The sequence below is a fragment of the Pseudomonas aestiva genome (assembly GCF_039908605.1).
In the GTDB taxonomy this organism is placed as follows: Bacteria; Pseudomonadota; Gammaproteobacteria; order Pseudomonadales; family Pseudomonadaceae; genus Chryseomonas; species Chryseomonas aestiva.
This window is the reverse complement of the sequence record NZ_CP150916.1, coordinates 2,703,808-2,759,394: the sequence shown is the minus strand read 5'-3', so window position 1 is coordinate 2,759,394 and position 55,587 is coordinate 2,703,808. Positions and strand designations below refer to the sequence as shown.

The 55,587-nt window shown below is 67.3% G+C and carries 52 protein-coding genes, 1 other RNA gene and 1 pseudogene (2 of these 54 cut by a window edge); 26 read left to right on the top strand and 28 right to left on the bottom strand.

The genetic code is table 11. From position 1 onward, the window contains the following. From AABM56_RS12875 to AABM56_RS12835, 9 genes are all read right to left on the bottom strand, one after another. Positions 1-309: the start of an amino acid ABC transporter permease gene (locus AABM56_RS12875; RefSeq protein ID WP_132832225.1), read on the bottom strand. 459 nt of this gene lie to the left of the window's left edge; 309 of the gene's 768 nt are visible here — the first part of the coding sequence; it begins with the start codon at positions 307-309; its stop codon lies beyond the left edge, outside the window. Between the two features lie 12 nt (positions 310-321). Further along, positions 322-1,128: an ABC transporter substrate-binding protein gene (locus AABM56_RS12870; protein ID WP_347883323.1), complete on the bottom strand. Its 807-nt coding sequence runs from the start codon at positions 1,126-1,128 to the stop codon at positions 322-324. Between the two features lie 40 nt (positions 1,129-1,168). After that, on the bottom strand, positions 1,169-1,855 hold the full coding sequence (locus AABM56_RS12865) for a GntR family transcriptional regulator (RefSeq protein WP_347883322.1): 687 nt from the start codon (positions 1,853-1,855) through the stop codon (positions 1,169-1,171). Between the two features lie 179 nt (positions 1,856-2,034). Beyond that, complete coding sequence (locus AABM56_RS12860) at positions 2,035-2,862, bottom strand: phosphodiesterase (RefSeq protein WP_347883321.1); 828 nt, start codon at positions 2,860-2,862, stop codon at positions 2,035-2,037. A gap of 9 nt (positions 2,863-2,871) precedes the next feature. Beyond that, entirely contained in the window at positions 2,872-3,903 is a 1,032-nt protein-coding gene (locus AABM56_RS12855) for an ABC transporter ATP-binding protein (RefSeq protein WP_347883320.1), read from the bottom strand. Then, complete coding sequence (locus AABM56_RS12850; protein ID WP_133860805.1) at positions 3,900-4,694, bottom strand: ABC transporter permease subunit; 795 nt, start codon at positions 4,692-4,694, stop codon at positions 3,900-3,902. Before AABM56_RS12850 ends, AABM56_RS12855 begins: the two co-directional genes overlap by 4 nt. Then, positions 4,691-5,548 (bottom strand): ABC transporter permease, encoded by an 858-nt coding sequence (locus AABM56_RS12845; RefSeq protein ID WP_133860804.1) that lies wholly within the window; start codon positions 5,546-5,548, stop codon positions 4,691-4,693. Before AABM56_RS12845 ends, AABM56_RS12850 begins: the two co-directional genes overlap by 4 nt. Position 5,549: 1 nt before the next feature. Then, entirely contained in the window at positions 5,550-6,563 is a 1,014-nt protein-coding gene (locus tag AABM56_RS12840; protein WP_347883319.1) for an ABC transporter substrate-binding protein, read from the bottom strand. Continuing rightward, positions 6,560-7,561: a substrate-binding domain-containing protein gene (locus AABM56_RS12835; RefSeq protein ID WP_133860802.1), complete on the bottom strand. Its 1,002-nt coding sequence runs from the start codon at positions 7,559-7,561 to the stop codon at positions 6,560-6,562. Before AABM56_RS12835 ends, AABM56_RS12840 begins: the two co-directional genes overlap by 4 nt. A gap of 275 nt (positions 7,562-7,836) precedes the next feature. On the opposite strand from AABM56_RS12835, the gene AABM56_RS12830 reads away from it, so the two are divergent. The 7 genes from AABM56_RS12830 to AABM56_RS12800 all read left to right on the top strand — a co-directional run bounded on the left by AABM56_RS12830 (position 7,837) and on the right by AABM56_RS12800 (position 15,981). Continuing rightward, positions 7,837-9,591, top strand: a complete 1,755-nt coding sequence (locus AABM56_RS12830) for an ABC transporter permease subunit (protein ID WP_347883318.1) — start codon at positions 7,837-7,839, stop codon at positions 9,589-9,591. 13 nt (positions 9,592-9,604) lie between these two features. Then, complete coding sequence (locus tag AABM56_RS12825; RefSeq protein WP_347883317.1) at positions 9,605-10,912, top strand: nitrate/sulfonate/bicarbonate ABC transporter ATP-binding protein; 1,308 nt, start codon at positions 9,605-9,607, stop codon at positions 10,910-10,912. 82 nt (positions 10,913-10,994) lie between these two features. Beyond that, a non-coding RNA gene (locus tag AABM56_RS12820) (sX9 sRNA) lies at positions 10,995-11,065 on the top strand. 40 nt (positions 11,066-11,105) lie between these two features. Next, the gene (locus tag AABM56_RS12815) at positions 11,106-12,164 is read left to right on the top strand and encodes an ATP-binding protein (protein ID WP_347883316.1); all 1,059 of its coding nucleotides are present in this window, start codon (positions 11,106-11,108) and stop codon (positions 12,162-12,164) included. Beyond that, on the top strand, positions 12,161-12,802 hold the full coding sequence (locus AABM56_RS12810; protein WP_347883315.1) for a response regulator transcription factor: 642 nt from the start codon (positions 12,161-12,163) through the stop codon (positions 12,800-12,802). Before AABM56_RS12815 ends, AABM56_RS12810 begins: the two co-directional genes overlap by 4 nt. A gap of 140 nt (positions 12,803-12,942) precedes the next feature. Next, positions 12,943-14,571, top strand: coding sequence for a methyl-accepting chemotaxis protein (locus tag AABM56_RS12805; protein ID WP_347883314.1), 1,629 nt, complete (start codon positions 12,943-12,945; stop codon positions 14,569-14,571). Between the two features lie 183 nt (positions 14,572-14,754). Continuing rightward, the gene (locus tag AABM56_RS12800) at positions 14,755-15,981 is read left to right on the top strand and encodes an HD-GYP domain-containing protein (RefSeq protein WP_347883313.1); all 1,227 of its coding nucleotides are present in this window, start codon (positions 14,755-14,757) and stop codon (positions 15,979-15,981) included. Between the two features lie 80 nt (positions 15,982-16,061). Here the strand turns inward: AABM56_RS12800 and AABM56_RS12795 are convergent, their stop codons facing one another. Further along, positions 16,062-17,360, bottom strand: coding sequence for an MFS transporter (locus AABM56_RS12795; RefSeq protein WP_347883312.1), 1,299 nt, complete (start codon positions 17,358-17,360; stop codon positions 16,062-16,064). A 273-nt stretch (positions 17,361-17,633) separates the two neighbouring features. Here AABM56_RS12795 and AABM56_RS12790 point away from each other — a divergent pair, with 273 nt between their 5' ends. After that, positions 17,634-18,509 (top strand): alpha/beta hydrolase, encoded by an 876-nt coding sequence (locus tag AABM56_RS12790; RefSeq protein ID WP_347883311.1) that lies wholly within the window; start codon positions 17,634-17,636, stop codon positions 18,507-18,509. Positions 18,510-18,618: 109 nt separating this feature from the next. Here AABM56_RS12790 and AABM56_RS12785 read toward each other — a convergent pair whose 3' ends face one another. From AABM56_RS12785 to AABM56_RS12755, 8 genes and pseudogenes are all read right to left on the bottom strand, one after another. Beyond that, positions 18,619-19,518, bottom strand: coding sequence for an alpha/beta hydrolase (locus tag AABM56_RS12785; RefSeq protein WP_347883310.1), 900 nt, complete (start codon positions 19,516-19,518; stop codon positions 18,619-18,621). Further along, entirely contained in the window at positions 19,515-20,312 is a 798-nt protein-coding gene (locus AABM56_RS12780; RefSeq protein WP_347883309.1) for a substrate-binding domain-containing protein, read from the bottom strand. Before AABM56_RS12780 ends, AABM56_RS12785 begins: the two co-directional genes overlap by 4 nt. 26 nt (positions 20,313-20,338) lie before the next feature. Next, positions 20,339-21,274, bottom strand: a complete 936-nt coding sequence (locus AABM56_RS12775) for an SMP-30/gluconolactonase/LRE family protein (protein ID WP_347883308.1) — start codon at positions 21,272-21,274, stop codon at positions 20,339-20,341. A gap of 26 nt (positions 21,275-21,300) precedes the next feature. After that, a complete protein-coding gene (locus tag AABM56_RS12770) occupies positions 21,301-22,128 on the bottom strand; it encodes an amidohydrolase family protein (RefSeq protein ID WP_347883307.1) in 828 nt (275 codons plus the stop codon). Between the two features lie 24 nt (positions 22,129-22,152). Beyond that, positions 22,153-22,242, bottom strand: a pseudogene (locus AABM56_RS23120) (twin-arginine translocation signal domain-containing protein); the annotation flags it as partial. A 57-nt stretch (positions 22,243-22,299) separates the two neighbouring features. Next, positions 22,300-23,118, bottom strand: a complete 819-nt coding sequence (locus AABM56_RS12765) for an SDR family NAD(P)-dependent oxidoreductase (protein WP_347883306.1) — start codon at positions 23,116-23,118, stop codon at positions 22,300-22,302. Positions 23,119-23,128: 10 nt separating this feature from the next. After that, a complete protein-coding gene (locus tag AABM56_RS12760) occupies positions 23,129-23,689 on the bottom strand; it encodes a carboxymuconolactone decarboxylase family protein (RefSeq protein WP_271655053.1) in 561 nt (186 codons plus the stop codon). Between the two features lie 12 nt (positions 23,690-23,701). Next, positions 23,702-25,051, bottom strand: a complete 1,350-nt coding sequence (locus tag AABM56_RS12755) for a cation:dicarboxylase symporter family transporter (RefSeq protein WP_347883305.1) — start codon at positions 25,049-25,051, stop codon at positions 23,702-23,704. Positions 25,052-25,211: 160 nt separating this feature from the next. Here AABM56_RS12755 and AABM56_RS12750 point away from each other — a divergent pair, with 160 nt between their 5' ends. Then, entirely contained in the window at positions 25,212-26,138 is a 927-nt protein-coding gene (locus AABM56_RS12750) for a LysR substrate-binding domain-containing protein (RefSeq protein WP_347883304.1), read from the top strand. A gap of 54 nt (positions 26,139-26,192) precedes the next feature. On the opposite strand, the gene AABM56_RS12745 is transcribed toward AABM56_RS12750, so the two are convergent. Both AABM56_RS12745 and AABM56_RS12740 read right to left on the bottom strand, forming a co-directional pair. Continuing rightward, positions 26,193-26,816, bottom strand: a complete 624-nt coding sequence (locus tag AABM56_RS12745) for a VOC family protein (RefSeq protein ID WP_347883303.1) — start codon at positions 26,814-26,816, stop codon at positions 26,193-26,195. Between the two features lie 130 nt (positions 26,817-26,946). Then, positions 26,947-27,414 carry a helix-turn-helix domain-containing protein gene (locus tag AABM56_RS12740; RefSeq protein WP_347883302.1) on the bottom strand — a complete coding sequence of 156 codons (468 nt, stop codon included), beginning with the start codon at positions 27,412-27,414 and terminating at the stop codon, positions 26,947-26,949. Between the two features lie 92 nt (positions 27,415-27,506). Here AABM56_RS12740 and AABM56_RS12735 point away from each other — a divergent pair, with 92 nt between their 5' ends. After that, the gene (locus AABM56_RS12735) at positions 27,507-28,469 is read left to right on the top strand and encodes an aromatic alcohol reductase (protein ID WP_347883301.1); all 963 of its coding nucleotides are present in this window, start codon (positions 27,507-27,509) and stop codon (positions 28,467-28,469) included. Between the two features lie 144 nt (positions 28,470-28,613). On the opposite strand, the gene AABM56_RS12730 is transcribed toward AABM56_RS12735, so the two are convergent. Next, complete coding sequence (locus AABM56_RS12730) at positions 28,614-29,456, bottom strand: IclR family transcriptional regulator (RefSeq protein WP_347883300.1); 843 nt, start codon at positions 29,454-29,456, stop codon at positions 28,614-28,616. An 84-nt stretch (positions 29,457-29,540) separates the two neighbouring features. Between AABM56_RS12730 and AABM56_RS12725 the strand changes: the two genes are divergently transcribed. The 8 genes from AABM56_RS12725 (at position 29,541) to AABM56_RS12690 (ending at position 40,206) form a co-directional block, all read left to right on the top strand. Then, positions 29,541-30,353 (top strand): enoyl-CoA hydratase/isomerase family protein, encoded by an 813-nt coding sequence (locus tag AABM56_RS12725; RefSeq protein ID WP_160922619.1) that lies wholly within the window; start codon positions 29,541-29,543, stop codon positions 30,351-30,353. Continuing rightward, a complete protein-coding gene (locus AABM56_RS12720) occupies positions 30,350-32,437 on the top strand; it encodes an acetate--CoA ligase family protein (protein ID WP_347883299.1) in 2,088 nt (695 codons plus the stop codon). The genes AABM56_RS12725 and AABM56_RS12720 overlap by 4 nt, the downstream gene beginning before the upstream one ends. 217 nt (positions 32,438-32,654) lie before the next feature. Continuing rightward, positions 32,655-33,482, top strand: a complete 828-nt coding sequence (locus tag AABM56_RS12715; protein WP_133860769.1) for an ABC transporter ATP-binding protein — start codon at positions 32,655-32,657, stop codon at positions 33,480-33,482. A gap of 26 nt (positions 33,483-33,508) precedes the next feature. Beyond that, on the top strand, positions 33,509-34,276 hold the full coding sequence (locus tag AABM56_RS12710; RefSeq protein ID WP_017641233.1) for an ABC transporter permease: 768 nt from the start codon (positions 33,509-33,511) through the stop codon (positions 34,274-34,276). Between the two features lie 42 nt (positions 34,277-34,318). Beyond that, positions 34,319-35,317, top strand: a complete 999-nt coding sequence (locus tag AABM56_RS12705) for an ABC transporter substrate-binding protein (RefSeq protein ID WP_133860768.1) — start codon at positions 34,319-34,321, stop codon at positions 35,315-35,317. Between the two features lie 64 nt (positions 35,318-35,381). After that, positions 35,382-36,632, top strand: a complete 1,251-nt coding sequence (locus AABM56_RS12700; protein WP_347883298.1) for an OprD family porin — start codon at positions 35,382-35,384, stop codon at positions 36,630-36,632. Between the two features lie 18 nt (positions 36,633-36,650). Continuing rightward, positions 36,651-38,732, top strand: coding sequence for a 3-hydroxyacyl-CoA dehydrogenase NAD-binding domain-containing protein (locus AABM56_RS12695; protein WP_347883297.1), 2,082 nt, complete (start codon positions 36,651-36,653; stop codon positions 38,730-38,732). A 148-nt stretch (positions 38,733-38,880) separates the two neighbouring features. Then, positions 38,881-40,206 carry a M20/M25/M40 family metallo-hydrolase gene (locus tag AABM56_RS12690; RefSeq protein WP_133860765.1) on the top strand — a complete coding sequence of 442 codons (1,326 nt, stop codon included), beginning with the start codon at positions 38,881-38,883 and terminating at the stop codon, positions 40,204-40,206. 46 nt (positions 40,207-40,252) lie between these two features. Here AABM56_RS12690 and AABM56_RS12685 read toward each other — a convergent pair whose 3' ends face one another. Further along, complete coding sequence (locus tag AABM56_RS12685; protein ID WP_133860764.1) at positions 40,253-41,377, bottom strand: MFS transporter; 1,125 nt, start codon at positions 41,375-41,377, stop codon at positions 40,253-40,255. 264 nt (positions 41,378-41,641) lie between these two features. Between AABM56_RS12685 and AABM56_RS12680 the strand changes: the two genes are divergently transcribed. Together AABM56_RS12680 and AABM56_RS12675 are read left to right on the top strand one after the other, a co-directional pair. Next, positions 41,642-42,070 carry a DUF2231 domain-containing protein gene (locus tag AABM56_RS12680; protein WP_017641227.1) on the top strand — a complete coding sequence of 143 codons (429 nt, stop codon included), beginning with the start codon at positions 41,642-41,644 and terminating at the stop codon, positions 42,068-42,070. Further along, positions 42,067-43,362 (top strand): sorbosone dehydrogenase family protein, encoded by a 1,296-nt coding sequence (locus AABM56_RS12675; protein ID WP_347883296.1) that lies wholly within the window; start codon positions 42,067-42,069, stop codon positions 43,360-43,362. The genes AABM56_RS12680 and AABM56_RS12675 overlap by 4 nt, the downstream gene beginning before the upstream one ends. A 45-nt stretch (positions 43,363-43,407) precedes the next feature. Here AABM56_RS12675 and AABM56_RS12670 read toward each other — a convergent pair whose 3' ends face one another. The 5 genes from AABM56_RS12670 to AABM56_RS12650 form a co-directional block, all read right to left on the bottom strand. After that, a complete protein-coding gene (locus tag AABM56_RS12670) occupies positions 43,408-43,716 on the bottom strand; it encodes a cytochrome o ubiquinol/quinol oxidase subunit IV (RefSeq protein WP_133860762.1) in 309 nt (102 codons plus the stop codon). Beyond that, positions 43,713-44,342 carry a cytochrome c oxidase subunit 3 gene (locus AABM56_RS12665; protein WP_133860761.1) on the bottom strand — a complete coding sequence of 210 codons (630 nt, stop codon included), beginning with the start codon at positions 44,340-44,342 and terminating at the stop codon, positions 43,713-43,715. Before AABM56_RS12665 ends, AABM56_RS12670 begins: the two co-directional genes overlap by 4 nt. Further along, a complete protein-coding gene (locus AABM56_RS12660; protein WP_347883295.1) occupies positions 44,339-46,402 on the bottom strand; it encodes a cbb3-type cytochrome c oxidase subunit I in 2,064 nt (687 codons plus the stop codon). Before AABM56_RS12660 ends, AABM56_RS12665 begins: the two co-directional genes overlap by 4 nt. Beyond that, on the bottom strand, positions 46,395-47,246 hold the full coding sequence (locus AABM56_RS12655; RefSeq protein ID WP_263259392.1) for a ubiquinol oxidase subunit II: 852 nt from the start codon (positions 47,244-47,246) through the stop codon (positions 46,395-46,397). Before AABM56_RS12655 ends, AABM56_RS12660 begins: the two co-directional genes overlap by 8 nt. Before the next feature lie 210 nt (positions 47,247-47,456). Next, positions 47,457-48,356, bottom strand: a complete 900-nt coding sequence (locus AABM56_RS12650) for a LysR family transcriptional regulator (RefSeq protein WP_133860758.1) — start codon at positions 48,354-48,356, stop codon at positions 47,457-47,459. Between the two features lie 146 nt (positions 48,357-48,502). Between AABM56_RS12650 and AABM56_RS12645 the strand changes: the two genes are divergently transcribed. From AABM56_RS12645 to AABM56_RS12635, 3 genes are all read left to right on the top strand, one after another. Next, positions 48,503-49,582 carry a 4-oxalomesaconate tautomerase gene (locus AABM56_RS12645; protein ID WP_133860757.1) on the top strand — a complete coding sequence of 360 codons (1,080 nt, stop codon included), beginning with the start codon at positions 48,503-48,505 and terminating at the stop codon, positions 49,580-49,582. Positions 49,583-49,638: 56 nt separating this feature from the next. After that, positions 49,639-50,952: a C4-dicarboxylate transporter DctA gene (gene dctA / locus AABM56_RS12640; protein ID WP_133860756.1), complete on the top strand. Its 1,314-nt coding sequence runs from the start codon at positions 49,639-49,641 to the stop codon at positions 50,950-50,952. 114 nt (positions 50,953-51,066) lie between these two features. Next, positions 51,067-52,380 (top strand): CitMHS family transporter, encoded by a 1,314-nt coding sequence (locus AABM56_RS12635; RefSeq protein ID WP_133860755.1) that lies wholly within the window; start codon positions 51,067-51,069, stop codon positions 52,378-52,380. Between the two features lie 17 nt (positions 52,381-52,397). Here AABM56_RS12635 and AABM56_RS12630 read toward each other — a convergent pair whose 3' ends face one another. Next, complete coding sequence (locus AABM56_RS12630) at positions 52,398-53,186, bottom strand: extracellular solute-binding protein (RefSeq protein ID WP_133860754.1); 789 nt, start codon at positions 53,184-53,186, stop codon at positions 52,398-52,400. Between the two features lie 151 nt (positions 53,187-53,337). On the opposite strand from AABM56_RS12630, the gene AABM56_RS12625 reads away from it, so the two are divergent. The 3 genes from AABM56_RS12625 to AABM56_RS12615 all read left to right on the top strand — a co-directional run. Then, complete coding sequence (locus tag AABM56_RS12625; protein WP_133860753.1) at positions 53,338-54,015, top strand: response regulator transcription factor; 678 nt, start codon at positions 53,338-53,340, stop codon at positions 54,013-54,015. Next, positions 53,993-55,366 carry a HAMP domain-containing sensor histidine kinase gene (locus tag AABM56_RS12620; RefSeq protein ID WP_133860752.1) on the top strand — a complete coding sequence of 458 codons (1,374 nt, stop codon included), beginning with the start codon at positions 53,993-53,995 and terminating at the stop codon, positions 55,364-55,366. The genes AABM56_RS12625 and AABM56_RS12620 overlap by 23 nt, the downstream gene beginning before the upstream one ends. A gap of 100 nt (positions 55,367-55,466) precedes the next feature. Then, a protein-coding gene (locus AABM56_RS12615) for a D-alanyl-D-alanine carboxypeptidase family protein (protein ID WP_347883294.1) crosses the window boundary here: on the top strand, positions 55,467-55,587 show its start. 1,049 nt of this gene lie beyond the right edge of the window; 121 of the gene's 1,170 nt are visible here — the first part of the coding sequence; its start codon is at positions 55,467-55,469; its stop codon lies beyond the right edge, outside the window.

Sequence of the window (55,587 nt, the reverse complement as noted above, 5' to 3'; positions counted from 1 at the left end):
GTTGCCCGGGATCACCAGGAAGCCCAGGTCCAGGTCCTCGAAGCGAAAGATGCCGCCGGCCGCCAGGGCCGTGTAGAGGAAGACGATCTGCACCAGCAGCGGCGTGCCGCGCATCAGCCAGACATAGAAGCGCACCGGGTATTGCAGCGCCCGGTAGCGCGACAGCCGTGCCAGCGCCGCCAGGAGGCCGAGCGCGCAGCCCAGCAGCATGGCGCCGATGGCGATGACGCAGGTCAGCCCGAGGCCGTAGAGGTAGACGTCGCTCGGGTGCAGCAGGTACTGCCAGAACACATCCCAGCTGAAGTTCATCGTGGCCGTCCCTTAATCGAGCTTGTCGCCTTCCAGGTGCCACTTGGCCATGAGGGTGGCGTAGCTGCCATCGGCCTTCATGTCGGCGAGGATCTGGGTGAGGGCGCTGCTGAGCTGGCTGTCGTCCTTGCGCACGCCGATCCCGGTGAGGATGCGGGCGAAGGCCGGCACGCCGGTCTCGAACTGCCCGGGCGCGACGCCCTGGTAGTAGGCGGCGGTTTCCACGGTGGTGCCGTAGGCGTCGGTCTGGCCCAGGCGCAGGGCCTGGAAGGCGTCGGTGTCGCTGTTGTAGGCGACCAGCTTCATGGGCGCCTTGCCGGCCTTCTTCAGCTCCTCGTTGTGGGCGTCGAGCAGGGTGCGGATGGTGGAGCCATTGAGCACCGCCACCTTCTTGCCGGCGAGGTCGTCCAGGGTGTGGATGCCGGCCTTGTTACCGGCCGGCACCACCACCGCCTGGCTGGAGTACATGTAGTTGACGATGTTGATCACCTGGCGCCGCTCGGGCTTGTCGAACAGCTGGTCGATCAGCAGATCGCACTGGCCGGCCAGCAGCGCCGGGATCAGGCCGGAGAAGGGCACCACGCGCCAGTCGACCTTCTTGTCGCCGAGGCGCTTGGCGATCTCGGCGCCGAGGTCGACGGTGAGGCCCTTGGGCTTCTGGGCTTCGTCGAAGAAGCCGATCGGTGGGGTGTCGAGAGCGCCGCAATAGGTGATCTTGGACGCCTTGGCCAGGCGCTCGGGGATCTGCGGGGCGGCCTGGGTAAAGCCGGCGACGAGGGTCAGGGCGAGCAGACTGCAGGAAAGCCGGTGGCGGGTCATGGTCTTCTCCGGAAGGACGGGGGTGGGCAGGGCGGATGGCTCAGCGCGGGGGCGTACTTCGGGTCTGGTCGCCCGATCGTTCGATGAAGGTCAGCAGGTCGGGCACCGTGCCCTCGATGTGCTCGCGCAACACCCGCTCGGCTTCGGCGGCATCGCCGGCGCGCAGGGCGGCGAGGATGGGCGCGTGCTCGTCGCGGGCCGACTGGGGGCGATCGACGTGCAGCCAGAGCTGCATGTGCGGCTCGATCAGGGCATAGAGGCCATTGATCTGGCGCAGCAGCCGCGGCCGACCGGCCAGGCCGCACAGGTATTCGTGGAAGGCGCGGTGCTGGGCGACCCAGGCGCCGGGTTCCTGCTCGTCGTCCAGGTCTTCCAGCAGGCGTTCCAGGCGCGTCATCTCGCGGGGGCCGACATGGGGCGTGGCCAGACGGATGGCCAGGCCTTCGAGGGCGCTGCGCATCTCGAACACCTCGCGCATGTCCTCCAGGTCCAGACCGCTGACCACCGCGCCGCGATGCGGCCGGAGGATCACCAGGCCTTCGGCGGCGAGGCGCTGGAAGGCGCTGCGCACCGGCATGCGACTCATGCCCAGGGTGGTGGCGATGTCCTCGGCGATCAGCCGCTCGCCATTGCGATAGTGCCCGGCGCAGATGGCCTGCAGCAGATGGCGATAGGCCTCTTCTTCGGCACTCAGGGCGGTGGAGCGGGACAGGGCGGAGAGCGGCATGGACTGGCTTCCTGGATTTTTGTATCCAATCTGCCAAGGCAAGGCTCATGCCAGGGAGCCCAGTGCTTGCCAGCGCTGGGCCGCAGGTCCGCGCCGTCAGGCGCCGGCGTTACCTTTTGCACCACGCTGGGTCGCAGCAGCGGCCGCTCTGCTACCTCAGGACCCGAAACGGGGCGGTGTCAGTCCAGCAACTGGCCATCGGCGGCGAAGAAGGGGTAGGGCCCCGGATAGTTGCCCAGCGGCAGATGGTGGGTCACCAGGGCCTCATCCGCCCAGCGATGCAGCAGCAGGCCCGGCGGCTCCAGGCGAAAGCGCGACGGCGCCGCTTCGCGCAGGTCCAGGTCGACCTGGTGCGACACGCCGGGACAGACGCAGGCCAGGGTGCCGCCGAAGCGGCGCTGGATCAGCCTGTGCAGATGACCGCAAAGCAGCCGCTCCACCTGGGGATGGCGGCGGATCACGGCTTCCAGTTCGGCGCCGCCGTCCAGGCCGATGCGATCCATATGGCCGATGCCGACCGGGAACGGCGGATGGTGCAGGAGCACCAGGGTCGGCTGGTCGGGTGCCTGGCTGAGCTGGGCGTCGAGCCAGGCCAGTTGCGCGGCGTCGAGACACCCCCCGTGCTCGCCGGGAATATGGGTATCCAGCCCGATCAGCCGTAGCGGGCCGCAGTCCTGCTGCCAGTCCAGGGTGCCCCGGGCCGGCAGATAGGGGTGATCGGCGAAAGCCGTGCGCAGGGCGGCGCGGTCGTCGTGATTGCCGGGGATGACGAAGAAGGGCATGGCAAGGTCGGCCAGCACCTCGCGCAGGGTGGCGTATTCCTCGGGGGTGCCGAAGTCCACCAGGTCGCCGGTGATGACCAGGGCGTCCGGGCGCGGTTGCAGGGCATTGAGGCGGTCCACCGCCAGGCGCAGGGCGCCGAGGGTATCGACCACCCCGTAGGACAGCCGGCCGCCGGCCTTGATGTGCAGGTCGCTGAGCTGGGCCAGCAGGAAGGGCGCGTACATCGGGGTCTCCTAGGAAGCGAGGGTGAAGAGGGCGTCGGGGCGCACGCTCAGGTGCAGCAGGTCGCCCGGTTGCGCCTGCGGGGGCTGGGCGGTGTCCACCAGCAGCGGCTGGCCGGTGCCCACCTCCACCAGCAGCCGCGAATGGGCGCCCTGGAAGAATTGTCCGACCAGGATGCCGGTGAGGTGCGCGGGCGTCGCGCTCGGCTCCAGGTGTTCCGGACGACAGAACAGGGTGCTGGCAGCGCCGGTCCAGGGCAGCCGCCCGCCGGCGACCGCCACCTCGGCGCCGCTGTGGCCGCGCACCTCGAAGCGGTTGAGCTGGCCGACGAAACCGGCGACGAAGCGACTGGCCGGGCGCTGGTAGATCTGCGTCGGGGTACCGATCTGGGCGATGCGGCCTTCGCCCATCACCACGATACGATCGCCCAGGGCCAGGGCTTCCTGCTGGTCATGGGTGACATAGACCGTGGTGGTGCCCAGCTCGCGCAGCAGGGCGCCGATGTCGGCCCGCAACTGCTCGCGCAGCTGGGCGTCCAGCGCCGCCAGGGGTTCGTCGAACAGGAGCACCCGGGGGCGTGGCGCCAGCGCCCGGGCCAGGGCCACGCGCTGGCGCTGGCCACCGGACAGCTGCTGGATGCGCCGCTCGGCCAGGGCCTCCAGCTGCATCATGGCCAGCAATTCGGCGACCCGGGCATCGCGCTCGGCGCGCGGCAGGCCGCGGATCTTCAGGCCGTAGGCGATGTTGCCGGCCACGTCCAGATTGGGAAACAGGGCGTAGTTCTGGAACACCATGCCGACGTCGCGGCGCTCGATGGGCAGGGCGGTGACGTCGCGGTCGTCGAACAGCACCTGGCCGCCGGCATCGGGCTGCTCCAGGCCGGCGATCAGCCGCAGGGTGGTGGTCTTGCCACAGCCGGACGGGCCGAGGAACACCAGGGTCTCGCCCGGGTGGATGTCGAGGTCCAGGGGCTGCAGCACCTGGCGGCCTCCGGCAAAGGTCTTGGCGCAGTGGCGCAGGCGGACGGCGGTACCTTGGGTCATCGCAGGGCTCCACGGGAGAGACGGGCGCTGAGGGCCTGGAGGGCGACCAGCAGCGGCACGATCAGCAAGAGGAAGATCAGGGTGTAGGCGGAGCCCACCTCCAGCCGCGCCGAGGCGTAGCTGTCGGCCAGGCCCACCGGCAGGGTCTTGGTCAGGGGCGTGTGCAGCATCCAGGTGAGGTTGAATTCCCCCAGCGAGAGGGTGATCACCATGAGGCTGCCGGCGAGGATGCCGGCGCGAGCATTGGGCACCACCACGCCGAAGAAGCGCCGCCAGGGACCGGTGCCGAGGCTGGCCGCGGCTTCCTCCAGCTGCGGCAGCTGGCTGCGCCTGAGCACCGCCATCACCGGGCGGATCAGGAAGGGCAGGGTGAACAGCAGATGGCCGACCAGGATGATCGCAGGGCTGCGGCGAAAGCCGCCTAGGTGGCCGTAGGTCAGCAGCAGCGCCAGGGCCGAGGCGAAGCCGGGCATGGCCACGGGCAGCACCAGCAATTCCTCGAAGGCGCGGGCGAAGCGGTTGTCCAGCCGGACCAGGGCATAGGCCGCGGGGACACCGAGCACGACCGCGAGGGCCGCCGTGCCCAGCGCCAGTTGCAGCGACAGCCAGACGGTGGGGGCATAGGCCTGCCAGACCTGCAGCAGCCAGTCGAGGGTGAGGCCGCTGGCGAGGCCCTGGAAGTAGTTGCGGGTGAGGCCGGCCAGCACCGAGAGCAGCACCGGCACCAATAGGAAGGCGGCCACCAGCAGGGTGAACAGCAGTTGCAGCCAGAAGCGCAGGGGGCGATTCATCGCAGGTCTCCCTGGACACCGCCGAGGCGCCGGGCCAGCAGCAGGACCAGCCAGGTGACGAGGCCAAGCACCACCGAGAGCGCCGCGGCGACGCCGAAGTTGGCGAAGTTGGTGAAGGTGTCGTAGATGGCGATGGGCGTTACCGCCAGGCGCGTGCCGAGGGTGAAGGCGGTGCCGAAGGCGCCCATGGCGGTGGCGAAGCACAGCGCGCCGCTGGACAGCAGCGCCGGGGTCAGGCCGGGGATCAGCACATCGCGCACCACGGCGAAGAGCCCTGCGCCCAGGGAGCGGGCGGCTTCTTCCAGACTGGTGTCGAGGGTCTCGCAGGCCGCCATCACCGTGAGGATCACCCGCGGGATGGAGAAATAGAGATAGCCGAGAAACAGCCCGAACAGCGAATAGGCGAACACCCAAGGCTCACCGAACAGGCCGCGCCCAAGGCTGGCGAACAGACCCTGGCGACCGCCCAGCAGGATGATCAGGAAGCCCACCACCACGCCGGGAAAGGCCAGTGGAAAGGTCAGCAGGGCCACCAGCAGGCTGCGCCCAGGGAAGGCATGGCGCGCCAGGAAGCAGCCGGCGATGCCGGCCACCAGCAGGGTGGCCAGGGTGGTGACGGCGGCCAGGGCCACCGTCTGGGCCAGTCCGGACAGATAGCCGGCGCTGGTCAGCACCTGCCAGTAGCCGGAGCTGCCGGCGGCGTCCGGGCGGGCGCCGAGCACCAGCAGGTGGGTCAATGGCAACAGCCAGAAGGCCAGCAGGAAGGCGCTCGCCGGTGCCAGGGCGACCAGTACCGGCCAGGGCAGCCGGCGCGGCACCCGGCGGCGCCCGAAGGAAACGGCGAGGCCCTGCATCTCAGCGCACCTCGGCCTGGTAACGCTTGGCGAAGGCTTCCTGGACCGCGGCCATGTGACCGTAGTCGACGGTGCCGGCGCGGGCATAGTCGGCGGCGGGCAGGAAGCGCGCCTTCACCTCGGCCGGCAGCGGCACGTCCCGCACCGGGCGCAGATAGGCCTGGGCCCAGAGCGCCTGGCCCTTGTCCGACAGCACATAGTCCAGCACCTTCTCGCCATTGGCGCGGTGCGGCGCGCCCTTCACCAGGCTCATGGTGTAGGGCACGGTCAGGCTGCCTTCCTGGGGAATGACGAAGGCCACCGGGGCGTTGTCCTTGTAGCGGGCGCGGTAGGCGTTGAAGTCGTAGTCGACCAGGATCGGGATCTCGCCGGAGAGCAGACGGGCATAGGCGGTCTGCTTGGGCACGATGGGATCGTTGGCCGCCAGCTTCTTGAAGAAGGCCATGGCCGGGCCGAAGTCGTCGAGGTTGCCGCCAAGGGCCTGGTTGAGCGCTACCGCGGTGACGTAGCCGACGAAGGCGCTGGAAGGGTCCAGGTAGCCCACCAGGCCGCGGTACTCGGGCTTGAGCAGGTCGGCCCAGCGCTGTGGCACCGGCTTGCCGCCCAGGGCCTGGGCATTGACCATGAAGCCGAGGGTGCCGGAATGGATGGCGGTCCATTCACCCTGGGGGTCCTTGAGGCCAGCGGGTACCTGATCCCAGTGCTTGGGCTGGTAGGGCTGCAGCACCCCGGCCTTGTCGGCCTGGATGCCGAAGGTCACCCCGTAGTAGACGACGTCGGCCACCGGGGCTTCGCGTTCGGCCACCAGCTGGGCCAGCGACTGGCCGGAATTCTTGTTGTCCTGGGGGACTTCGATGCCGGTGTCGGCGGCGATGGCCTTGAGCTGGGCACCCCAGTCGGCCCATTCCAGCGGGCAGTTGTAGCAGATGGCGGTTTCGGCGGCCTGGGCGCTGGCCAGGCCACAGGCCAGGGCGACGCCGGCCAGGAGACGACGCAAGGGGAAGGGTGATTTCATCGGTAGGGCTCCTTCAAGGGGCCGGCACTGGTGCCGGGACGGACGAGGCAGGGCAGACACTGCTGGTGGGTGGCACTGCCGGCGATCAGCGCCAGCAATTCGGTGACGAGCACGGCGCCCAGGCTCTGCAAGGGCTGCATGACGCTGCACAGGCTGGGTTCGAGACGGGCGCCCATGGCGATGCCATCGAAACCCACTACCGAGAGTTGATCAGGCACGGGCACCCCGTGGCGCTGCAGTTCGGCGATGACGCTGATGGCCAGCAGGTCGTTGGTGCAGAGCAGGGCGGTCGGGGCGTGACGCTCCAGCAGCGGCGCCAGTTCCGCCCAGTCGGCGTCGGTGTGGCTGGCCAGCTCCAGGCGCGGCAGCGTCGGCAGGCCGGCGGCGGCCATCGCCTGGCAATAGCCGGCGAAGCGGCGCTCGCTGCGATCCGACTGCTGGGCCGGCCCCGAGACCAGGGCGATGCGGCGGTGCCCCAGGCCGAGCAGGTGCTCGGTGGCCATGGCCATGCCCTGGCGGTTGTCCACCGCCACCGCCGCATAGGGGCGCTGGGGTTCGTGATAGGCCAGGATGAAGGGCGTCCGCTCCTGGCTCAGCTCGGCCAGCACCGCGCTGCGGTCGGCGTCGGCCACCGTCAGTACCAGGCCGGCAACGCGCTGGCGCAGTAGCTCCTCCACCACCGCCGCCTCGCGCTCGGGCTGGTAGTCGGTGGTGGCGATCACCAGCGAGTAGCCCTGGCTGCGCGCGGTGCGCTCCATGGCGTGCAGCTGTTCGGCGAACACCGGGTTGAGCAGGCTGGGCACCACCACGCCGATCAGCCGGGTGCTCTGCTGACGCAGCTGGCGGCCCAGCAGATTGGGACGGAAATTGAGACTGCGCGCGGCGTCCAGCACCCGCTGGCGGGTACTCTCGCGCACCTGCTCGGGCGTGGCGAAGGCGCGCGCCGCCGTGGCCCGGGAGACCCCCGCCTGTTGCGCTACCTGTTTCAGATCGGTCATGCCGGCCTCGTTTGAGATCGATCTCATTGGCGGCAGACAATGCCGGCGGCAGATGTCGGGACGATGACAGCGAGATGAAGCTTCTGCTCTGGCGCCGGGCCCGGGCGCGGGTGGCAGCAGGCGAGGGCGGGCCTGGGCGGGATATACCTTGGTATAGCCAGACGTCCTTCGTTTCGATGGCTGGGACGGGGTGGCGAGCCTAGATTAGCCCGGTGTCCGGACCCTGCGCGGCAGGGCCGGACACTCTCCCAAGGCCCCCTGCAAAGAGGTACGCCATGAAGACCCTTCCTGGCCTCTACACCCCCGCCGTGGCGCCGCGCTCGCTGCGGCAACGTCCCGCTTCCCTGTGGGCCGATGCCCTCTGCCTGGCCCTCGGGCTGATCGCCCTGGCGCTGATCTGGCATGGCGTCGCCGAGATGCGCGCGCCCCTGGCCGTGCTCGACGCCGATCCCATGACCCTGGACCTGGCGCGGCTGCCCGAATACGCCCTGCGCACCACCCTGCGCATGTTCATCGCCCTGGCCGCCTCGCTGCTGTTCACCTTCGTCTTCGCCACCCTGGCGGCCAAGAGTCGCAAGGCGGAGCTGCTGATCCTGCCGGCCATCGACATCCTGCAGTCGGTGCCCATCCTCGGCTTCCTGACCTTTACCGTCAGCTTCTTTCTGGGCCTGTTCCCGGGGCGGCAACTGGGCACCGAGTGCGCCGCCATCTTCGCCATCTTCACCAGCCAGGCCTGGAACATGGCGTTCGGCTTCTACCAGTCGCTGCGTACCGTGCCCGAGGACCTGCAGCAGGTGAGTCGCCAGTTCGGGCTGTCACCCTGGCGGCGGTTCTTTCGCCTGGAGCTGCCGTTCGCCATCCCCGGTCTGGTATGGAACACCATGATGTCCATGTCCGGCGGCTGGTTCTTCGTGGTGGCCTCGGAAGCCATCACCGTGGGCGACAACACCATCAACCTGCCGGGCATAGGCTCCTGGCTGGCGCTGGCCATCGCCCGGCAGGACATCGCCGCCATCGGCTGGGCGGTGCTGGCCATGGGACTGGTGATCCTGGTCTACGACCAGCTGTTCTTCCGCCCGGTGGTGGCCTGGGCCGATCGCTTCCGCGTCGAGCAGACCGCCAGCCAGCAGGTGCCGCGCTCCTGGGTCTACGACCTGGTCCGCCGCGCGCGCCTGGGCCGCATGCTGGGTGGCTTCGGCAGCTTCTGCATCCAGCTCGCCACCCCGCGGATCCGCCGCCCCTGGCCGCACTGGCACCTGGCACCGCAAAGCCGCGCCTGGCTGCAACGCGGGCTGGACGTGCTCTGGTACGGCGCGCTGCTGCTGGTGCTGCCCTATGGCATCTATGCGCTGTATCGCTTCATCGCCGCCGACGTCTACTGGGTGGAAGCGGTCTCGGTGCTCGGCCTGGGTCTGCTGACCATGGCCCGGGTGCTGCTGCTGATCGCCGTCGCCAGCCTGATCTGGGTGCCCATCGGCGTCTGGATCGGCCTGCGCCCGGGTTGGTCGCAACGCTTGCAGGCGGTGGCCCAGTTCCTCGCCGCCTTCCCGGCCAACGTGCTGTTCCCGGTGGCGGTGGTGGGCATCGTCAGCTTCCACCTCAATCCGGACATCTGGCTGTCGCCGCTGATGGTGCTGGGCACCCAGTGGTACATCCTGTTCAACGTCATCGCCGGCGCCAGCGTGCTGCCCAACGACCTGCGCGAAGCGGCCCGGCTGTTCGGCCTCAGGCGCTGGCAGTGGTGGCGGCAGCTGGCCCTGCCGGCGATCTTTCCCTACTACGTCACCGGCGCCCTGACCGCCGCGGGCGGTTCCTGGAACGCCAGCATCGTCGCCGAGGTGGTGAGCTGGGGCAACGAGCGCCTGCAGGCCCATGGCCTGGGCGCCTACATCGCGCAGATGACCACCGCCGGCGACTTCCCCCGGGTCGCCCTGGGCATCGTGGTGATGTCGATCTTCGTCCTCGGTTTCAACCGGCTGCTCTGGCGGCCCCTGTATGCCTACGCCGAACGGCGCCTGCGGCTCGATTGAGAGGAGAACCATCATGAACCTGACCACCCTGAACCCGCGTCCGCTCATCGACGTGCAGAACGTCCGCCAGCTGTACGGCAACGCCGGTGGCCCGGCCCGGGTCGTGCTGGACGAAGTGTCCCTGACCCTGCACGAAAACGAGATCGTCGGCCTGCTGGGGCGCTCCGGCTCGGGCAAGTCGACCCTGCTCAGATCCATCGCCGGGCTGCTCACCCCCAGCGGCGGCAGCGTCGCTTTCCCGCCCAAGGACGACGGCCAGCGCGCCCGGGTCAGCATGGTATTCCAGAGCTTCGCGCTGTTTCCCTGGCTGACCGTGCTGCAGAACGTAGAGATCGGCCTGGAGGCGCTGCACGTGCCGCTGGACGAGCGCCGTCGCCGCGCCCTGGCCGCCATCGACCTGATCGGCCTGGACGGCTTCGAGAGCGCCTATCCCAAGGAGCTCTCCGGCGGCATGCGCCAGCGCGTCGGCCTGGCCCGTGCCCTGGTGGTGCACCCGGACGTGCTGCTGATGGACGAACCCTTCTCGGCGCTGGACGTGCTCACCGCCGAGACCCTGCGCACCGACCTGCTTGACCTCTGGGTCGAAGGACGCATGCCGATCCGCTCGATCCTCATGGTCACCCACAACATCGCCGAGGCGGTGCTGCTCTGCGATCGGGTGCTGATCTTTTCCAGCAATCCCGGCCGCGTCGCCAGTGAGATCCGTATCGACCTGCCGCAGCCGCGCAATCGCCATGATCCGGCTTTCCGCGAACTGGTGGAGGAAATCTATGTGCGCATGACCGGCGAGACCACGCCGGCACCCCACGAAGGGGGCGTTCCCGGCAACGGCCTGGGCATGCGTCTGCCGACCGTGTCCACCAATGCCCTGGCCGGTCTGCTGGAGGCGGTCCAGGCCGCGCCCTACGACGGTCGCGCCGACCTGCCGGAACTGGCCGGCGGGCTGGGCTATGCACTGGACGAGCTCTTTCCCCTGGCCGAGGTGCTGCAACTGCTGCGCCTCGCGGTCCTCGAAGGTGGTGATCTGCGTCTGCTGCCGGCCGGGCGCGCCTATGTCGCGGCGGGGGTGGACGTGCGCAAGCAGCTGTTCGCCCGCCAGTTGCTCAACTTCGTGCCCCTGGTGGCCCATATCCGCCGGGTGCTGGACGATCGCCAGGGCCACACGGCGCCGGCGCGGCGTTTCCGCGACGAGCTGGAGGACTTCATGGACGAAGCCGACGCCGCGCGCACCCTCGGCAGCGCCATCCAGTGGGGGCGCTATGGTGAGCTCTTCGCCTATGATCAGGCGGCCGATATGTTCAGCCTGGAAAACCCGGGTTAAGAGCGACTAATAAAACTACTGCGCGTCCGCCAGACGGGCGCGTGCAGTGCTCGGAATCCTCATGTATCCCCCATACACTCGTACGCAAGCCCGATGCGGTTCCTGCGCGCCGCGCGCACCCGCCTGACAGCCGCTCGCTACGTTTTGTTAGCCGCTCTAGGACGTCCACGCGACCACGAACGAGAGACTGGCCATGGATCGACGACCCTTCGCCACCACCACCCACTGGCTGCGGCTAGGCGGCCTCTGCGCCCTGGCGCTGGGCATCGCCCTGCTGGACACCTTCACCGACCGGGAGATCGCCATCGGCGTCTTCCAGGTGGTGGTGGTGCTCCTGGCGGCCGGTTTTCTGTCGGCGCGCGGGGTCACGATCACCGCGCTGGGCTGCACGCTGCTGGTGCTCTGCAGTTATGTCGCTACCCGGAGCGGGGATCAGGAGGCCGGGCTGGTCAACTGCATCATCAGCCTCCTGGCCATCGTCGCGGTCGCCGCCCTGTCCCTGCGCCTGGAGGCCGCCAAGCGCGCCGCCGACGCGGCCCGGACACGCCTGGCCCAGGCCGGGCGCCTGAGCCAGCTGGGTGAACTGGCCGCATCCATCGCCCATGAGGTGAACCAGCCGCTCACCGCCATCGCCGCCAGCGGCAACGCCTGCCAGCGCTGGCTGAGCAATCAGCCGCCGCAGGTGGAGCGCGCCGTGCAGGCGGCGCAGCGGGTCATCGACGACGCTCACCGTGCCAGCGCGGTGATCGCCCGGGTGCGCAGCCTGGTGCGCCAGGCGCAGGTGGCCAAGGATTGGCTCAACGTCGCCGATACCGTCGAGCAGGTGCTGGATTTCGTCCGCGCCGAATTGAACCAGCGTCAGGTCGCCGTGGAGGTTCGCCTGCAGGAGGGCCTGCCGCCGCTGCTGGCCGATGAAAGCCAGCTACAGCAGGTCATTCTCAATCTGCTGCTCAACGCCCTGGACGCCCTCGAAGGGATGGCGCCCGAGCAGCGGCGGGTGGTCATCCAGGTGGGGCAGGACACCGCCGGCGCCATCCGCCTGGGCGTGGAAGACAGCGGTCGCGGCTTGACGCCCATGGCGCGCGAGCAGATGTTCGAGGCCTTCTACACCACCAAGGCGCAGGGCATGGGCCTGGGACTGGCGCTCAGTCGCTCCATCGTCGAAGCCCACGGCGGACGGATCTGGGCCACCTCGCTACCGGAAGGCGGCACCGGGGTCTACTGCAGCCTGCCCAAGGATCCACAACCATGACCTCTCAAAGCCTGACCGACCAAACTCAGCCCGCGCGGGTCCACCTGGTGGACGACGACGCCTCGGTGCGCGCCGCCGTGGAAGACCTGCTGGCGTCCGTGGGGCTCAGCACCCGCAGCTATGTCTCGGCCGCCGATTTTCTCGACCGGGCCCGGCTGGACGAACCGGGCTGCCTGGTGCTGGACGTGCGCATGCCCGGCATGAACGGCCTGGATCTGCAGCAGGAATTGCAGCGGCGTGGCCTGGCCTTGCCGATCATCTTCATCACCGGCCATGGCGACATCCCCATGTCGGTCCGGGCGATGAAGCAGGGCGCCCTGGAATTCCTCACCAAGCCGTTTCGTGACCAGGACCTGCTCGATGCCATCGACCAGGCGCTGCGCAAGGCACAGGACGCCCATGCCCAGCGCCGGCAATTGCAGGCCCTGCAGACCCGCCTCGACACTCTCAACGACGGCGAACGGGCGGTGCTGGCGCGGGTGGTGACCGGCCTGCTCAACAAGCAGATCGCCGCCCAGCTGGGGGTCAGCGAGATCACCGTGAAGGTGCGCCGCGCGGCCCTCATGCGCAAGCTGCAGGCCGGCTCCCTGGCGGAATTGGTCAAGATGGTGGAGCGGCTAGAGGCGTCACGCGGCTAGGCCATTGCGACGCGCCATGCAGCCGCTGGACAAGCTCCACAGTATTCTTGTCGCGCCAATCGCTGACGCGCTAAAGAAAGGCATTAGTCAGTCGATACGGGCTTTAGAGGATCGCCTTCCGCCGATCCAAGGAGCCCGTCTTGAATCTTCGTCAGCTACGCATCGCCCCCCGCGCCACCCTCTGCTTCGGTGCGGTCACCCTGTTCGTGATGCTGCTCGGCGCCTTCGCCCTCGTCCAGCTCAAGGCCCTGCGCGCCACCGAGCAGGCGATGGAAGCCGAATGGCTGGCGAGCGTCCAGACCACCGATGACATCCAGGTCGCGCTGCTGCACACCCGCCTGGAAAGCATCCGGCTGCTGGCCAGCGAGGACAGCGCGGCCATGGCCCTCGCCACCCGGCAGATCCAGGTGAATCGCGATCTGATGAACGCCCGGACGGCCTATTACCGTGACCACCTGATTTCCACCGCCGAGGAACGCAGCAACTTCGACCAGGCCGCGCTGCAGATGAAAGGCTATCTGGACGGACTGGATCGGGTGGTGACCCTGGCCGCCAGCGATCGCGCCGAAGCCCTCAAACTGGCCAATGGCGAGCAGCGCCAGCGCGCCGAAGGCTATCAGGAGCAACTGACCCGGCTGCGCGAATTCAACGGCGAAGGCGCCCGTCAGGCAGGTGTAGCAGCCACCGGCATCTATGACCGCAGCGTCAGCATTGTCGTCGGCATCATGCTGCTGGCGGTGCTGGTGACCCTGCTGCTGGCCTGGCGCCTGACCCGCAGCCTGGCCCAGCCGATCGGCGCTTCCCTGGCCGTGGCCAATGCCATCGCCCAGGGCGAGCTGACCGGCAAGATCGATCCCACCGGCAAGGACGAAGCCGCCGGGCTGATGCGCGCCCTGGCGCAGATGCAGGACAACCTCAAGGACACCCTGCACGGCATATCCAATTCTTCCAGCCGCCTGAGCGACACCGCGCGCACCATGCACGCCGTCACCGACCAGGCCAGTCGCGCTCTGGCGAGTCAGAACGCCGAGATCGACCAGGCCGCTACCGCGGTCACCGAGATGAGCGCCGCGGTGGAAGAGGTGGCCCGCAACGCCTCGTCCACCTCCCAGGCCGCGCGGGACTCCAGCGCCGCCGCGGAAAGCGGTAATGCCAAGGTTGGCCAGGCCCTCGATGCCATGCAGCGCCTCACCCAGCAGGTGCAGTCCACCTCGGTGCAGGTCGAAGGCCTGGCCGGACAGGCCCAGGACATCAGCCAGGTGCTCAGCGTGATCGGCGCCATCGCCGAGCAGACCAATCTGCTGGCGCTCAACGCGGCCATCGAGGCCGCCCGGGCGGGCGAACAGGGTCGCGGTTTCGCCGTGGTCGCCGACGAGGTCCGCGCCCTGGCGCATCGTACCCAGACCTCGACCCGCGAGATCGAGCAGATGATCCAGGCGATCCAGAAGGGCTCGGCCGAAGCCGTGGATTCCATGCAGCTCAGCTCCACCCAGGCCCAGGCCACCTATGCGGTGGCCCAGGAAGCCGGGGCTGCGCTGAGCGACATCCTCCAGGCCGTGCGCCTGATCGACGAGCGCAACCTGCAGATCGCCACCGCCTCCGAAGAGCAGGCCCACGTCTCTCGCGAGGTGGACCGCAACCTCATCAGCATTCGCGATCTGTCGGTGCAGACCAGCGACGGCAACCGCGAAACCGTGGGTGCCAGCGAGCAACTGTCGGAACTGGCCGGCGAACTGCAGACGCTGGTGCGACGCTTCAAGCTGGCGTGAGGGGAGGGCGCGCCGTCTGGTATCGCGCGCCCCGAAGTTACAAACAGTTACCTCTGACCACTGTTTTTTGCCAGCTCATCGGCGCGTGCAGGACGGATGCTTCCCTGGATGGTGGCATTTTGGTATCAATGATTATTGTAATACCTATTAGACCCCGCTCACCGACGTGCTTGCCGAGAAGCCATGGCGCTGCCCCAATACAGCATCAGAGTCCCCGTGTCCCAGTTGCAGCTGGGCATGTACGTCTGCGAACTGGATCGGCCCTGGGAAGGCACGCCCTTCCTGTTCCAGGGATTCCCCATCCAGAGCGTGCAGGACCTCCGCACCCTGCAGGACACCTGCGAGTTCGTCTGGGTGGACCGGCGGCAGAGTCCTGTCGTGACGCCGCTATCGGCTAACCTGTCCGCCAGCCTGGCGGCCAGCGCTCAGGCCAAGACCTATGCCATCGACTACCGGGATGAGGTCAAGACCACCGAACCGGTGTGGCGCGAGGCCCGCGCCGTATCGATGCGGATGCTCGACGCCGTCAAGTTCGGCAAGGAACTCAACGTCAGCGAAGTCCGGCGGGCGGTAGGGGAGTGCGTCGAGAGCGTGCTCAAGCACCCCGCGGCCAGCCTCTGGCTGGCGCGCATCAAGCAGCGTGACCACTACACCGCGGAACACTGCCTGCGCGTCTCGCTCTATGCCATCGCTCTGGGCAAGGCGCTGGGCATGCTGCCCCTCGAACTGGAAGAACTCGGGGTGTGCGGCATGCTGCACGACGTCGGCAAGATCAAGGTGCCCGACGAGATCCTCAACAAGCCAGGCCGCCTGACCGAGGAAGAATTCCGCATCATGCAGGCCCATACCACCTACGGCTATCAGTTGCTGATGGCCAACAGCGAGGTGCCGCCCGCCGCCGTCGACGTCGCCCATACCCACCACGAACGCATGGATGGCAAGGGTTACCCCCGCCAGCTGCCGGCGCAGCGCATCCCCTTCAAGGCCAAGATCATCGCCGTGGTGGATGCCTACGACGCCATCACCAGCGATCGCCCCTACAGCGAGGGCCGTTCCAGCCTGGAAGCCTTGCGCGTCCTCTTCGAAGCCCGGGGCACGCAATTCGACGAAGTCGTCGTCCTGGCCTTCATCCAGCTGATCGGCGTCTATCCGCCGGGCGAGATCGTCGAGCTGAGCACCGGCGAGGTGGGCATCATCATCGGCTTCGACGCCGGCAGCAAATTGAAGCCGCGGGTGCTGATCGTGCTGGACACCAGCAAGCAGCCGCGACCGGAGCAGGTGCTCGACCTAGCGCGCAATCCGCTTGATGAGCAGGGGCGCCTCATCAGCGTCCGCGCGGTAAAACCCTCGGGTGCCTATGGCATCGATATCGACGCCTACCGCGCCAAGGGGCTGGTGGTGCCGGGCTGAGTGCGAAACGAGCGCACAGGGACGGTCCTCGTTTCGCTGTCTGGCCCGTCCTGGATTCGGCCGGCGCCAAGCGGCTTTGCTCAGCTAGCAGTCGACGTGGCGACCGAATTCACGACCACGCCTTTGACCCGGTCACGCTGCGCGACCAGACCCAGCACGCCGGTCAGCAACGTGGCCAGGCACAGCATGCAGCCCATGCCCAGCAGGCCTGCGGTGAAGGAGCCGGTCGCATCCTTGAGCCAACCCACGGCGTAGGGACCGACCAGGCCACCCAGGCTGCCGGTGGCGTTGATGAAGGCGATGCCGCCCGCCGCGGCCTGTCTGCTGAGAAAGGTCGCTGGAATGCTGTAGAAGCAGGTGCGCACCGAGCACAGGCCGATCAGCGCGACGGTGAGTCCGATCAGGGTCGGTAGCAGTTCGTTGAACACCACCGAAAACAGAAAGCCCGCCGCGCCGGTGCCGCAGGTGAGGGCGAGGTGCAGGATGTAGCGCCGCTTGCCGGCCAGGACCCGCGCCCAGATCAGCATGGCGCCGCTGGCGATGATGTAGGGCACCGCGGAGATCCAGCCGATCTGCAGGGTGGTGAGGTGATGGCTCTTGAGGATCTGCGGCAGCCAGACGCCGATACCCAGGATGCCGACGATGTAGCTGAAGAGGATGGCCGCCAGCAGCCAGACGCGGCCGTCCTTGAGCGACTGCCGAAAGCTGTGGGTGCCCTTGCTGGCCTGTTCGGCGTCCAGCGCGCCTTGCAGGGCCTGGCGTTCTTCCGCGCTGAGCCAGGTAGCCTGGGGGGGCTGATCGGCCAGTATCTTCAGGCAGAGCACGCCCAGGAAGCAGGCCGGCAGCCCTTGCAGCACCAGCAGCCATTGCCAACCGGCGTAGCCCCAGAGGCCGTCCAGCTGGAGCATGGCGGCGGACAGGGGGCCACCCAGCACCGAGGACAGCGGGATGGCGAAGAGAAACCAGGCCATCACCCGGGTGCGGTACTGCACCGGAAACCATAGCGATAGAAAGAAGATCACGCCGGGAAAGAAGCCTGCCTCGGCGATGCCGGCCAGGAGGCGGATTACCGCATAGCTGGTCGGACCCTGGGCAAGGGCCGTGGCCGCCGCGCACAGCCCCCAGGTGATCATGATCCGCGCCAACCAGCGCCGGGCGCCGAAGCGATACAGTGCCAGGTTGCTGGGCACCTCGAACAGGCAATAGCCGAGGTAGAAGATCCCGGCGGCAAAGCCGAACTGGGCGGCGGTGAGGCCCAGATCGTCGTTCATGGTCAGGGAGGCGAAGCCGACATTGGTGCGGTCGAGGTAGTTGAAGAAGTAGGCGAGGGCCAGTAGCGGCACTAGGCGCAAGGCGGCCTTGCGGCAGGCTCGCTGCACGACCGGATCGAGGCCTGGCCCCTGGTGGACGGATGAAGTTGGCACAGGGCGGACCTTGTTCTTGTAGGGGTCGCGCCAGCTTAGGGCGGCCCTTCGTTTGCCCGCCAAAACCTTTTCGACATGGCTCCTCATAGCGTTTCGGCATGTGCCTATCCATGCCGAAACATCATGGAAATCCATCCGGATAAAGCATTTGTTCCGCGTGAGACTTTGCATCACGTTCGGGGATCACGCCTGCTGCGTGACGTCCGAAAACAACAAGGAACAGGTGCAATGATCAAACAGCGTTTCACTACCGGCTGCCTCACCCTCGGCGCCCTGACTCTCAGCCTGGCGGCCCTTGCGGCGGAACCCGTACGAAGCTTTCAGAGTGTGAAGGGCGATGTCAGCATTCAGGTGCTTGATCAGGGTAAGGGCAAGGTCATCGTCATCCTGCCGTCCCTTGGCCGGGGTGCCCATGACTACGACGAGGTCGCCGCCCAACTTGCCGCCGATGGCTATCGGGTCCTGCGCCCTGAGCCGCGAGGCGTCAATGGCAGCAAGGCGCCCATGGCCGAGCTGACACTCCACGACTTCGCCGCCGACGTGGCACAGGTGCTCGACGAGGTGAAAAGTGGGCCCGCTGTCGTGGTGGGGCATGCCTGGGGCAGCCAACCCGCGCGGGTACTGGCGGTAGATCGTCCGGATCTGGTCAAAGGCATCGTCCTGGCCGCGGCATCGATTGGCAAGCTGCCGGCCGATTCCAAGGAGAAGCCCTATGGCCGGCTCAAGGAGGCGATCAATGGCTCCGGCAACTACGCCCTACCCGAGGCGCAGCGGCTGACCTATCTCAAGCAGGCGTTCTTTGCGCCAGGCAACGATCCGCGGCCCTGGCTGACCGGCTGGTACGGGCAGACCCATGACGCCGAGGGCTATGCCCGCGACCATACGCCGGTGGACAGTTACTGGTCCGCCGGAAATCAGGTGCCCATCCTCGACCTGCAAGGTGAGCATGATGCCGTGGTCATCCCGAATATCCTCAAAGGCATGTTGGGGGCGCGAGTCGAACATCAGGTCATTGCCAATGCGGGCCATGCCATGGCACCCGAGCAACCCAAGGCCATGGCGGACGCCATCGGCGGTTTTGCCAAGCGGGTGTATGGGTTTTAAGCCAAAGCTGAGCGCTTGGCAGGAAAGTCCTGCCAAGTCGTAAGAGAGGAGGCTGGTCAAAATACCGTAGGCGGACAAGGCCGCGTTAAGCCTTGTCCGCCGCAGCATTTCAGGTCCGCGGAGGCTGCTCGTAGCAGGTGCGGGCGAAGGCACCGATGGCGTCAGCCATGGCCTTGGGCTGTTCCGGGGCCATGGCGTGACCAGCGTTCTTCAATACCTCGATCTGCACCCGATCACCCAGCATGCTCTTGAGCACGCCCGAGAAGCGGCGGGGCGCCACGGCATCGGCCTCACCCTGCAAATCGAGAATGGGCGCCTTGCCGGCAGCGAAATAGTCGTCCACGGGGGTGGTGTTGCGCGCATGGGATTCGGCTTCGTGGGTAGCTTCGTGCCAGCCATTCAGCCAGAGGCGCGGATCGTTGCCCGGGGCGAAGAAGGCCTTGCGCAGATAGATCAGGCGCTGCGCTTCGGACAGCGACGGGTCCCCGGCGCCGTCGATGGCCTGGCGCATTTCGGCATTGATCGGTTTTTCCGTCGAACCCGGCGGTACCTTGCCAGCTGAAGCAGCGGCCAGGACCACGCCGCGAACCAGGTCCGGACGATCCACGGCCAGTTGCCGTGCCGGGAAGTTGCCCCAGGCATGGCCGACTACTACCACCGGCCCCTGATGTTCGTGCTCCACCACGGCGGCGACATCGCGAGCGAAGTCGTGAACCGAAAGCTTGTCCATAGGCCCTTCACTATGGCCTATACCACGCGGCTCGGGCCGTACGACACGGAAACCCTGCTCGACCAGGTAGGCGGCCACCTGATCGTAGTCGCGCCCCGAGCGGCCTAGAGAAGGCAGCATCACGATCACGGAACCTTTACCCTGGGCATTGACCTCAATCTGAACGTTGTCGTGCTTTACCAGCGTCTGGGTCAGAGGTGGCGATACCGGTACCGCGTAGGCCAAGGCACTGGCCAGTGTCAGCGAGCCTGCCAGTAGCAGGGAAGCGGGGATCTTCATGGGTGAGCTCCAGCGATGGGTTCGAGGCCGCTTTCGACCAGCAGGTGACGGGCGGCGGGACTGCCTAGGAAGGCCACGAATTCGCTGGCGACCTGGGTATAAGGCGTGTTGCTGGCTACTGCGGCGCAGAACCGACTGACCTTTTGCACCTCTTCCGGCAACGGGCCGAGATAGTCGACGCCGGGAGTCACCTTGAGCTCGCTGACCTGCTGCATGCCGATGTCGGCATCGCCCCGGGCGAGGGCGGTACCCACCAGCTCCTTGCCCTGGATCTCGAGCGTCTTGCCCTTGACCTGCTCGCTGATGCCCAGGCCCTGGAACAGCTCGTTTCGCACGAAGACGCCGCTGGCGCCCTGGGAGTAGGCGATCCGGGGCGCCTGCAAGAGCGCCGTGCGCAAGGCCGCTACCGTGCTCACGTCAGGGTGAGCGTGGCCCTTGGGCACCCCTACGCCAATACGGGATTCGGCGATCTCGCGACGACTCGCCATATTGAAGACGCCCGTGGGGCCGAGCAGGGCGAGGGTCTCGTCGGCTATGATGGCCAGGTCCATGGGTTCCCTGTGCTTGATGCGTTCAGGAATGGATTCCGGTGAGGTGCCCATGGATGGGTCCCAGGCGATGCTCAGTGTGTTGCCAGTGGCCTTCTCATAGGCTGGCTGCAACTGCGCCATGGCACCCTTGAGCGCGCCGCTAGCGATGATCTTCAGTTCAGCGGCGTCGACGGCCGGGGCGAGGCTGACCAGGCCGGCCAGGCCGGTGGTCACGAGGAGCGAAGCGGATCTTGTTTTTTTCATGGTGGCTTCCAGGCAGGCGCGGTCGTTTACAGGCCGCGGGTGTTGACGAACAGGGCGTAGAGCGAGGTGGTGGAGGCCATCAGCAGGCGATTGCGCCGTGGGCCGCCAAAGCAGAGGTTGGCGCAGCGTTCAGGCAGGTCGATGTGGCCGATGGCGGTGCCGTCGGGGGCGAAGACGCGGACACCGTCCAGGCCAGGCTCGGACGCGCCCCAGCCGCACCAGAGGTTGCCGTCCACGTCCACGCGCAGGCCATCGGGCAGGCCGCTGCCGGCATCGATGAGTGTGCGGCGGTCGTACAGGTGGTTCTGCGCATCGACCGCATAGGCCACGATCCGGCGCGGGCGGGCGCGGGATTCGACCAGGTAGAGGGTGCGCTCGTCCGGCGAGAAGGCCAGGCCATTGGGGCCTTCGAGGTCTTCGGCGACGCAGTGCAGTTGGCCGTCGGGGTCCAGGCGATAGAGATTGGCAGGCAACTCCGCCATGCCCTGGCGCCCCATGTAGTCGCTGACCAGGCCGAAGGGCGGATCGGTGAACCAGATGCTGTAGTCGCCCTTCACCACGATGTCGTTGGGCGAATTCAGGGGCTTGCCGGCAAATTGGTCGGCCAGCACCGTCAGGCTGCCGTCGTACTCGGTGCGGGTGATGCGGCGCCCGCCGTGCTCGCAGGCCAGCAGTCGGCCCTGGCGATCACGGGTCAGGCCGTTGGCCTGGTGAGCGGGCTGGCGGAAGACGCCGAGGGTCTCGGTGGCTTCGTCCCACCTAAGGATGCGGTCGTTGGGCAGGTCGGTGAACAGCAGGTAACGACCATCGCCGAACCAGACCGGACCTTCGGCCCAGCGCATGCCTGTTGCCAGGCGCTCTACCTTGGCATGGGCCAGCCGATAATGGGCGAAGCGCGGACCCAGTTCGCGTACTGCCGGGTCGGGTACCCGGCGACTCGGTTGCCATTCGATGGCGTCCATGGGCTCTCCTCGGGGAAGCAGGTGGGCTAGGCGTATAGCCGACGCGGGTTGTCGATCAGCACGGCCTGTTGCAGCGCCCGGCTGTCGCAGACCTGCTGCACGAAGTCCAGCAGCTGGCCATCGTCGGGAACCGGACCCTTGATGTTCGGGTGCGGCCAGTCGCTGCCCCAGAGGGCACGCTCCGGCGCGCATTCGAGGAGTTGCCGCACGCGATCCAGGGCCTGGGGCCAGGGGCCGGGCTGACCCTGCATGGCCCGGTCGATACCGGACAGCTTGATCCAGCGATCCGGACGCTGCAGTTCCTTGCGCAGTGCGGCAAAGCCTGCCTCGTCCAGCGGCTGGGTGAGATCGGGGCGAGCCATGTGGTCGATCACCAGCGGCATCTGCAGGGTGCGCCACTGTTCCAGGAAGGGCAGCAGGGTCGGCAGTTCGCCATGGATGAGTACATGCCAGCCCAGGGGAGCGACGCGCTCGGCCAGTCGGCGAAGCTGCTGGGGGTCGCGGCCGCCCGGCAGGTGCCCCATCAGATTGAAGCGGATACCGCACAGACCGCCGTCGTGCAGCGCCTGCAGCTGGGCGTCGCTGGTGTCCTGGTCGATCAGGCCGACGCCGCGATAGTGGCCGTCGCTTTCCGCGATGGCAGCCAGGATGGCGCTGTGGTCGGTGCCATAGGGTGCGGCCTGCACCAGTACGCCGTGGCTGATGCCCAGGCGGCGATGCAGGGCCAGCAGTTCGCTGAAGGGCGCCGGCGCGGGGGTGTAGGCGGCGTTGGCCGGCAAGGGAAAGCGTGCCCAAGGGCCATAGATATGGGTGTGACAATCCCAGGGGCCGGTCAGGGCAGGGGAAGCGTTCATGGTGGCTCCATGGGTCCGGACGAGGGGGCCGGCGCCCAGCCCCAGGGCGGCGGCGGCAAGGGTTGCCTGCTTCAGAAAGCGGCGGCGCGTAGGGGGAACGTGGGCATCGGCCATCGGGCGCTCCAGGGTTGGAAAAGAAAGAACCGGGCGGCCGGTGCCGCCCTGGGCGAGCTAGTCGCAGCGCGCGGTCATGCCGCCGTCGACCACGATCTCGGTCCCGGTGACGAAGCGCGCCTCGTCGCTGGCCAGGTACAGCGCGGCGAAGGCGGTGTCGCGGCCATCACCCATGAAGCCCAGGGGGATGCGCGCCAGGCGCGTATCGAGCAGCTTGCTGACGTCGCCGCCGGTCCGCTGGCCGGCCAGGCGCGCTTCGACCATGGGCGTGTGCAACTGGCCGGGCACCACGGTGTTCACCCGGATGCCCTTGGGCGCGTATTCCACCGCCGTCACCCGTGACAGTTGGATCACGCCGGCCTTGCTGGCGGCATAGGCCACCTGAGCCGAGCCGGTCCAGCGAATGCCCGAGGTGGAAGCGGTGTTGACGATGGCGCCGCTGCCCTGGGCTTCCATCAGTGGCAGGACGTGCTTGCAGGTCAGGTAGACGCTCTTGAGATTAAGGGCGATCTGGGCATCGAAGCGCTCCTCGGCCAGGGCGACGGCGCCGCCGGCGGCCGAACCGCCGACGTTGTTGACCAGGATGTCGACCTGGCCATAGGTGGCTTGACAGGCCTGCACCATGGCCGCCACCGCGTCGCTGTCCGTAACGTCGCAGGCATGAGGGGTCACCTCGCCACCGGTCTCGCGAATGCGCGCCAGGGTTTCTTCGAGCGCGCCGAGGTCGCGGTCCACGGCAAACACCTTGGCGCCGGCCAGGGCGAAGAGGGTGGCTACCGCGCGGCCGTTGCCCCAGCCGGCGGCGACGCAACCGGCACCGGTGACGATGGCGACCTTGCCCTGGAGGCGGTCACTGCGGGGAAATTGGTCGGTCATAAAAGGTTCCTCAGGCAAGGGTGGCGGGCAATTCGGGGGCGACGCCGACGGGTGGCGGAACCTCGAACACCTTGATGGTCATGGAAATCAGCGTGTAGTAGCCGGCGATGCCGACCAGATCGACCGCCGCGTCGTTGCCCAGCTCGGCGACGAAGGCCTGGTAGAGGTCATCGCCCACCTGGCGCTGCTCGTGCAGCTCGCGAACGAAGCGGTAAACGAGCTGCTCGTCGCGACGCTGGAATGCGGGCTCCTCGCCAAGGCGGATCGCCTCGATGACGTCTGGATCCAGCCCGGCCTCCAGGGCGAAGGGTTTGTGCGCAGCCCATTCGTATTCGGCGAGCCAGTGGCGGCCGAGCAGCAGGATGGCCAGCTCGGACAGACGCGGTTCCAGGCAGCTGTCGTAGCGGCAGTAGCGGCCCAGGGCCTGCGCGCAGGCCGCCAGTTCCGGGCGGTGCAGCCAGATGGCCAGGGGGCCGCGGACGCCTTTACGGGGACCGCTGGCGATGCGGTCGTAGATCTCCTGTTGCGCGGCGTTGAGGTGCTGCGGGTCGACGGGGGCGAGACGATGCATGGTGGTGTCCTGTCAGGAGCGCAGGGTGGCAGAGGAGGAGGTGGCGACGGCTTCGGCCTGAGCTTCTGCCTGGGCTTCCCGGATGGCCGCGGCGGAGGGGCGCAGCAGGCTGCGGCCGGGCGCTTTGCCCGTGGCGCGGGTGAAGGCGTCACGGTCGAAGCTGCCCTCCCAGCGGGCGATGGCGAACACCGCGACGGTGTTGCCGACGATGTTGGTCAAGGCCGTGGCGGTGGCCATGATGCGATCAATGCCGAACAGCAGGCCCAGACCGCTCAGCGGCAGGACGTGCACCGACTGCAGGGTGGCCGCCAGCTTGATGAAGGCGCCGCCAGCCACCGTGGTGCCGCCCTTGGAGGTGATGCTCAGGACCGCGAGCAGACCCAGTTGCTGCCAGAGCGAGAAGGGAGTGTCGGTGGCCTGGGCGATGAAGCCAACGGCGATGGCCATGTAGATGGCAGTGCCATCCAGGTTGAAGCTGTAACCGGCCGGTAGCACGAAGCCCACCACCACCTCGTCACAGCCGCTGCGCTTGAGTTTCTCGATCAGGCGCGGGAAGGCCACCTCGCCGGAGGCAGTGCCGAACACCAGCAGGATCTCGTCGCGGATCAGGCGCAACACCGCCATGAACGGCAGGCCGATCGACCAGCTGATGCTGCCCAGCACGCCGAAGACGAAGAACAGCGAGGCGGCGTAGTAGACCGCGATCAGCTTGAGCAGATAGAGCAGGGTGGCGCCGCCATAACTGCCGATGGCGGCGGCCATCGCCCCGAAGGCGCCCAGCGGCGCGAGCTTCATGATGAAGCCGAGCATCTTGAACAGGATGGTCTGGGCTTCGTCGAGGGCGCGTACCGCGATGGACTCGGGGCCACAGGTGCGGTTGATGGCGATGCCCGCCAGCAGCGAGATGAGCAGGACCTGGATGATATCGCCCTTGGCGAAGGCATCGACCAGAGTGTGCGGGATGAGGCTGAGCAGATAGCCCGTCACCGAGATCTCGCCCGCGCTCGACGTCGCCTTGATGGCGGCGGTGGATTCGGCGAGGTTGGTGGCGTGCAGGCCGTTGCCGGGCTGCACGAGATTGACCAGGACGAAGCCGACCAGCATGGCGACGGTGCTGACCACCTCGAAGTACGCCAGGGACTTCATCCCCAGGCGACCCAGCTTGCGCATGTCCTGGACATGGGTGAGGCCGTGGACCAGGGTCACGAAGACGATGGGGGCGAGCATCATCTTCAGGAGGGCGATGAAGGCCTGGCCCAGCGGCTTCATCGCGACTGCCCAACCCGGGGCGGCGAAGCCGACGATGATGGCGGCGACCAGGGCGATCAGCACCTGCACGTGCAGTTTCTTCAACAGAGTCATGGCGTGTCCTCGCCCTGCGGGCGTCGTTGTTCTTGTGATTGGCCGGTAGGGATAGCCAATTCCCCCTACGAGCTATTTGATGCGAGCATAGATAAGTCGCTTTAGGTGGACAAAAACCTTATTTTCATCAGAAGCTATGCTTTGAAAGCATGGGGTTGCCATGGATATTCGCGAGCTTCGCTCCTTCGTCAAGGTCGCTCAGTGCGGCGGCTTCAGCCGCGCTGCGCGAGAACTCTATGTCGCTCAACCCGCGCTCAGCCGGCAGATCGCCAAGCTCGAAGAGCAACTGGGGGTCGAGCTTTTCACCCGCCACGGCAAGGGGGTGGAGCTGACCGCCGCAGGGTCGCGATTGGTCGAGCGGGCCGAGGTAATGCTGCGGTATCTGGAGGAAACCGCCGACCATGTGCGCAGCAGTGCCGAGGAGGAGCGGGGCCACCTGGCGGTGGGCCTGCCACCGGCGATCGGTTCGCTGGTCGGGCCCCAGCTGATCCAGAAGTTTCGTCAGCGTTGGCCCAAGGCCTCACTGCATGCCCTGGAGGGCTTGAGCACCTCGCTGCAGGAGTGGCTGCTGCAGGGGCGCATCGAGGTGGCCGTGGTCTACAACCAGCCGTTGCTGGAAGCCTTCGAGGTGCGGCCGCTGTTCAGCGAGCGGATGGTGCTGGTAGGGCCGCCGGGCGAAGCCAGTCGCTCGCAGCGGCTGTCGGCGCTGGGCGAGGTGCCGCTGATCCTGCCCGGGCTGCCGCACAGCAACAGACGCCTGGTGGAGCAGGTGGCGGCGCAGAACACGGTGCGCCTGAACGTGATCCTGGAGGTGGACAGCGTCGGCCTGACCAAGAAGCTGGTCGCCGCAGGGCAGGGCTATTCGATCCTCGCCCACGCCGCCGTGCAACAGGACATCGACCGCGGCGAACTGGTCGGCCACGAGATCGAGCGACCAGGCATCCGCTCGACGGTGGCCCTGGCGCGGCTGAAGGAACGCCGCAGCAGCCGCCTGGCCCTGAGCTGGGAAAAGATCGTGCTGGAAACCCTGGAGGAGCTGGTCACCGTGGGGCCCTGGAAAGAAGCGGCCCACTGGCTTGGCCATTGAGCGGGCTGGGTGGCCAAGGTGCCTTGCTCGCCGTGGCTAAAGGCTGGCCGCACATCAAAGGGTCTTGGGTCCGTTGGGCGTCTCGATACAAGCCAGCAGGCCAGGGTGCGCAGCGGCCATACACGCTATCGGACCGGAGAATCCGATGGCGTTCAGCTGCTGCCTTATCGAAGCGGGATCGGGATGGGCGATCTCCAGCCGCTGTAACCGACAGCCCCTGTCAATCAGGTGCAGGGCGGGATGCTGGGCGTCGCCCCAGTCGATCAGGCTGGGTAGCATCCCTCCCAGCGGCAAGTGTCCATCGGCATGGATCGATATCTGCCAGGATAGCGTGCCTCTGCTCATCGATTCGATGGTGCCGAAGGTCTGCGTGAGGCTAGCGTCCGCGCGATCAAGCCGCTGGGTCCGCGCGACCCAGTGCGCCAGGCAGGGGGCAGTCCGAGGCGCCAGATCATCCAGGCCAAACCATCGGGGTCTGGTCGGCGCCGGAGCGTCGGGGTCCGGGGCGATGACCTCCAGATAGCAGTCGCCCAGGCGCAGCAAAAGGTTATGGGTACCCATGCGCGGATGCTTGCCGCCTGGCTGCATCACTACCCCGAGTCGTTCTTCGACGTACTGGGCGCCTGCGGCGAGCGTCGGGGCCACGACGACCAGATGATCCAGGCTGGCACGTCTCATGGGTGCGACTCCTGAGTGGGTGAGGTGCGAGCACAAAAGGGGCGGCAGGGTCCGTTTGGCGTTCACCGGCCAGGCCTGGGTCACGATGGCAGCCACCGCGGAACGCGGTGGGTTGCCCTGGCGGTTCCATTCAGGGCCGTGGGTCTTCGTCAATTGGCTCGTCCGGCATGGGCTTTGGCGATTGCCACGCCGGCTTCTCGTGAACTCGCTCATCGAAGGCACGGCGCGCGGCGCGGAAGTCTTCGACGTTCTCGATGACCCAGGTCCAGATGGGCGTCATCCGGATCAGCAGACTCAGGCCCAGCGGCGTCAATTCGTATTCGACCCGGGGCGGGACTTCGTCGAAGTCGTGGCGCAGCAGCAGGCCGTCACGTTCGAGGGCGCGCAGGGTCTTGGTCAGCATCCGCTGGGTGATGCCCGAGAGTTGCCGCGCCAGCTCGGCATGCCGCATGACGCCATAGACCCCAAGCGCATGCAGGACCCCCAGGGACCAGCGACTGCCCGCATGGGTCAGCACCTCCCGGCGTACGCCGTCTTCGTCCCGCCTGAGCGTCTGGCAGATGGCTTCGGACTGTCGGAGGATCTCCAGATCGGTCATCTCGTCCCCTGGTATCACGCGTGTGCCTTCTTCTGAGCGCCGCTGGCGTCTGCCAGCATTCGCTCATCTTACACCTGACGTCAGGAGGCATGATGACTGCCCAATTCCCTACCGCTACCCAATCCATTCTCGTACTCGGCGCCGGCGAACTCGGTCTGCCGGTGCTGCGCAATCTCGCCCGGCTCTCCGGGCAAAAGCCGGGCTCGCGGATCAGCGTGCTGCTGCGCCAGGCCACGCTCGACAGCCAGGAGCCTGGCAAGAAAAGGGAGATAGACGAGCTGCGCGCGCTCGGCGTCGAGCTGGTTGCTGCCGACCTGGTCAGGGATTCCATCGAGCAGCTGGCGGCGGTCTTCGCCCAATTCGATACCGTCGTCGGTTGTGCCGGCATGGTGGCAGGACGGGAAACCCCCATGAAACTGGCGCGTGCAGCACTCGCCTCCGGCGTGAAACGCTACTTTCCCTGGCAATTCGGGGTGGACTACGACGTCATCGGTCGGGGCAGTCCCCAGGACCTGTTCGATGCGCAACTCGAGGTGCGAGAATTGCTGCGCGCCCAGCGCCAGACCGAGTGGGTGATCATCTCCACCGGGATGTTCACCAGCTTCCTGTTCGAACCCGTGTTCGGGGTGGTCGACCTCGTAACGGATACCGTGAATGCACTGGGCAGCCTGGATACCTGCGTGACCCTGACCACCCCTGACGACATCGGCAGGCTGACCGCCGAGATCGTCTTCTTCGAGCCACGTTTCTGCAATGAAATCGTCTATCTCGCGGGTGACACCCTGGCCTATGGCGAGCTGGCCGAGCTGCTGGAGCGGGTATTGAAGCGTCCCTTCAAAACCAATGTCTGGTCGGTTCCCTACCTGGTGGACGCCATGGAGCAGGAGTCCGACGAGGATGCCAAGCACATCAAGAAGTACCGTGCCGTCTTCGCCCAGGGCCGCGGCGTCGCCTGGCCGATGGAAACCACCTTCAATGCCCGGCACGGATTCGCGGTGACCAGCGCAGAGCAGTGGGCGCTGGAGCACCTGGGCGAGGCCGGGCGGGCCGAGTGAGCCTGGCCGGGCCGGGACGTAGCCCGGTCAGGTAGGGCGGTGCCCCCGCTGTACTACCGGGCTCAACCAGTCTTCAGTAATGGGCAGGAGTGACACCACGGAGCGGAAGGATGGCCTCCCGGGCGGAGATGTTGCCCCGAGACATCACGTCAGTCCGCCAGGATCACTCCCACACGCCGCCCTGATCTTCCCGGCCAATTCCAGCAGCACCCCGGCATAGCGCTCCTCGATCTCCGCCTCCGACAACGGGGTGGCCAGGCTGATGTTGAGGGCATGGGTGCGATAGCCGGGGAGGCCGAGGGGGGTGGCGATGGCGACCACTTCGGGTTGCCAGGCAGCCAGGCAATAGCCCTTGCTGCGGACGCTGGCGAGGGCGGCGCGGATCTCCTGTTCCAGTGGCGCCCGGCGTGCCTCGCAGCGGCGGGCGCAGAAGGTGGCGATCAGCGTTTCGCGCTGGGCTTCGCCCAGGCCGGCGAGGCAGGCGCGGCCCAGGGAGGTGATGTCCATCGGCAGGCGCTGGCCGACCAGGACGTTGCGCGGGGTCTTGCGTTGACTCAGGCGAATCGACTCCAGGTAGATCATTTCGTCGCGGTCCGCCGCCGCCAGACTGACGTTGACCTGGTGCTCCCGCGCCACCTTGATCATCAGCGGCGAGGCGGCCTGCAGGAGGCTGCTGCCCTGGTGCATGGCATGGGCCAGGCCGAGAAAGGTCGGCGCCAGGCGATAGGCGCTGCGGCCGCCGTCGTAGTCCAGAAAGCCGGTACGCACCAGGGTCTGGGTCAGGCGGCTGACGGTGGACTTGGCCAGGCCGAGGAGGTCGCTGAGGTCGCCATTGGTGAGGTATTCGGTGCCCGGACGAAAAGCCCGTAGGACATCCAGGCCACGCTCCAGCGAGCGATTGGCCGGCGCCTTGCCCTGGCCAGGCATGTCGGCGGCGTTCGGCTCGGCGATGGCGTGTTCCATCTGGTGGAATGGCTGCGTTGTCATGACAGGTCTCCTCGCGCAGATTGATTTCAAGCCTGGCGCAGATCCGGGCAGCCAATCAACCCAAGAATAAGAGAGAGGCCTCCCATGACGACAGCTCCCGAATCCTCGACCCCCATCGAGCTGACGGTGACCCAGGGCATCGCCACCCTGACGCTCAACCGCCCCGAAGCGCGCAATGCCATCAGTGACGACATGCGCACCCTGCTGATCGAGCACCTGGAGCGCATCGCCGCCGACAGCGCGATCAAGGCGCTGATCCTGACCGGTACCGGCAAGGGCTTCTGCGCCGGCGGCGACATCAAGGGCATGCAGGCGCGCATGAGTGCGCCGGCCGGTTCGGTGGCCTTCAACGGCTGGAAGCGCCAGCAACGGGTTCACCATGCCGTTTCGCTGCTGCACAACCTGCCCAAGCCGACCATCGCCGCGGTCAACGGCGCCGCCACCGGGCTGGGCTGCGACATGGCGCTGAGCTGCGACTTTATCATCGCGTCCGAGCAGGCGTCCTTCGCCATGAGCTACATCGCCCGCGGCCTCATCCCCGACGGTGGTGGCCTCTACTTCCTGCCACGGCGGGTCGGCCTGAGCCGGGCCAAGGAGCTGATCTTCACCGGTCGCACCGTCGCGCCGGGCGAAGCCGAGCGCATCAACATGATCGACCGGGTGGTGCCCCACGATGCTCTGCTGCCAGCGGCCCAGGACTGGGCGCTGCAACTGTCCGCCGGTTCCGCCACGGCGCTGGGGCTGAGCAAGTCGATCCTCAACAATACCTTCGAACTGACCCAGGGCCAGATCTCGGCCATGGGCAGCCAGGCCCAGGGCATCTGCTACACCTCCAGCGAACACCAGGAGTCGGTCGCCGCCTTCCTGGCGCGCAAGAGCAATGGTGGCCAACGATGAGCGCCCTCGACCGTCTGCTCAGTCCGGCCAGCGTCGCCGTCATCGGCGCCTCGGGCGACGCCCGCAAGACCTCCGGCCGGCCCATCGCCTTCCTACGCAAGCATGGCTTCCAGGGACGCCTCTATCCGGTCAATCCGCGCTACGAGGAGATCGACGGCCTGCGCTGCTATCCCTCTATCGCCGAGTTGCCCGAGGTGCCGGACGTGGCGGTCATCCTGCTGGGTGCCGAACGTGCCAATCAGGCGGTGGCCGAACTGGCGGCGCTGGGCTGTGCGGCGGCCATCGTGCTGGCCGGCGGCTATGGCGAAACCGGGGAGAGCGGCATCCGCCGCCAGGCGGAACTCCAGGCCGCGCGCGGCGGCATGCGTATCCTCGGCCCCAATACCATCGGCCTGGTCAACGTCAGCGAGCGCATCACCCTGTCCGCCAGTGGCGCCCTGGACATGGACGCCCTGCTGCCGGGCAGGGTGGCCCTGGTCTCCCAGAGCGGCGGCATCCTCGGTGCCTTGCTCTCTCGCGGCGTGGCGGCCGGCATCGGCTTTTCCAAGCTGATCTCCACCAGCAACGAGGTGGATCTGGACGTCGCCGACTTCGTCGACCATCTGGCCGGCGATCCGGCCACCGCGGTGATCGCCCTCTACCTCGAAGGGCTGCGCGACACCGCCAGGTTCACCAGCGCCGTGGGCCGGGCCCGCGCCGCTGGCAAGCCGGTGGTGGTGTTCAAGGTCGGCCGCTCGGAAGCCGGCGCCAGCGCCGCGGCCTCCCATACCGGCGCCCTGGCTGGCTCGGACGATCTCTATTCGGCCTATTTCCGCCAGCTCGGGGTGATCCGCGCCGAGACCTTCGCCGACCTGCTGGACATTCCCTTCGCCCTGGCCAGTGGCCGGGTCATGCAGGGCACCCGGGTAGCCATCCTGACCTCCACCGGTGGCGCCGGTACCCTGATCGCCGACAACCTGGGCGTCAACGGCTTCCAGACCCCGCCGCCCGGCGCAGAGACGGCGGCGCGACTGCGCGCCCTGGACGTCGGCGACCAGGCGGTGCTCGACCGCAATCCCATCGACCTGACCCTGGCGGGTCTGCAACCGGAGGTGATGCGTGGCGCCATCAGCATCCTGCTGGACAGCCCCGACTATGACGCGGTGATCAGCGTGGTGGGTTCCTCCGGGGTGGCCCAGCCGCACCTGATGGCGGATGCCATCCGCGACAGCCTGGCCCATTCGACTAAGCCGGTGCTGGCCTATATCAGCCCCCATGCGCCGGCGGCGGCGCAGCGCATCAACGGTTCGGGCGGGGTGGCCTTCAGCGCTCCCGAAAGTTGTGCCGGAGCGCTCAAGGCGCTGGCCTTGCAAGGCAGCTATGCAAGGCAGCGCCCGGGGCAGCTCGGCGCCGCTCCCTCGGCCGAGTCGGTGGCTCTGGCGGACCTGCAACCCGGCCCGCTGGACGAGGCGCGCAGCAAGCAGCTCTACGAGACCTTCGGCATTCCGGTGACCCGCGAGCGGGTAGTGGGCGATGCGCGTCAGGCCGAGGCGGCGGCCCGCGAACTGGGCGGCGAGGTGGTACTCAAGGTGCTCTCGGCGCGCATCCCGCACAAGAGCGAGGTGGGCGGCGTGGCCCTGCGGCAGCGACCCGAGGGGATCGGTGCACGTCTTGAGCGGATGCGCGACGAGGTGACCACCCAGGTCGGCTTCGATCCCGAGGCCTTCCTGGTGCAGGAAATGGTCAGCGGCGGCGAGGAGCTGATCCTCGGCTTCACCCGTGATCCGCAACTGGGCCCGGCGCTGCTGCTGGGCATGGGCGGGGTGACGGCCGAACTGTTCCAGGACACCACGCTGCGCCTGCTGCCGGTGACCCTGGAGGATGCCCGGGAGATGCTCGCCGAATTGCGTACCTACCCCTTGCTGGACGGCTTCCGCGGCCGACCCAAGGCCGACGTCGAGGCGGCGGCGCACTGCATCGTGGCGTTCTCCGACATGGCCCTGCGCCTGGGCGAGCGCCTGCAGGAAGCCGAGATCAATCCGCTGCTGGTCAGGCCGCAAGGGCAGGGCGTGGTCGCCCTCGACGGTCTCACCGTGCTGAGCTGAAGCGGCGCTGTTCCACAGGGTGGAACAGCGCCATTGCCGCCCAGGTTCACCCTTGCATAATCCAAGAACGCTTCATTTCTGACTCATAACAATAAGTAGGTCACTATGAACAGCTTCCAGATCAATCGCCCATGGTGTGCATCCCTACCGTCAGACGCCGTCGCGTCGTTCATGAGTCCTGAACCCGACGCCACGTCCTCGAACCGGGAGTAACGCCATGTCCGCCGTACTGAAGAACGCCAGCCCTCGCGAGCCGATCGGCAGCATCGCCCCGGCGCCCACCGTGATTTCCTTTCGCAACGTCGCCAAGGCCTTTACCGTCAAGGGCGTGGCGAAACAGGCTTCCCACAGCATCAACGTCGACATCCAGCAGGGCCAGGTGGTGACCATCGTCGGTCCCTCCGGGTGCGGCAAGTCCACCCTGCTCAACATGGTGGCCGGCCTGTTCGCCCCCACCGAGGGCCAGGTGCTCTACACCGGCCAGCCGGTCAAGGGCATCAACGGCCGCACCGGCTACATGACCCAGAGCGATCACCTGCTGCCCTGGCGCGACGTGGTCGGCAACATCGCCGTGCCCCTGGAGATCCGCGGCGTGGGCAAGACCGAACGCCAGGCACGCATCCGCGAGCTGGTGGCCCTGGTCGGCCTGGAAGGCCACGAAAAGGCTTACCCGAGCCAGCTTTCCGGGGGCATGCGCAAGCGCGCCGCGCTGGCCCGGCTGCTGGCCTACGATCCCGAGACCCTGCTGATGGACGAGCCCTTCGCGGCGCTCGATGCCCAGCTGCGCATGCGCATGCAGACCGAGCTGTTCAAGCTCAGTCGCCAACTCAAGAAGACCGTGCTGTTCGTCACCCACGACCTGGACGAGGCGGTGGCCCTGGGCGATCGCTGCCTGATCTTCTCCGGCCGTCCCGGCACCATCGTGCGCGACGTGACCATCCCCCTGGGCGACGAGCGCAACATCCTGCAGCTGCGCAAGGACCCGCGTTACCACCAGCTCTGCGGTGACCTCTGGGAATTCATCACCCCGAGCCAAGACGCCTGAGCGGCCCACCCCTGGAGAATCCTGCTATGAACATCTTTCTCGGCCGCGTCGCCATTTTCGCCGTCATCCTGCTGTCCTGGCAGTTCGCCTCGGGACCGCTGGTGGATCCCTTCTTCGTCAGCTCGCCCAGCGAGATCGGCGGCCGCTTCGTCGAGCTGGTCGCCAGCGGGCGGTTGTTCGCCCACGGCTGGATCACTGTCGTCGAGACCCTGGCCGGCTTCTTCTGCGGCGCCTGCGCCGGGATCAGCGTCGGCCTGCTGCTGGGCCGCAACGAGACCCTGGCCAAGCTGCTCGATCCCATCCTGATCTCCATCTACAGCCTGCCCAAGGTGGCCCTGGCGCCGCTGTTCATCATGTGGTTCGGCATCGGCATCGAGATGAAGATCATCCTGACCGCCACCATCGTGTTCTTCCTGGTGTTCCTCAACACCTACAGCGGCGTGCGCGCGGTGGAGCGCGAGCAGTTGGAGATCCTGCGGCTGATGGGCGCCAAGGAACATCACCTGATCGGCAAGGTGGTGCTGCCCTCGGCCATCCAGTGGGTGTTCACCGGGCTCAAGCTGTCGGTGCCCTATGCGCTGATCGGCGCCATCGTCGGCGAGATCATGGCGGCCAACCGCGGCCTGGGCTACCTGCTGCAGGACGCCGCCGGCCAGCTGGACACCGCCGGGGTCTTCGCCGCGCTGCTGGCGATCATCTTCCTGGCGCTGCTGCTGCAGGCGGCGGTGCGCAAGCTGGAAACCGCGCTGATGCCCTGGAAGAAGGAGCAGGACGCCCGCGAACTCTCGATCTGAATGCTCCCGTTACCCATTACAAGAAGAAGAGAGGTCTTTGCCATGTCGTTCAAGCGTCTGTTTTCCGCCCTTGGCCTGAGTGCCGCGCTGCTGGCTGCCACTCCTGCCGTGCAGGCCGATGAAGCGGTCAAGGTGGCCATAGGTACCGAAGGCTTCGTGCACATGCCGCTGTTCGTGGCGCTGGATGCTGGGCTGTTCAAGAAGCACGGGCTGGACGTCAGCCTGGTCAAGTTCAAGGGTGGCGGCGCCGCCGCCTCCGGGCTGGTCAGCCGCTCGGTGGAGTTCTGTTCCTGCGCCATCCAGAACGCCATCAACGCCAAGGTGAAGGGCGCCGACGTGACCCTGCTGGGGCGCATGGTCGGCCAGTATGCGAGCAACGTGGTGATCCGCCAGGAGGTGGCCGACCGCCTGGGGCTGAACGCCAACTCCACCGTCGAGCAGCGCCTGGCCGCCTTCAAGGGGCTACGCCTAGCGGTCAGCGGTACTGGCGGCAGCGCCGACTTCCTGGTGCGCTTCCTCGGTCAGGAAGCCAAGCTGCAGTCGGAGAAGGATTTCACCCTGCTGTACCTGAACAATGGCGGCGCCATGCTGGCCGCCTTTGCCCAGGGCCGCATCGACGGCTTCGCGCTGTCGTCGCCGGCGTCGGACAGCGCGGTGATCGAGCAGCAGGGCTTCACCCTGCTGGACATGTCCGAGGGCCAGGTAAAGGCCCTGGACGGCTATCCTTCCATCGCCCTGAGCGCTCGCCGCGAGTGGTCGCAGGAGCATCCGGACACGGTCAAGGCCTTTCTTGCCGCGCTCAACGACGCCACCCAGCTGATCAGCCAGCATCCGGACGAGGCCGCCAAGGCCGTGCGCACCCGCTTCGAGGGCGTCAACGACGAGGTCTATGCCGCCGCCTGGAAGAACAACCGCAAGTCCTTCCCCGCGACGCCCTATCTCACCGATGAGGACGTCCAGCGCGCCATTACCTTCCTGGGCCAGATCCAGAACACCCAGATCCCCGGTACCGCCGCCGACTACCTGACGCAGGTGCGCTGAGCCGCACGCTTCCTTCCATCCCCCTGGTACGCCGCGAGTGGCCAGGGTTCGGTAGAGACCTCCTATGCACAGGCATCATGACAAGCCGATCCTGGCGGCAGGGCTGGGTATTGCCCTGCTGTCGCCCCTGACCTATGCCGAGGGCTTCCTCGAAGACAGCAAGGCCACCCTGGAACTACGTAACTTCTACATGAATCGCGACTTTCGCGACGGCAGCGGCCAGTCCAAGCGCGAGGAGTGGGGCCAGGGCTTCATCCTCAAGTACGAATCCGGCTTTACCCAGGGCACCCTTGGCTTCGGCCTGGACGCCCTGGGCCTGTTGGGGTTGAAGCTCGATTCGGGCCGTGGCCGCACTGGCACCGGTCTGCTGCCGGTAGACGACGAGGGCCGCGCGCCCGGCGAGTACGCCAAGGCCGGGGCGACCTTCAAGGCGCGTCTCTCCAAGAGTGAGTTGCGGATCGGCACCCTGGTACCGCGCTGGCCGACCCTGGTCACCAACAATGGCCGCCTGCTGCCCCAGACCTTCGAGGGCAGCCAGTTCGAATTCAAGGAGATCAAGGGGCTGACCCTGACCGGTGCCAACATCCAGCGCACGGTCTATCGCGACAGTTCCGGGGCCGACGGCCTTTCGCTGAACAACAAGAATCGCCGTTTCAGCGGCTCCCTCGAGGGGGATGATTTCAATGTCGTCGGCGCCCTCTACCGCTTCGGCACCACCACCGATGTGAGCGCCCAGTACGCCGTGCTGGAAGATGTCTATCGCCAGCGCTTTCTCGGCCTGACCGACCGCCGCAAGGGCGACTGGGGCGCCTTCCTCACCGAGGTGCGGCTGTTCGACAGCGACGACGAGGGTCGCGCCCGCGGCGGACGCATCAACAACCGCGCCTTCAGCGCCCTGGGTACCTACAAGCGCGCCGGCCACTCCCTGGGCCTGGGCTATCAGAAGATGTCGGGCTCGACGGCCTTTCCCTACGTCAATGGCACCGACCCCTATCTGGTCAACTTCGTCCAGGTGGGCGATTTCGCCGAGACCAATGAGCGCTCCTGGCAGGCGCGCTACGACTACGACCTCGGCCAGCTGGGTATCCCCGGCCTGAACTTCATGACGCGCTTCGTACGCGGCAGCCAGGCCGAACTGCGCGGCGGCGCGTCCGGCGGCGAACGGGAACTGGATGTGGAGCTGCAATACGTGCTGCATGGCGGCTCGCTCAAGGGCCTGAACCTGCGCCTGCGCAGCGCCACCTACCGTTCCGATTTCTCGCGGGACGCCAATGACGTCCGCGTCATCGCCAGCTATCCGCTGTCGCTGCTCTGACCCTTCGGGAGACCCTACATGACCACCGTAACCCTGCAACGGATCGACGCCCTGGGCGTCATCACCCTGGACCATCCACCGGTCAATGCCCTGTCCCGCGCGGCGCGTGCGGGGCTCCTGGCTCGGCTGCAGGAGGCCCTGGCCGATGACGGGATCCAGACGCTGGTGATCACCTGCGCCGGGCGGACCTTCGTCGCCGGCGCCGACCTCCGCGAATTCGACCTGCCGCTGCAGGAGCCCCATCTGCCGGATGTGCTGGCGGCCCTCGAAGCCTCGCCCAAGCCGGTGATCGCCGCGCTGCATGGCGCGGTATTGGGCGGTGGGCTGGAGTTGGCATTGGCCTGTCATTACCGGGTCGCGGCGAGCGCTACCACCTTCGCCTTGCCAGAAGTCAGCCTGGGCTTGATCCCGGGCGCGGGCGGCACCCAGCGCCTGCCGCGCCTGGTTGGCGCGCCCCTGGCGCTGGACATGATCGTGGGCGGCACGCGCCTGGATGCCAGCGCGGCGCTTGGCGCGGGGCTGATCGATGGTCTGGGCGAGGATGAACCACTGGCCCTGGCCCAGGGCTTTCTGCGTGATCATCCTCCCTTGTCGCCACGGCCGACGGCGGTCCAGACGGTACCCCCGTTCGACCCCGACGCCTTCGAGGCCCAGGCCCGCGGGCTGCTGCGCAAGCTGCCGGGCCAGGAGGCACCGGTGCTGGCGCTGGACGCCTTGCGCGGTGCCTGGCAGCTGCCGCTGTCCGCCGCCTTGCAGCGCGAGCGTGAGCTGTTCGTTGCCCGGCGCGAGTCCGCCCAGGCCCGGGCGCTGCGCCAGGTGTTCTTCGCCGAGCGCGCCTTGGCGGGTCGTAATCGCGCCCTGGCCAAGGCGGCGCCTCCCGTAGCGTTGCGGCAGGTGGCGGTGATCGGCGCGGGGCTGATGGGCACCGGTATCGCCCTCTGCCTGGCCAACGCCGGCCTGGCTACCGTCCTGATCGATACCCAGCCCCAGGCCCTGGAGCGAGGCCGCGCCACGATCGACGGCTATTTCTCCGGGGCCCTGGCCAAGGGCCGCCTGACGGCGGATCAGGCCAGCGCGCGCGCCGCCCTGATCCGCTGTGAGGCGACCCTGGACGCGGTAGCCGACGCCGATCTGATCATCGAGGCGGTATTCGAGGATCTGGCGGTCAAGCAGGAGGTCTTTCGTCAGCTCGATCGCCTGGCCAAGCCTGGCGCCATCCTGGCCACCAACACCTCCTATCTCGACATCGATGCCATCGCCGGGATGACCGGCCGGCCAGAGGCGGTGATCGGCATGCACTTCTTCAGTCCGGCCCAGGTGATGAAGCTCCTGGAGGTGGTTCGCACCCGCGCGGTCGAGCCTGCCGTACTGGCCACTGCCCTGCAGCTGGGCGAGCGCCTGGGCAAGACTACGCTGGCGGTGGTCAACTGCCATGGCTTCGTCGGCAATCGCCTGCTGGCGGTACGCGAACGCGAGGCGACCCTGCTGGTGGAAGAGGGCGCAGCACCCGAACAGGTCGACCGGGTGCTGCGTGAATTCGGCTTTCCCATGGGCCCCTTCGAGCTGCGTGACCTGGCCGGAATCGACATCGCCTGGCGCAATCGCCAGGGGCGGGGTGAATCCCTCAGCCCTGCCGAGCGGGCCTGCGACCTGATCGAGCAGCTGCACGCCCGCGGCCGTCTTGGCCAGAAGTCCGGCGCCGGCTACTACCGCTATGAGCCGGGTCAGCGCCAGGGCCAGGCGGATCTCCTGGTCGCCGGGTTGCTCGCCGCCCACCGTCAGCGCCGGGGTATCACCCCGCGCAGCCACAGTGATACGGAGATCCTTGAACGCTGCCTGTTCGTGATGATCAACGAGGCAGCCTGGCTGTTGGAGGAGGGCATCGTCGAACAGCCGGTCGACATCGATCTGGTCTGGCTGCACGGCTACGGCTTTCCGCGCTATCGCGGCGGGCTGCTGTACCACGCCGACGAGTGTGGGCTGGAGCGGATCGTCAGTACCCTGGAAGGCTGGTCCGCCGCCCTGGCCGAGCGCGGGACGCGAATCTCTCCGCGGCTCAGGCAGCTGGCGGCCGAGGGCCGGACATTTCTGGACCTGTGAGTCGAAGGCAGCACCCTCAGCGACGCTGCATATCCGAGAGCGCCCGGTTCTTTGACCTTTCGTTCGCGGGCACCTAGGGTCAGGCGGGGCGCATTCGTCTGACGATTGCGCTTCTTCGGAATACCAATTCAGGCAATGGGAGTGTCAGATGTCTTTTGCTCGTTCGGCCTTGGCCAACCGCTTTTCCGCTCTAGTGCTTACCGCAGCGACCGCCACCCTGGCGTTGCCCTTGGCCGCCGCGCCGGGCGTCGAGGGTTCCCTGTCTGCCGTCCAGGGCGATGCCCGGGTCACCAAGGCGCTGGACGCGCTGCGCGCCGATGACGGCCGCACCTTCACGGAACAGAAGCATATCGCCCAGATTCCCGCGCCGCCGTTCAAGGAAAAGGTGCGCGCTGATTATTACCTCAAGCGATTCCAGGAGCTAGGTCTCAAGGACGCCAGCATCGCCCCGGAAGGCTATGTGATCGCCACCCGCAAGGGCAGTGGCCAGGGTCCGCAGCTGGTGGTCTCGGCGCACCTGGATACGGTGTTCCCCGAGGGCACCGACCTGACCCTCAAGGAAAAGGACGGCAAGACCTATGGCCCTGGCATCGGCGATGACGCCCGGGGCCTGGCGGCGCTGCTGTCGGTGATCGACGCCCTGAACAAGAGTGGCATCGAGACCGTGGGCGACCTGATCTTCGTCGGTACCGTGGGCGAGGAGGAGCTGGGCAACCTGCGCGGGGTGAAGGCCCTGTTCAAGGATCGCCAGGGCATCGACGGCTTCATCTCGGTGGACGGCATCGACGTGCGGCGGATCGTCAATCGCGGCACCGGCAGCCACCGCTACGAGATGACCTTCAAGGGCCCGGGTGGCCACAGCTTCGCCGAATTCGGTCGACCCAGCGCCATCCACGCCATGGGTCGCGCCATCGCCAAGATCGCCGAGGTGCGTCCGCCCAAGGAGCCCAAGACCACCTTTACCGTGGGCACGGTGCAGGGCGGCACCTCGGTCAATGCCATCGCCGGCGAAGCGCGCCTGACCCTGGACATGAGATCCAACGAGGAGGCCGCGCTGCTGGCCGAAGAGAAGGAGATCCTGGCCCTGGTGCAGGACGCGGTGAAGGAGGAGAACAAGCGCTGGGATACCGATCAGATCTCGGTCGACATCAAGCTGATCGGTGATCGTCCGGCCGGTGGCACGGCGGAGGATTCGCCCATGGTACAGACGGCGCAGCGCGCCATCGCCGCCGTGACCAACGGCGCCAAGGTCACTCTGAGCGGTGGCAGCACCGACTCCAACACCGCCATGTCCCTGGGCGTGCCGGCCATGACCATCAGCGGCGGCGGGGAGGGCGGCAGTGCCCACTCGCTGGCGGAGTGGTACAAGCCGGTGGATGCCTACCAGGGGCCGCAGAACGTGCTGCTGACCAGCCTGACCCTGGTCGGCGTCAAGGGCGTCAGCGAGCCGGTGCTGCAGGCTCACGGCAAGTAGCGGCAGGCAAAACCTGGCGTCCGCAACGGACGCCAGGTACGGATAGCTACGCGGCAGCCGGTTTCAATTTCAGGCAGGCCAGGGAGCTGACCAGGATGGCCAGGCCGGACAGCGGGTACAACAGGGTCGAAGGCACCAGGGGGATGAGCACGCCCGCCAGCAGCGGCCCCACGCTGGCACCCACGTCGCGCCACATGGCGTTGGAGGCCAGCGCCGGCAGCCGGGCCTGGCCGGGATGGCGGGTGGCGACCAGGGTCACCACCAGGGGGATCTGCAGGGCGCGCAGGATCAGTACTCCGCCGGCGCCGAGGATCAGCCAGTGGAAGCCGAAGGCGATCAGGAACAGCGCGGTCAGCGTCGAGCAGACCACCAGCATGGGCGCCGCGCCATAGCGATCCGCCGCCCGACCGCCGAGTGGGCTGAGCAGCATGTCGGACACATAGCGCAGCGCCATCAGCAGCCCGGCCACCAGCACGGCATCGCCGCCCAGTACCGCCTGGGAAAAGGCCGACAGGCCAAAGATGAACAGGCCGTCCAGGGTCACGCCCTCGATGAAGGACCAGGTGACGATGCGATCCGGCCAGCGCAGGCGCCGCCCGGGCGCCGGCAATTCGTGACCGGCGCGCGGCAGCCCCAGGGCCAGCAGCAGCCCGATCAGGCAGAGACCGCTGCTCAGCAGCAGCACCGCGCGCGGCCCGTATTGCAGGGTGAGCCAGGCACCCGCGGACAGGGCGAGCATGGGGCCGATGGCGATCAGCGCCCGGGAGGTGCCGGTGCGCCGGGCGGCGCCGGCCGGGTCGGCGGTGGCCAGTACCTGGGTGGACAGGTTGAAGGTGGCGAAACTCAGGCCCCAGGCCAGGCGTAGCCCCAGTAGCGCCCAGAAACCCGAGAGGTTGGCGTTGCCCAGGGCGCAGAGCGCGGCCACCGCGGCGGCCACCACCAGGCTGCGCCGATCCCCGCAGCGGGCATAGAGCTGCACCACATAGCGATAGCCGACGATGCGGATCACCCGGTTGGCGGCCAGCAGGATGCCGGCTTCGATCAGGGTGATGCCGAAGACCGGGGCGTACATGGGCAGGACGAGGTAGAGCAGCACGTCGCTGGGCAGGCAGCAGGCGAGGACGATGGCCGCGCGCCGGGAGGCCTGGTCGACGGACCGGGAAGAGGTCATGCGCGAAAGATTCCTGTGGACGAGGTGACGTCCAGCCCTTCGGTCGGCAGCTGGACAGCGGGTTGCACGGGCGGCATTGCCGGACAGGCGCCTGGCAGAGGCCGTGGCTGCAACGAGACTGTCATTATCTCTTCTTTTGCAAGAGGTGTCCGCCAGGCGAAGCGGCTGAACTAACCCCGGGCGCGCGCAATCCTTTTCAGTGCGTCTTGCGTTGCGCAGTGGCTGCCCGGCCCTGCCACGTCCCGTCTAGAAAAGGAGTCGTCAGTGACCGTAGCTGCCCACCATTACCACCCTGTCCGGCCCGGCCCGCTGCACGCGCTGCTGCTGGCCGGCTCCGTCCCGCTGTTCATCGGCGGCCTGCTCAGCGATATCGCCTACTACCAGACGATGCAGATCCAGTGGGCCAACTTCGCCGCCTGGCTGATCGCCGGGGCGCTGTTGCTGTCCGGGCTGGCCCTGCTGTTCGCCCTCGGCAATCTGTTCGGCGCGCGCTTCCGCGGTCGCCGGCCGGCGGCCTATTTCCTCCTGCTGCTGCTGGCCTGGGCGCTGGGGCTGGTCAATGCCTTCGAACACGCCAAGGACGCCTGGGCGGTGATGCCCGCCGGGCTGATCCTCTCGGTGGTGGTCTCGGTGCTGAGCCTGGTGGCCGCCTGGATCGCGCTCTCCAATCTGCGTTCGGAGGTGGTCCGATGAGCACTCCAAGAGCCTTGAGCGTCCTTGGTCTGGCCGTGCTGCTGGCCGCCTGCGGCAACGAAGGCGGTGCCGACACCCAGGCGCGCGGACCCGATCCCAAGCTGCCCGAACCCCAGCGCGGCCTCCTGCCGAGCATGAAGATCGCCGAACCGGCCCCCTGGGGCGATCGCACGCCCACCGTGCCCCAGGGCTACACCATCACCGCCATCGCCACTGACCTGCGCATTCCGCGGCAGATGCTGGTGCTGCCCAATGGCGACATCCTGGTGGCCGAGGGCCGCGGCGGCAACGCGCCCAAGCTGAAGCCCAAGGATGTCATCGCCGGCTACATCAAGGCCCAGGGCAACACCCAGGTGAAGGGTGGCAATCGCCTGACCCTGCTGCGCGATGCCGACGGCGATGGCAAGTACGAACTCAAGACCGTGTTCGCCGAGAATCTCAACGCGCCCTATGGCCTGGCCTTCGCCAATGGCCGGATCTACGTGGCCAACCAGGACGCCCTGGTCAGCTTTCCCTACCAGGACGGCCAGACCCAGGCCAGCGGCGCGCCGGACAAGCTGGTCGATCTGCCGGCGGCGATCAATCACCACTGGACCAAGTCCCTCGCCGCGAGCGCCGATGGTCGCTACCTCTATGTGGGCATCGGCTCCAACAGCAACGTCGGCGAGCGCGGCATGGATGTCGAGGTGGACCGTGCGGTGATCTGGCAGATCGATGCTCAAAGCGGCGCGCACAAGAGCTATGCCACCGGGGTGCGCAATCCCACCGCCCTGGCCATCCAGCCCGACAGCGGCCAGCTGTGGGCGGTGGCCAACGAGCGCGACGAAATCGGCCCGGACCTGGTGCCGGACTACCTGACCTCCATCCGAGAGGGCGGCTTCTATGGCTGGCCCTACAGCTACTGGGGGCAGAACGTCGACACCCGCGCCCAGCCGCAGAATCCGGCCAAGGTGGCCGCGGCCATCAAGCCTGACTACAGCCTGGGTTCTCACGTCGCCGCCCTGGGCGTGACCTTTGCCACCGCGGCGGTGGGCGGTCAGTTCACCAACGGCGTTTTCGTCGGCGAACACGGCAGCTGGAACCGCGACAAGTCTGTGGGCTACCGCGTGGTCTTCGTGCCCTTCCAGCAGGGCCGTCCGGCCGGCGAGCCCATCGACTTCGCCACCGGATTCTTTGGCGACGATGGCAAGACCCGCGGCCGACCGGTCGGGGTGGCGGTGGACCAACGTGGCGGCGTGATCATCGCCGACGACCTGGCCAACACCGTCTGGCGGGTGACGCGCACCCAGTAAGGGGGGTGACGATCCGGTTGCCGTCTTCAGGGACGGCGACCGGTATCAACCCATGCGGTGGTGCAGATCACCCAGCACGATCAAGCTACCCACCACCATCAGCACCAGGATCAGGCTGGTGAACAGCAGCAGATAGAGGTCGTGGCGGTGCGAGCGACCCAGGCTGATATGCAGAAAGCAGCGCAGGTGCACCAGAAGTTGCAGCAGCCCCAGGCCGAAGATGACACCCAGGGTGGTCCCGCGCGGCCAGGTCGGGAACAGCACCAGGCCGATGGGGATCAGGCTCAGAGTCACCGCCAGCACCAGGCCGATCACATAGCTCGCCAGTTCGCGGCGATAGTCGTCACGCTTCATGGCAACAGCCCCTGCAGGTAGACCACCGACAGGATGGCGACCCAGACGATATCGAGAAAATGCCAGAACAGCCCCAGGCGCATTAGCCGGGTCTTCACCGGCGTATCCAGGCCGAACACCCTGAGCTGCACCAGCATCACCACCAGCCACAGGCAACCACTGGCGACGTGCACCCCGTGCATGCCTACCAGGGCGAAGAAGGCCGAGAGAAAGGCGCTGCGCTGGGGCAGGGCGCCCTTGTCCGCCATGCCGAGGAAGTCGTGCACCTCCAGGCCGAGGAACACCAGCCCCAGGGCCAGCGTCACCAGCAGCCAGGTCACCAGGGGCCGCAGGCGACCCTCGTGGTACTTCATCGCCAGCGACGCCAGGCCGTAGGTGAAGCTGCTGGCCAGCAGCACCAGGGTCTGGACGGTGACACTGCCGATCTCGAAGACGTCCCGGGCCACCGATCCCCCGGCGGTGGCGTGCTGCAGCGTCGCATAGATGGCGAACAGCAGCGCGAACACCAGGGCGTCGCTCATCAGGAAGATCCAGAAGCCGAATAGCGAGTATTCGGCCTCGGCGTGGGTTGCGTGATCGGTGTGACCGACGTTTAGGCCGGCGTGGTTCATATCACGCGAACTCATGGCCCAATCTCCGCCAGGCCACGATTGCCCGGCCCGGTTTCCTCGTCGCGCGTGACGGGGCGGGTCGCGGCGACCTCATCCAGCCAGGCCTCATGCTCGCGCCGAACGTCCGCCGCCGAGATCAGTCGCTCGGTATCGCGCTGGAAGCTGCGGGCGATCACCGCGCCCCAGGCCGCCAGCAGCCCCAGTACGGCCATCCAGCCGATGTGCCAGACCAGGCCGAAGGCACAGGCGAAGCCCGCCACACCGACGATGGCCGGTACGGCGCTGTTCCTGGGAAGCACCAGATCGGCATAGGTCCGCGGCCGGTCGTAGGCCAGGCCCCGTTCCTTGAGCCAGGTGAAGGGGTCGCGGTCGTTGATCGGCAGCGGCACGGCGAAGTTGTACTCCGGCGGCGGCGCGGCGACCGCCCATTCGAGGGTCCGGCCATTCCAGGGATCACCCGCTGGCACCCGCGCACTGTCGCGGCGCCGGATGCTCACCACCAGCTGAATCACCAGGCTGCCCAGGGCGGCCAGCAGCACCACCGCGCCGAGTTCGGCGACCCACAGCAGCGGAGCGAAATCGGGGTTGTGGATCGCCTGGCTGCGCCGCGGCAGACCGGAGACGCCCAGCACATACAGGGGCATGAAGGCGAGGATGAAGCCCAGGCCGAAATTCAGCGCGGCGATGCGGCCCCAGCGCTCGTCGAGGCGAAAGCCAAAGGCCTTGGGAAACCAGAAGTGGTAGCCCGCCAGCATGCCGAACAGCATTCCCGGGATCAGCATGTTGTGGAAGTGGGCGACCAGGTAGACGGTGTTGTGCACCTGGTAGTCCACTGGCGGCGTGGCCAGGGTGATGCCGGTGAGGCCGCCGATCACGAACAGCATGATGAACATCACCGCGTAGATCAGCGGCGTGGTCAGGCGGATGCGACCGCGGAACATGGTCGCCATCCAGTCGTAGATCTTCACCCCGGTGGGAATGCCGATGAGCATGGTAGCGATGCCGAAGGCGGCGTTGATCGTGGGGCTCTGGCCCATTGTGAAGAAGTGGTGCAGCCACACGGTAAAGGACAGCACGGCGATCACCAGGGTGGCCCAGACCAGCGAGTGGTAGCCATAGAGCCGCTTGGTGGAAAAGGTGGCGAAGACCTCGGAAAACACCCCGAAGGCCGGCAGGATCAGGATGTACACCTCCGGGTGGCCGAACAGCCAGAACAGGTTGATGTAGTTCATCAGGTTGCCGCCCTGGGTATTGGTGAAGAAGTGGAAGTCCAGGTAGCGGTCCAGGGCCAGCAGCAGGGTGGCCACGGTCAGTGGCGGCATGGCGAAGATCATCAGGATGCTGGTGCATAGCGCCGTCCAGCTGAACAGCGACATATGGAACAGGCGCATCCCCGGCGCCCGTTCCTTGTAGAGGGTGACCGCGAAGTTGAGGCCGGTGAGGGTGCTGCCCAGAGAGCTCAGGGTCAGCGCCCAGATCCAGTAGTCGGGGCCGACGCCGGGCTGGTATTCGATGCCGGTATAGGGCGGGTAGCCGCTCCAGCCACCGGTGGAAAAGCGCCCCAGCACCAGGGACACCATCACCAGGGCGGCACCGGCCACGGTCAGCCAGAGGCTGATGGCGTTGAGCAGGGGAAAGCGCACGTCGCGGGCGCCGATCTGCAGCGGCATGACGAAGTTGATCAACCCGGTGAGGAAGGGCATGGCGACGAAGAACACCATGATGGTGCCGTGGGTGCTGAACAGCTGGCCGAAGTGTTCCGGCGGCAGGTAGCCCGGCGCATCGATGGCCAGCGCCTGCTGGGTACGCATCATCACGCCTTCCACTACGCCGCGGCTGAACATCACCAGCGCCAGCACCACATACATGATGCCGATGCGCTTGTGGTCCAGGCTGGTGAACCACTCCTGCCAGAGATAGCGCCATTTGCCGAGCCAGGTGATCACCCCGGCCGTAGCGAGGGCGCCGAGGATCACCACGCTGGCGCCGCAGGTAGCGATCAGGCTGTAGAAGGGCAGGGCGTCGTAACCCAGGCGGCCGAACAGCAGGTGCCAGAGGGCCGAGGAATCAGTCATGGGCGGCTCCGGTAAAGGTGGCACAGGTGGGTACCGGGTCCTGGCGATAGCGCGCCAGCACCCAGGCGAACAGGGCGGGTTGGGTCAGGCGCCACTCGGCGGCCTGCTCCAGGGTGCCGGGGCGGGCCAGCACCTGGTAATGGGCGCAGTCCAGGGCTTCGCGGGCCTGACCGACCTGCCGGGTCCAGGCCTGGAAATCCGCCTCCGCCAGCACCCGTATCGGGAAGTGCTGGTCCTGGAAACCTTCGCCGCTGTACTGGGCATTGCGGCCCTCGAACTGGCCGGGCGCCGGAATCTGCAAATAGCGCTGGGTCTGCATGCCGGCCATGGCGTAGATCTGGCCGCCCAGGCGCGGCAGCAGCAGGGATTGCATCACCGTATCGCTGGTGAGCCTGAGCTGTACCGGCCGCCCCGCCGGCAAGACCAGCTCATTGACCGTGGCGATGCCCTGTTCGGGATAGAGAAACAGCCACTTCCAGTCCAGGCCGATCACCTGGACCTCCAGTGGCGCCTCGCCGGGCGTCGGCGAGCGATAGGGGTCCAGACTGTGGGTGCGGGTCCAGACCAGGAAGGCCAGCACCGCGACGATCAGCGCCGGTACGCCCCAGGCGAAGACGTCCAGCAGCCAGGAAAACTCCCAGCGTGGCCGGTAGGCGGCGCGCGCGTTGCCGTGGCGATAGCGCCAGACGATCAGCGGGGTGAGCAGGATCACCGGCAGCACCACCACCAGCGCCAGGCCGACGATCCACAGCAGCAGGTCGCGTTCGCCGCTGGCGGCGAGGCCGGCCGGGACGAGAAAGCCATGCTGCAGCGGCGAACAGCCCGTGAGCGAAGCGGCGAGCACCAGGCCGGCCAGCGTCCGGACGGCTGAGCGGTGCCGAGAGGTGCTCCCCGGACGAGGAGTAGAAGGACGCGATATTCGCGCTAGGGACATGAGCGGACCTGACCGTAACCAGTTGTTGCAGCCAACAGACCGCCCAAGGGGACGCGACGTTCACTGGATACTGGCGCTTGGCCGCTTCTGTTCAGGACAGGGGCGCCTGCATGGCGCGGATTAGGGCTGTTCGGTCTTCCACTGGCCGAGCAGGATGGCGACGAATTTTTCCGCGGCGGGCGACAGCGAGGCCCCACGGCGCGAGACCAGGCCGAGGGTACGGGTCACTTCCGGATCGGTGAGGGGCACGCTGACCAGGGTCGGGTGGTCGGCGTCCGGCATGGCCAGGCTGGGCATGGCCGAGACGCCGAGGCCGGCTTCCACCATGCCCAGGGAGGTGGACAGGTGCTGCACCTCGTAGAACCACTTGGGGCGGATGCCGCGCGCGGAGAGGGCATGGTCGAGCAGCACCCGGTTGCCGCTGAGGCGCCCCACGCCGATCAGCCGGTGCTCGACCAGCTCGGCCCAGCTGATCGAGGGGCGCCCGGCCAGTTCGTGATCACGCCGGCAGGCCAGCACGAATTGCTCCTGCACCAGGGGGACGAATTCGATGTCCGGATGCTGGCCGCTGAGCATGTTGATGCCGAAGTCGGCCTCGCCGCGCAGTACGGCCTCCAGGCCGTCGTTGGCGCTGAGGTCCAGCAGCCGGATGCGGATCTTGGGGTATTGCTCGTTGTACTGGCGGATCACCGAGGGCAGGAAGTAGAAGGCCGCGGTGGGGATGCAGGCCAGGGTGACTTGGCCGGTCTGGCGCTCGGCCAGTTCGCGGATGCTGAGGATGGAATCCTCGAAGTCGTCCAGCAGCCGCCGCGCCTTGGGCAGGAAATCGCGGCCGACGCTGGTGAGTCCGACGCGACGAGTGGTGCGTTCGAGCAAGGGCGTGCCCAGGCCGTCTTCCAACTTCTTGATGCGTCGGCTCAGGGCCGGTTGCGACAGGTGCAGGGCGTCGGCGGCCTCATGGAAGCTGCCCAGTTCGGCGATTTTCACGAAAGATCGAATGTCTTGTAGCTCGTAGTCCATGATTGCCCTGCCTCGGAACCTCGGCGTAATTGATTATCCAAGTGGAATAATAGTGCTGATATTTGCATTGGATAGATTTATATCCGGCTGCCAATCTTGCCTGCAGAACATCAATAACCGCTATTGATCAACAAGAGTCAGCAGTCATGCAACGTATTCCCTGCGTTCTCATGCGAGGCGGCACCTCCAAGGGTCCCTTCTTCCTTGCCAGCGACCTGCCCAGCGATCCCGTCCAGCGCGACGAGATGCTGATCGACCTCATGGGTGCCGGTCACGAACTGGAAATTGACGGCATTGGTGGCGGCAGCCCCCAGACCAGCAAGGTCGCCATCATCAGCCCGTCCAGCCATCCCGATGCCGACGTGGACTATCTCTTCGTCCAGGTGATGGTCGCCGAGCGCCGCGTCGATACCGCGCCCAACTGCGGCAACATGCTCTGTGCCGTGGGTCCCTTCGCCGTGGAGCAGGGGCTGGTCGCCGCTGAAGACGGCAAGACCCTGGTGCGCATCCGCAACCTCAACACCAACAGCTTCGTCGATTCGCTGGTGCACACGCCGGGCGGCCTGGTGCGCTATGAAGGCGACACCGCCATCGACGGCGTGCCCGGTACCGCCGCGCCGGTGCAGCTGACGTTTCTTGACGCCGTGGGCAGTAAGACCGGCAAGCTGTTTCCCACCGGCCAGGCTACCGATGTCTTCGACGGCGTGCCGGTGACCTGCATCGACATGGCCATGCCGATGATGATCGTCGACGCCCGCCACCTGGGCGTGACCGGCAGCGAGCGGCCGGCCGAGCTGGACGCCAACACGGCGCTGCTGGCGCGGCTGGAAGCCCTGCGTCTGCAGGCGGGTCGGGCCATGGGCCTGGGCGATGTCAGCGGCAAGGTGATCCCCAAGCCGGTACTGGTGTCTGCACCCCAGCACGGCGGCACCCTGCAGGTGCGCTATTTCATGCCGCACAGCTGCCACCGCGCCCTGGCCATCACCGGTTCCATCGGCCTGGCCACCGCCTGCGTCACCGCGGAAACAGTGGTGATGGCGCTGCTCGGCGAGTCGACGCGTGACCTGACCCACGTCCGCCTGGAGCATCCCAGCGGCGGGATCGACGTCGTGCTGTCGCGCGGCGGCGCGGACGGCACTACCATCCAGGCCTCGGTCGTCCGGACCGCGCGCCGCCTGTTCGCCGGCCACGTGTACGCGCCCACCGCGCGGAGGCTTGCCAGCTAAGCGATATCCCCCAACCACCAGCGCATCCGCACAACTTCAATAAACGGTGATGCCCCATGAAACTTGCCAAATCGCTGTACTTCCAGATCCTCTGCGCCGTGGTCCTCGGGGTGCTGGTCGGTCACTTCTGGGCGCAACAGGCCGTCGCGCTCAAGCCCCTGGGTGACGCCTTCATCAAGCTGATCAAGATGATGATCGCCCCCGTGGTGTTCTGCACCATCGTCACCGGCATCGCCGGCATGACCGACAAGAGCACCCTGGGTCGGCTGATGGGCAAGACGCTGCTGCTGTTCCTGGTGCTCACCGTCATCAGCCTGTTCATCGGCCTCGGCGCGGTCTATCTGTTCCAGCCCGGCGTAGGCATGAACATCGATCCCGCGACCCTGAGCACCGCCAGCATCGCCCAGTACACGGCGTCGGCGGCCAAGCTCAGCGTGGTGGACTTCTTCATGCACATCATCCCGGACACCTTCATGGGGGCGTTCAACAAGGGTGAGGTGCTGCCGGTGCTGTTCATCGCCGTGCTCTGCGGCTTCGCGCTGTCCGCCATGGGCGAGCGCGGCCGGCCGGTGCTGGATGTGCTGGAGTCGGCGTCGCAGATGGTCTTCCGCATCTTCGGCTACCTGATGCGCTTCGCGCCGGTGGGTGCCTTTGGCGCCCTGGCCTTTACCGTCGGCCAGTACGGCATCACCTCGCTGGGTTCCCTGGCCAAGCTGATCGCCACCCTCTACATCGCCTGCGCTTTCTTCGTCTTCGTGGTGCTGGGCGCGCTGTGCCGCTCGCGCGGCTTCAGCCTGTGGAAGCTGCTGCGCTACTTCCGCGAGGAATTCCTGGTGGTGCTCGGCACCTCGTCCACCGAGCCGGTGCTGCCGCGCATGCTGCAGAAGCTCGAAGGCCTGGGCTGCAAGAAGGGCGTGGTCGGCCTGGTGCTGCCCACCGGTTACTCCTTCAACCTGGACGGCACCGCCATCTACCTGTCGCTGGCCGCGGTCTTCATCGCCCAGGCCTGCAACATCGACCTCACCATCGGCCAGACCCTGACCATGCTGGCGATCATGCTGCTGTCCTCCAAGGGTGCGGCAGGCGTGACCGGCAGCGGCTTCGTCGCCCTGGCCTCGACCCTCACCGTGATCCATGACATTCCCCTGGCCGGTCTGGCCCTGCTCATCGGCATCGACCGCTTCATGTCCGAGGCCCGCGCCCTGACCAGTCTGGCCAGCAACGCCGTGGCCACGGTGGTGATCGCGCTGGGCGAGGACGCCTGCGATCGCGACAAGCTGATGCGTGCCCTGGCCAGTGGCAAGGCCGAACCCCTGGCGCTGCCCGAGGCCGCCGAGTGGACGGCACCGGACGCCCGTCCCCACGCCTGATCGTTCCAACCCCGCTACCGCTGCAGTCCCACCTCCGTGCCGTCAGCTGGCCGGAGGCGGGGATCGGCTGGCCCGCGTCTGGCCAGACCCACAACAAGAACAAGGGATATGCCTATGCTCGCGCTTCTCGGTCTGATCATGGTGGTGACCTTCACCTACCTGATCATGAGCAAACGTCTGTCGCCCATCGTGGCGCTCACCGTGGTGCCCATCGTCTTCGCCCTCATCGGTGGCTTCGCCCCCACCACCGGCAAGATGATGCTCGACGGCCTGAAGATGGTGGCGCCCTCGGCGGCGCTGCTGCTGTTCGCCATCCTCTTCTTCGGCCTGATGATCGATGCCGGACTGTTCGATCCGCTGATCCGCAAGATCCTCAAGCGCGTCAACGGCGACCCGGTGAAGATCGCCATCGGCACCGCGCTGCTCTCGCTGCTGGTGGCCCTGGACGGCGACGGCACCACCACCTACATGATCACCTGCGCCGCCATGCTGCCGCTGTACAAGCGCATCGGCATGAATCCCATGGTGCTGGCGACTGTCTCCATGCTCTCGCTGAGCATCATGAGCGGCATGAGTCCCTGGGGCGGCCCGGCCACCCGCGCCATCGCCGCGCTGGGGCTGGACGCCACCGCCTACTTCATTCCCATGCTGCCCACGGTGATCGGCGGGGCGGCCTGGGTGGTCTTCACCGCCTTCCTGCTCGGTCGCCGCGAGCGCGCACGCATCGGCAACGTTGCCCTGGAAAGCGGCGGGGCGGCGGGCGGCAAGTGCTATATCGAGGAGATCCTCGGTGACTCGCCGAACAAGCGCCCCCGCCTGGCCTACGTCAATCTGGTGCTGGTGATCGCGGTGATGACCGCCCTGGTCATGGGCGTGATGCACGCGGCCATCCTGTTCATGATCGGCTTCGTGCTGGCGCTGATGATCAACTACCCGCAGCTGGAGTTGCAGAAGGAGCGCATCCTGGCGCATTCCGGCAACGCCATGACCGTGGTGCTGCTGGTGTTCGCCGCGGGCATCTTCGCCGGCATCTTTTCCGGCACCAAGATGGTCGATGCCCTGGCCCAGACCCTGGTCGACTGGATTCCGCCGGCCTGGGGCCACTGGTTCCCGCTGGTGGTGGCCATCACCAGCATGCCGCTGACCTTCGTGCTGTCCAACGATGCCTACTACTTCGGCGTGGTGCCCATTCTGGCCAATGCCGCCGCGGCCTATGGGATCGATCCGGTGGAGATCGCCCGCGCCTCGGTGCTGGGCCAGCCGGTGCACCTGATGAGTCCGCTGGTGGCCTCGACGCTGCTGCTGGTGGGCATGGTCGACCGCGACATCGGCGATTTCCAGAAGGCCACGGTCAAATGGGCGGTACTGACCTCCCTGGTCATCACCGTACTCGCGCTGGCCACCGGCGCCATTTCCTTCTTCGTCTGACGCCGGCGGCCTGGCCCTTATTGCTGGGCGGGGATGGGCTTGAGACCGCTGTCCTGGATGGCCTTGGCGGCGTCCTTCGAGGCCAGGTACTGCAGCAGGGCGCGGGCCGCATCCGGGTGCGTGCTCTTGCTGACCACGGCGCCGGAATAGAGGGTCATCTTCTGCGCCTGGTCGGGGATCAGGCCGACGATGTCGATGCCCTGCACCGGCTTCAACTCGCTCAGTTGCTGGAAGCCCAGCTGTGCGTCACCGCGGGCGACGACTTCGCCCACCGGCTCGGCGGGGATCATGCGCGCCTTGGCCTTGAAGGCATCGCTCAGCTGCATGCGCGGGAACAGGATGTGCGACAGGTAGACGCCGCTGGCGCTGTCGGAATAGGCCACCGACTGGGCGTTCTCCAGGCTCTGCTTGAAGGCGTCCATGGTGGAGATGTCCGGCTTGGGCGCGCCCTTGCGCACCGCCAGGGCGATGAACGACTGGCCCAGGTCGACGCGGCTGTCCTTGAGCGCCTGGCCGTTGGCGACCAGCTTGTCCAGCGCCGAACCCACCATCAGCACCACGTCGGCCGGCTCGTTGCGGGCCAGGCGCTGGGGGATGGCCTGGGGCGTGTCGCCCATGGACGGCGCGGCGGCGATGTCCAGTTTCACGCCGGTGGCCTTTTCATAGGCCGGGGCGACTTCGCGGATGGCGCCCATGATGCCGCCCGAGCTCAGCACCGTGAGGGTGGTGACGGGTTGCGCGGCCAGCAGCGGCGTGGACGCCAGCAGCAGGGCGCCAAGGGCGAGGGTGGGCAGACGTCGAAACATGGTGAGGACTCCAGGGTGAAAAGACCGACGATAGACCGCGGGCAGGGCGGAAGCGCGTTAGTCCGAATGAAGAAAAATTTAATTTACCGGCCTGGGCGTTTTCCCTAGGGTGTCCGGTCCGCCAGACCGGGCGCCAGATCCAGAGGCCATCATGACCCAGGCTTTGGTCATCGAAGACGACGAGGTGACCGCCCACGCCATCGCCAGCGAATTGCAGGCGCAAGACTATCAGGTACGCTGGGAACGCACCGGCCGCGACGGCCTGGCCGCGGCCATCGCCGGCGGCCACGACATCATCACCCTCGACCGCATGCTGCCGGACTTCGATGGCCTGACCATCGTCAGCACCCTGCGCGGCCTCGGCATCGCCACCCCGGTGCTGATGCTCAGCGCCCTGTCCGATGTCGACGAGCGCGTTCGCGGCCTGAGATGCGGCGGAGACGACTACCTGACCAAGCCCTTTTCCCTGGTGGAGATGATGGCCCGCCTGGAGGCGCTGCTCAGGCGGCCGGCCGCCCAGTCCGCCAGCCACCAGTTGCGGGTGGGGGAGCTGACCCTGGATCTGATCGACAACACCCTGACCCGTGCCGGCGAGGCCATCGCCCTGCTGCCCACCGAATTCAAGATCCTCACCTACCTGATGCGCAACGCCGGGCAACTGGTGACCCGTACCATGCTCTTCGAGCAGGTCTGGGGCTATCACTTCGATCCGGGCACCAACATCATCGACGTGCACATGGGGCGGCTCAGACGCAAGATCGAGCGAGCGGGGCGGCCGCTGGTGCATACCGTCCGTGGAGCCGGCTATGTCCTCGTCGTCCCGGACTAGGCGCTGGCGCTCGGGCAGCAGCCGCCTGCTGGCGCTCTATGCGCTGCTCTTCGTGGCCTGGGGTGCGGTCTTCACCGGGGTGCTCTACTGGCAGATCTCCGGCTACCTGGGCGCCGTGGCGGAGCGCACCCTGCTGCAGCGGGCGCACTACTACGGCAAGGTGGCCGACGCCGACCTGCTGGGGGAGTTGCAGGCCAGCGAGGTCTATTCCATGCCCGGCATCGACGCCTACGGCCTGTTCGAGGCCGATGGCCGCTATGTCGCCGGCAACCTGGTCAAACTGCTGCGCAACCTGCCGGACGACGGTCGGGTGCACTACCTGCAGCGCGGCCTCAGGACCACCGACGCCCTGGACGAGACCCGCAGCAGCCACGCCTTTCTGCAGCGCCGCGCGGACGGCCGCATCCTGGTGCTGGCCCGCGATGGCGGTTCCATTTCGGCGGTGGGCGGCATCATCGGCCAGGCGCTGTTCTGGGGACTGTCGCTGACCCTGATTCCCGGGCTGGTGGGCTGGCACCTGCTGCGGCGACGACCGCTGCGGCGGGTGGAACGGCTGCAGCGCAGCCTGGAGCGGATCGTCGCCGGTCACCTGGAAGAACGGCTGCCGCTGTCGCCGCGGCACGACGAGCTGGACATGCTGGCCGACGCGGTCAACACCACCCTGGCGCAGCTGGAGCGCTCGATGCACGAGGTGAAGGGGGTCTGCGACGGCATCGCCCATGACCTGCGCACCCCACTGACGCGGCTGCGGGCGCGCCTGCACCAGCTGCAGCAGCTGCCCCTGGCCGAACCCCAGGCCGACAGCCTTGGCGAGGCGCTGGCCGAGACCGAGGCCATCATGTCGCGCTTCCAGGGCCTGCTGCGCATCTCCGAGCTGGAGGACACCCGACGGCGCATGGCTTTCGCGCCCCTGGACCTGGCCGCGCTGCTGCGCCAGGCCCATGATTTCTACGAGCCCCTGGCCCAGGAAAAGGCCCAGACCCTGCGCCTGGAACTGGGCGAGGCGTTACCGGAGGTGCAGGGCGACGCCGAGTTGCTGTTCGAGGCGCTGGTCAATCTCCTCGACAACGCCCTCAAGTTCGCCCCCGAGGGGGGACGGGTGCGGCTGGTGGCGCGCGGCGTCGGCCTGGCAGTGCGCATCGAGGTGATCGACGACGGCCCCGGCATTCCCGAAGCCGAGCGCGAGAGTGTGCTGCGGCGGCTCTATCGCGGCGATGCCAGTCGCCAGCAGCCGGGCTACGGCCTGGGCCTGTCGCTGGTGGCGGCCATCGTCCGCCTGCATGGTTTCAGCCTGAACATCGAGACGGCCGAGCCGCTGGGCGCCCGGGTGGTCATCACCAGCGCCGGCTGAGGCGCGGCTTCCTAAATTTTTCTTCACTTTCCTTCATTTGAGACCGGGGCAGGGCTCTCCCAGGATGGCGGGCCCCACTGCCATACCGGATCTGCCGCTCGTGAAACACCCCTTGCTCTGCCTCGGTCTCGCCGCCCTGGGTCTCGCCTGGCTCGGCCAGGTCGAGGCTGCGCCCGCCGCCAATGTGCTCATTCCCTCGCCGCCCCAGCTCTCGGCCAAGG

Excerpts from the sequence above, each read along its gene's own strand:
- AABM56_RS12815 (WP_347883316.1), top strand. The coding sequence starts at position 11,106 with ATGGATCGACGACCCTTCGCCACCACCACCCACTGGCTGCGGCTAGGC.
- AABM56_RS12685 (WP_133860764.1), bottom strand. The coding sequence starts at position 41,377 with ATGACCTCTTCCCGGTCCGTCGACCAGGCCTCCCGGCGCGCGGCCATC.
- AABM56_RS12850 (WP_133860805.1), bottom strand. The coding sequence starts at position 4,694 with ATGAATCGCCCCCTGCGCTTCTGGCTGCAACTGCTGTTCACCCTGCTG.
- AABM56_RS12650 (WP_133860758.1), bottom strand. The coding sequence starts at position 48,356 with ATGGACTACGAGCTACAAGACATTCGATCTTTCGTGAAAATCGCCGAA.
- AABM56_RS12635 (WP_133860755.1), top strand. The coding sequence starts at position 51,067 with ATGCTCGCGCTTCTCGGTCTGATCATGGTGGTGACCTTCACCTACCTG.
- AABM56_RS12710 (WP_017641233.1), top strand. The coding sequence starts at position 33,509 with ATGAACATCTTTCTCGGCCGCGTCGCCATTTTCGCCGTCATCCTGCTG.
- AABM56_RS12625 (WP_133860753.1), top strand. The coding sequence starts at position 53,338 with ATGACCCAGGCTTTGGTCATCGAAGACGACGAGGTGACCGCCCACGCC.
- AABM56_RS12730 (WP_347883300.1), bottom strand. The coding sequence starts at position 29,456 with ATGACAACGCAGCCATTCCACCAGATGGAACACGCCATCGCCGAGCCG.
- AABM56_RS12700 (WP_347883298.1), top strand. The coding sequence starts at position 35,382 with ATGCACAGGCATCATGACAAGCCGATCCTGGCGGCAGGGCTGGGTATT.
- AABM56_RS12765 (WP_347883306.1), bottom strand. The coding sequence starts at position 23,118 with ATGACCGACCAATTTCCCCGCAGTGACCGCCTCCAGGGCAAGGTCGCC.
- AABM56_RS12705 (WP_133860768.1), top strand. The coding sequence starts at position 34,319 with ATGTCGTTCAAGCGTCTGTTTTCCGCCCTTGGCCTGAGTGCCGCGCTG.
- AABM56_RS12725 (WP_160922619.1), top strand. The coding sequence starts at position 29,541 with ATGACGACAGCTCCCGAATCCTCGACCCCCATCGAGCTGACGGTGACC.
- AABM56_RS12855 (WP_347883320.1), bottom strand. The coding sequence starts at position 3,903 with ATGACCCAAGGTACCGCCGTCCGCCTGCGCCACTGCGCCAAGACCTTT.
- AABM56_RS12845 (WP_133860804.1), bottom strand. The coding sequence starts at position 5,548 with ATGCAGGGCCTCGCCGTTTCCTTCGGGCGCCGCCGGGTGCCGCGCCGG.
- AABM56_RS12755 (WP_347883305.1), bottom strand. The coding sequence starts at position 25,051 with ATGACTCTGTTGAAGAAACTGCACGTGCAGGTGCTGATCGCCCTGGTC.
- AABM56_RS12645 (WP_133860757.1), top strand. The coding sequence starts at position 48,503 with ATGCAACGTATTCCCTGCGTTCTCATGCGAGGCGGCACCTCCAAGGGT.
- AABM56_RS12720 (WP_347883299.1), top strand. The coding sequence starts at position 30,350 with ATGAGCGCCCTCGACCGTCTGCTCAGTCCGGCCAGCGTCGCCGTCATC.
- AABM56_RS12825 (WP_347883317.1), top strand. The coding sequence starts at position 9,605 with ATGAACCTGACCACCCTGAACCCGCGTCCGCTCATCGACGTGCAGAAC.
- dctA (WP_133860756.1), top strand. The coding sequence starts at position 49,639 with ATGAAACTTGCCAAATCGCTGTACTTCCAGATCCTCTGCGCCGTGGTC.
- AABM56_RS12735 (WP_347883301.1), top strand. The coding sequence starts at position 27,507 with ATGACTGCCCAATTCCCTACCGCTACCCAATCCATTCTCGTACTCGGC.
- AABM56_RS12835 (WP_133860802.1), bottom strand. The coding sequence starts at position 7,561 with ATGACCGATCTGAAACAGGTAGCGCAACAGGCGGGGGTCTCCCGGGCC.
- AABM56_RS12830 (WP_347883318.1), top strand. The coding sequence starts at position 7,837 with ATGAAGACCCTTCCTGGCCTCTACACCCCCGCCGTGGCGCCGCGCTCG.
- AABM56_RS12750 (WP_347883304.1), top strand. The coding sequence starts at position 25,212 with ATGGATATTCGCGAGCTTCGCTCCTTCGTCAAGGTCGCTCAGTGCGGC.
- AABM56_RS12775 (WP_347883308.1), bottom strand. The coding sequence starts at position 21,274 with ATGGACGCCATCGAATGGCAACCGAGTCGCCGGGTACCCGACCCGGCA.
- AABM56_RS12715 (WP_133860769.1), top strand. The coding sequence starts at position 32,655 with ATGTCCGCCGTACTGAAGAACGCCAGCCCTCGCGAGCCGATCGGCAGC.
- AABM56_RS12770 (WP_347883307.1), bottom strand. The coding sequence starts at position 22,128 with ATGAACGCTTCCCCTGCCCTGACCGGCCCCTGGGATTGTCACACCCAT.
- AABM56_RS12760 (WP_271655053.1), bottom strand. The coding sequence starts at position 23,689 with ATGCATCGTCTCGCCCCCGTCGACCCGCAGCACCTCAACGCCGCGCAA.
- AABM56_RS12860 (WP_347883321.1), bottom strand. The coding sequence starts at position 2,862 with ATGTACGCGCCCTTCCTGCTGGCCCAGCTCAGCGACCTGCACATCAAG.
- AABM56_RS12780 (WP_347883309.1), bottom strand. The coding sequence starts at position 20,312 with ATGAAAAAAACAAGATCCGCTTCGCTCCTCGTGACCACCGGCCTGGCC.
- AABM56_RS12670 (WP_133860762.1), bottom strand. The coding sequence starts at position 43,716 with ATGAAGCGTGACGACTATCGCCGCGAACTGGCGAGCTATGTGATCGGC.
- AABM56_RS12840 (WP_347883319.1), bottom strand. The coding sequence starts at position 6,563 with ATGAAATCACCCTTCCCCTTGCGTCGTCTCCTGGCCGGCGTCGCCCTG.
- AABM56_RS12620 (WP_133860752.1), top strand. The coding sequence starts at position 53,993 with ATGTCCTCGTCGTCCCGGACTAGGCGCTGGCGCTCGGGCAGCAGCCGC.
- AABM56_RS12690 (WP_133860765.1), top strand. The coding sequence starts at position 38,881 with ATGTCTTTTGCTCGTTCGGCCTTGGCCAACCGCTTTTCCGCTCTAGTG.
- AABM56_RS12790 (WP_347883311.1), top strand. The coding sequence starts at position 17,634 with ATGATCAAACAGCGTTTCACTACCGGCTGCCTCACCCTCGGCGCCCTG.
- AABM56_RS12740 (WP_347883302.1), bottom strand. The coding sequence starts at position 27,414 with ATGACCGATCTGGAGATCCTCCGACAGTCCGAAGCCATCTGCCAGACG.
- AABM56_RS12675 (WP_347883296.1), top strand. The coding sequence starts at position 42,067 with ATGAGCACTCCAAGAGCCTTGAGCGTCCTTGGTCTGGCCGTGCTGCTG.
- AABM56_RS12630 (WP_133860754.1), bottom strand. The coding sequence starts at position 53,186 with ATGTTTCGACGTCTGCCCACCCTCGCCCTTGGCGCCCTGCTGCTGGCG.
- AABM56_RS12810 (WP_347883315.1), top strand. The coding sequence starts at position 12,161 with ATGACCTCTCAAAGCCTGACCGACCAAACTCAGCCCGCGCGGGTCCAC.
- AABM56_RS12800 (WP_347883313.1), top strand. The coding sequence starts at position 14,755 with ATGGCGCTGCCCCAATACAGCATCAGAGTCCCCGTGTCCCAGTTGCAG.
- AABM56_RS12870 (WP_347883323.1), bottom strand. The coding sequence starts at position 1,128 with ATGACCCGCCACCGGCTTTCCTGCAGTCTGCTCGCCCTGACCCTCGTC.
- AABM56_RS12745 (WP_347883303.1), bottom strand. The coding sequence starts at position 26,816 with ATGAGACGTGCCAGCCTGGATCATCTGGTCGTCGTGGCCCCGACGCTC.
- AABM56_RS12665 (WP_133860761.1), bottom strand. The coding sequence starts at position 44,342 with ATGAGTTCGCGTGATATGAACCACGCCGGCCTAAACGTCGGTCACACC.
- AABM56_RS12785 (WP_347883310.1), bottom strand. The coding sequence starts at position 19,518 with ATGAAGATCCCCGCTTCCCTGCTACTGGCAGGCTCGCTGACACTGGCC.
- AABM56_RS12865 (WP_347883322.1), bottom strand. The coding sequence starts at position 1,855 with ATGCCGCTCTCCGCCCTGTCCCGCTCCACCGCCCTGAGTGCCGAAGAA.
- AABM56_RS12695 (WP_347883297.1), top strand. The coding sequence starts at position 36,651 with ATGACCACCGTAACCCTGCAACGGATCGACGCCCTGGGCGTCATCACC.
- AABM56_RS12660 (WP_347883295.1), bottom strand. The coding sequence starts at position 46,402 with ATGACTGATTCCTCGGCCCTCTGGCACCTGCTGTTCGGCCGCCTGGGT.